The organism is Sinomicrobium halophytocola (genome assembly GCF_052983395.1).
This window is the reverse complement of record NZ_JBRKIT010000042.1, coordinates 288,358-346,028: the sequence shown is the minus strand read 5'-3', so window position 1 is coordinate 346,028 and position 57,671 is coordinate 288,358. Positions and strand designations below refer to the sequence as shown.

Sequence of the window (57,671 nt, the reverse complement as noted above, 5' to 3'; positions counted from 1 at the left end):
TCCCTGACGACCGTGAGATGTAGCCGCAACCGGACATACGGTTTCACAAGGAGCATGATTACAATGCTGACACATTACAGGCTGGAAAGCAACTTGCGGATTTTCGGAAGCTTTTTCCATTTCACCAAAAGTAGTCAATGAATCCCCGAGACCGGAAATAGACTCCACCACCTCGTTATCTCCTTCAAAACTCTCTTCGGAAGAATAGTATCTGTCTATACGCAACCAGTGCATATCCCTGGATCTCCTCACTTCGGATTTCCCTACTACCGGTACGTTATTTTCGGCATGACATGCGATCACACAGGCTCCACAACCGGTACAGGCATTCAGGTCAATAGAAAGGTTAAAATGATGTCCTATAGAAGTATCGAACTCATCCCATAAATCTACGGAAACCGCCTCAACTTCGTTATGATTCAAAGATACTTTAGGAGTTACATTCCACTCTTTGGCCTCTTTGGTATTAAATATTTCTAATGTAGTTTCTTTTACGATATCACCACGCCCCATCAGGGTATTATGAAGCTGTACACAGGCAAACTCATGCTCCCCGGCAACTTTTTCAATGCTTACCGACTGTACTGACTTAAATCCTTCATACAACGCATACGCATTTACCCCGGTTTGCATTTCGGTTTTCATCCCCTCTTTCTTTCCGTAACCGAAAGAAAGTCCAACAGAGCCTTTAGCTTGCCCGGGTTGGATCAATACAGGCACCCTGTCCAGGGCAACACCGTTCACCGTTACCTTAACATAGCTCCCGTTAAGCCCGCCATTGGCTACGTGCCTGTTAACAAGACCTAAAGCTTCGGCATCTGCTTTGGAAACTGTCAGGTAGTTATCCCAGGAAACCCTGGTAATAGGATCCGGAAACTCCTGGAGCCACGGGTTATTGGCCTGCTGACCGTCCCCCATACCCGTTTTCGAATACAGGATAAGTTCTAACCCATTAGCTGCCGATGAAACCAGTTTTCTGGCCATCCCGGCTGCATTTCCGGCAGAAACCGTTTCTGTTGCTTCTTCTGTCTCTGCTTCTTCAGCCCCGTTATTTTCTTCTGTTACGGCATCTTTAATTGCAGGTGCAGAAGCTACAAAAACCCCATCGTGCAGCGCCTTGTTCCAGGAATTTTCTCCAAGAACGGAAGCACTCCAGAAATCCTTGATGTAGTTGTAATACGTTTTATCACTACCCACCCATTTCAGCAATGCATCCTGAAACTGCCGTGTATCGAACAAAGGACGGATAGCGGGCTGCATAAGACTGTAATACCCTTGTTTCATCTCCACATCTCCCCAGGATTCCAGGTAGTGCGGCGCTGCAGCAATATATTGTGAAGCTATGGCGGTTTCATCTTCCTTCATAGAAAAGGTAACCGACAAACCTATATTTTTCAATGCTTCAGTAAACTCTGCCGAATTAGGCAGTGTATACCCCGGGTTTACCCCGTTCATAATAAGCGCACCCACTCTTCCGGACTTCATATCCGCAACCAGCTTGCTTATCTTCCCGGCATTACCCTGGCGCAACAATCTGGGAGCCTTGACATCAAACGCGGCACTTTGCAACATTTCGTTGATCGCCAACACCAATCCCTGTGCATCCACATCATCAATCCCGGTAACCACAACCGCATTCCTGCCAGCTTTTCGCAATTGAGAAGCAGCGCTTTTAACAACTGCATCCACAGGTTCCGGAAGTTCACCGGAAACAGAAGAGCCACTCAGGTAACCATATAGTTTGGCAAGAGCTACTTTTTGTTGTGATGGTGTCACAGGAACCCTTTTGTCCGCATTAGCCCCGGAAAGCGACATATTACCCTCAAACTGGATATGACGTGACATTTTTCCGTTAGAAGGCACTCTCTTTTTCGCGTATCCGCTATCGAAGCCTCCTCCATGCCAATCCCCAAGAATATCGGCTGCAAAAGAAACTATCACATCCGCCTTGGAAAAATCATAATCCGGAAGCGCTCTTTTACCGTATTTTTTCTGAAAAGCATCCAAAGCAGCATCTTCAGATATGGCATCATACTGAACATGTTCAACATTTCCGAACTTCTCTGCAAATTCCCCAATCAACCTAGCCGTTGAAGGACTGGCAAAGGTCTGCGTAAGTAACACTATGGATTTACCGCCGGCTTTTGTCGCATTAAGCTTAGCCACAACCTCAGAATCCAGGTCATCCCAGGTAACATAGTTACCACCAGACTTAGGCCCTTGTATCCTTTTACTATCATAAAGAGACAAAACGGAAGCATTCATCCTTGCATTCGGAAAACCATTAATCTCTGCCTCGGTATTAGCTTCAATTTTTATAGGCCGCCCTTCTCTAGTCTTAACAAGTACACTTGCAAAATCATATCCGTCTGCTATAGTAGTAGCGTAATAATTAGCCACACCCGGACGAATCTGCTCCGGTTGCACCACATAAGGAATAGCTTTTTTAACCGGACCTTCACATGCAGCCAAAGTAACGGCAGCGGTACTAAAGCCCACATATTTAAGAAAGTCCCTCCGGGACGTTGAAGACGCTTCCAGGTTCTCTTTGTCCCCCAAAAACTCATCTACCGGAATTTCCTGAACAAACTCATTCTGTTTAAGTGTCTCTACGATAGAATTGCTTGGATCCAATTCCTCGACACTTTTCCAGTATTTTTTGTTTGACGCCATGTTTTATATAAAATTAGCTCTTTTTAACAATGGAGGTGCACTTACATACACCCTTACTTTTTATTAATAGTGGCACTTACCACACTCCAATGCTCCCATCTGTGCAGCAGTAAGTTTTTCCACTCCGTATTTTTTAGATAATTCTTCGTGTATTTTCTCGTAATACTCATTACCTTCCATCTTAACATCAGTTGTCCTGTGGCAATCCACACACCAACCCATGGTAAGCGGAGAAAACTGCTTAACCACTTCCATCTCCTCGACAGGGCCATGACACTCCTGACAAGCTACACCAGCCACGGACACGTGTTGTGAGTGATTAAAGTATACGAAATCCGGCAGGTTGTGAATTCTCACCCATTTCACAGGTTTGGTCTCCCCGGTGTATGCCTGGTTTTCAACATCCCACCCTACGGCAGCATACAGTTTCTCAATCTCTCCATCGTAAAATTCTTTCGAATGTTCTGCTGTCGCCGTCTCCGGTGCCACTTCCATAATATTCTTATGACAGTTCATACACACATTCAGAGAAGGCACACCTGAAGTCTTGGACACCCTTGCCGAAGAGTGACAATATTTACAATCCACCTCATTGTCACCAGCATGAATCCTATGCGAGAAATGTATAGGCTGCACCGGTTCATACCCCTGATCCACACCTACCTGCATCAGGTAACCATAAACAAAATAGGCTGAAACCAAAAGCAACACGATCACAGAAACAAATACGAGAAACTGGTTTTTCACAAAAGCTTTCCACAGAGGAAGTCTTTTTGCTTTCTCTTCAGGCAATTCTATACCTTTCGCTTCTGCTATACGCATCAACGTTCTGTTCACCAGAACCAACATTATTGCCAGCATAGCAAAAACCAGCACAAGCGCCCCTAATACAACTTCATTCGGAATACCGGAAGATTCGGCGGCTACAGTCTGACCGGCACCTACCGCTCCACTTGCAGCAGCGGAAACCGGCGGATTCTCGGTATACGCAAGAATATCATCTATATCCTGCTCAGATAATTGCGGAAAAATATTCATGGCAGCGCCATTGAACTCCTCGTAAATTGCTATCGCATCCGGGTCTCCGGATTTCCTGAAAGCCACATTATTCTTTATCCACTTATGCAACCACTCCCTGTCCCGCTTATCCGTAATACCGGCAAGCGCAGGTCCGGTCATTTTTTGATCTAACTTATGACAGGCTGCACAATTGGAATTGAATAACTGCTTCCCTCTATCCGGGTCGCCTTCTTGTCCAAAAAGAGTTGTGGAAAACGCCAGCAGAATCGCCAGACTAATACTTAGAATTCTTGAAACAGAATCGCGGTGTATCACCTCTTTCATATCAATATTATGTGTTATCGCTCCTTAATTTGGCATGATTTTTTCGTCAGATAACAACAAAAAAAACACAGGTTCTTAAAATCCGTGCACAAAAATACGATATAGACTTCATTTGGGAAATGTTGGCAAAGCGTTAATAATTAATTTATAACAATTCTAAATAAATTTTAACGTTATGATTTCAAGCTAAAAAATTACTTTTGCACAAAACAGTATTCATTATGAGATTTTTAAGCATACACAGCGGTTCAACCCTTTTATTTTTCCTACTTCTCGCCATTACCGGTACTCACGCGCAGGAAGGAAAAATTAACATTCAACAAGATGTTAAAGTTGAAAAACTCCTCACGGCGAAAACAGAGTTAAACAAAGACGACAGCGCTACCGACAGATATCGCATTCAGATATACAACGGGTCGCTTGAGGGTGCTACTAAGGAAAAGTCTAAATTTGAAAACGCATTTAGTTTTAACTGTGATATCACTTTCAAAACCCCTACATACCGGGTTTACGTCGGTAAATTCCGTACAAAACTGGAAGCGGACAGGTATTTGATGGAAGTAAAGAAGGAATATCCCAGCGCTTTTATCATAACCCCGTAACCATCTGCATTTCCAGATTTGTTGCCGGCACGGGAAAATCATTTATTCGCTGAAACCATATGTACGAAGAATTAAAATACTGGTATTTAAAGGACCATCGGCTTTTTCGCGTATTAAACTTCAGGCAGATCCGGCAATTGTGCGTCATTACAGGCTTTAAAAAAGCCGTAAAAGGGGACATCCTCTATTTTTCAGATTCCGATACCCCACGTATTTACTTCCTGAAAAAGGGAAATATAAAAATTGTGGAAATAGACCGGGACGGTAACGAAACCATAAAGGAAATCTTAAGAAAAGGAGACCTCTTCGGCGAGCTTACCCTTGAATCGGACAGGCCCTTCACTACGGAATATGCACAGGCTCTTACTGACGACATCATTATTTGCAGTTTTTTACTTTCCGATTTCGAAAACCTCTTGTTAAAATATCCGAACCTGGCCCTTTCTTACACCAAGTTCATGGGGCTGAAAATGAAACGCCTGAAAAACAACTATACCAACCTCGTTTTCAAAGATGCCAAAAGCAGGCTTTCCGCTTTTTTAAGAGAATGGTGCGAACAGGAAGGTATTTACGAAGGTAACCGGGTAACCCTCCACAATTACCTGACTCAACACGATATTGCCCAAATTATCTGCACTACCAGGCAAACAGCAACACAACTACTTAACGAATTGAAAGAAAAAGAACTGCTCGTCTACAACCGAAAAGAAATTATCATTCCCGATATCTCACGGATATGATGCTGTGACTTGCTAAGGTTTATTTTTTTTATCAAACTGCAAGGTAGCTGACATTTTACCATAACGGAACCATGTAACTTTGCCCTATAAAAGAACCCGTTATGAAAAATCTTATATTGTCAATCTTGTTTATCTCTCTTATCCCAGGCATTTTTTACGCTCAGGAAGCGGAAAAACACCGAAATCTTTCCAATGATGTCGCCATTCACGGATATGATCCGGTTGCTTATTTCGAACAAGGCAAAGGCATTGAAGGTAAAAAAGAATTCTCCGCAACCGTAGATGGTACTGTCTATTATTGCTCATCTGCAGAAAACAGGGAACTCCTGCTTAAAAATCCGGACACCTATCTCCCCCAATACGGAGGATGGTGCGCCTATGCCATGGGAGATTACGGGGAAAAAGTAGATGTCAATCCCAAAACATTCAAGATAACCAATGGCAAACTTTACCTGTTTTACAACAGTTTTCCCACAAATACCCTGAAAAGCTGGAATAAGGACGAAATGAATCTAGCGCAAAACGCAGATCAAAACTGGAAAAAAATCACAACTTCCAAAAATCCAAAAAAATGAAGAAAATCATCCTCGATTGGGGTCTCCGAGTGATACCGGCAATCATTTTACTGCAAACCTTGTTTTACAAGTTCACGGGCGCTCCCGAATCCGTCCATATTTTTTCTACCCTCGGAGCCGAACCATACGGCCGTATCGGATTAGGTGTCGTCGAACTCCTTGTAGCTATCCTTTTACTCATCCCTAAAACTGCCGTCTACGGAGCCATTGCCTGTCTGTTCATTATGGCCGGTGCCATGGTCTCACATTTATTTATACTGGGAATCGAAGTGTCTAATGACGGCGGAACGCTCTTTTCCCTCGCTTGTGTCACATTCGTTTTCAGCGGCTTGTTTTTAATTATACGCAAAAAAATCCTAAATTACCCATCGTAAACGCTTTTCAATATGCTTTTCGATTCGTTAAAATCAAGTCTGGACGAACTTACACTCCTGGCCGGGCAACTCACCCCACCGGAGTACAACGCCCCATGCCCGGAGCTCAACGGGGCCACTGTGGGCCAGCATTACCGCCATATTATTGAGTTCTTTCTCTGTCTTATTCACAGCTACGAGACCGGAAAGGTAAATTACGACAGCAGGCAACGCAACCGCCATATTGAAACCGAAATTCCCGTAGCACTGGAACATATCAAAAACATTGGCAGCACAATGAAGAAAGCAGACAAACCATTACTCCTGGAGCAAACTTTTAACACCCATCACATACTCATACAAAGCAATTACTTCCGGGAACTACTCTATAACCTGGAGCACACCATACATCACCAGGCCTTGATACGCGTAGCAGTCCTGAGATTCGACCGGGTAAATGTAAGTGCTACTTTCGGCATGGCACCTTCTACTATTGAATACCGTAAAAAACAATGTGCACAGTAAGTTTTGTAAATACCGGAACGCAGGTAATCCTGACATCCAACAGGGATGAAAGCACGGCCAGGCCAATAGCTCTTCCACCTGAAGTCCACATCGTAAATAACAAAAAGATCGTATTCCCGAAGGACCGCCTTTACGGGGGCAGCTGGTTTACCATGGACACGAACGGAACGACTGCCGTAGTACTCAATGGCGCCAGAGAAAAACACATTCCAAAAGGCAATTACAGAAAAAGCAGGGGATTGATTTTACTGGAAATCATAGGTGCAACCTCCCCGGTTAAACACTGGGCCACAATGAACCTGGAAAATATAGAACCTTTTAGCGTTCTGCTGTTTACAGCCCCAGACCTCTTTCTCCTGCGCTGGGATGGTATTGGCAAAGAAACTTCCGCTCTGGAAGCTAAAAAATTGCACATACTGTCTTCTTCCACCCTGTATACCAAGGAAAAACAAAAACAGCGAGAGCAATGGTTTCACCATTTCACGGCACAAAATAAGGAACTGACACCGGAAAAGTTACTTGATTTTCATCAATACACAGAAGAAGGCAATAAAGAAACCGGATTGGTAATTAACCGGGGTAACCTGCTCAGAACACTCAGCATTACCCAAAGTATAATAGGAAAAGACACGACCCGCATGAATTACCTGCAACTTTTCCCGAAAAAAGAATTTTTCAGCCTGCAATTATGACCATACAAGCCTTAAAATTATCCATACATAAACTTACCCATTGGGAATACTGGCCTTTTCAGGTGATCTATGCCCCGATAAGCATACTTTGGTTGTATTACGCCATACGGGCAAGATCACTTTTCTTTTTCAATACGGTAAACCCGTCAATCCGTAATGGAGGTTTTGTCATGGGGTCCAAACGCAACATATATGACCTCATGCCTCAAAGATTTTACGCGAAAACAGTATTTATAGCCGAAGGCACCCCGGACTCTACCCTTGAGGAGATACGGGAAGCACAGGGACTTAATTATCCCCTTATTGCAAAACCCGATATCGGGCTTCGGGGCAATGCGGTAAAAAAGATATATTCTGCTGAAGAACTCAAAACATACAACAGACAGGCCTGTTTTGATTACCTCATCCAGGAGTTCATTACCCTCCCCCATGAAATCGGCATTTTTTATATAAGGTTTCCCGGGGAAAAGAAGGGACGGATTACGGGGATTGTCTCCAAGGAACTACTTACGGTCACCGGTGACGGGATATCCTCCGTCCGGAGCCTGCTTCAACAAACACCAAGACATCAACTTCAGTTGAAAGCCATTACAAAGGAATACGGTAATTTGCTGGATCACATCCTGAAAAAAGGTGAAAAACGGGTCCTGGTACCTTACGGAAATCACGCCAGGGGAGCCCGGTTCACGGATTGCAGTCACATGATAAGTGATGATATCACCGGAGTCATAAACAACATGTGCACACAAATACAAGGGTTTTATTACGGAAGGCTCGACCTCATGTTCAACTCCGTAGAAGAACTGGAAAACGGGGAAAATTTTATGGTTGTTGAACTCAATGGGGCCATGAGCGAACCCACGCATATTTACGATCCGGCCCATTCGCTCACCTTCGCCTGGAAGGAACTGGCCCGGCATATCACATACATGTATAAAATCAGTAAAATGAACCATCAGGCACAGGGCATACCATATCTCACCTATAGAAAAGGAGTCCGGGAATTATATGCACACTTTATCCAGAACAGGAAAATAGCCGGTTTTTAAACATGCCCGTTATTCAGACAGGTGAATCTTTTTTGCAGTAATTATTTCCGGGATTAAAACAAAAACGCCCTGATCTTTTCCGGAACAGGACGTTTTTTTATATTATAAGAAAATTTTACTTCAACTTCTTCTTCACTTCCACTTCCCGGAACGCTTCTATGATATCTCCCTCTTTAATGTCGTTGTAGTTCTTCACCTGTATACCACAGTCATAACCTTTGGACACTTCTTTCACATCATCCTTAAATCTTTTCAGGGAAGAAAGTTCACCTGTAAAGATAACCACACCATCGCGTATCAGGCGGATACTGGAGCTCCTATATATCTTACCATCTGTAACCATACATCCGGCAATGGTTCCTACCTTGGATATCTTGAAGGTTTCTCTTATCTCGGCCGTACCGGTTATCTCTTCTTTCATTTCCGGAGACAACATACCTTCCATCGCATCCTTCAGATCGTTGATAGCGTCGTAAATAATAGAATACGTACGGATATCTATTTCTTCTTTGTCTGCTATGGAACGGGCATTACCCATAGGCCTTACATTAAATCCTATAATGATAGCATCGGATGCCGAAGCCAACAGTACGTCGGACTCTGTAATCGGACCAACCGCTTTGTGGATGATATTGATCTGTATCTCATCCGTAGTAAGTTTCTGGAAGGAGTCCGTCAGGGCTTCTACCGAGCCGTCCACATCCCCTTTCAGGATAATATTCAGCTCCTTAAAGTCTCCAAGTGCAATACGGCGACCAATCTCATCAAGCGTGATATGCCTTTGGGTACGTACGGACTGCTCTCTTTGCAACTGGGTACGTTTGGCAGCAATCTGTTTGGCTTCTTTTTCATCGTCAAACACGTGGAATTTATCTCCCGCCTGCGGCGCTCCATCTAGACCCAGAATGGATATCGGCGTTGAAGGTCCTGCTTCTTTAATCAGATTTCCCCTTTCATCGTGCATAGCCTTCACTTTACCACTGTGCTTTCCTGCCAGCACATAATCTCCTACGCGAAGTGTTCCTCCTTGTACCAGAATAGTGGCTATATATCCCCGTCCTTTATCCAGGAATGCCTCTACAACTGTTCCGCCAGCCGTTTTATCCGGATTGGCTTTTAATTCCAGTATTTCTGCCTCCAACAGTACCTTTTCCAATAACTCGGTTACCCCGAGCCCTGTCTTGGCGGAAATATCCTGTGATTGTATTTTTCCACCCCAGTCTTCTACCAACAGGTTCATGGATGCCAGCCGTTCTTTTATCTTATCCGGATTCGCCGTAGGCTTATCCACTTTGTTTATGGCAAAAATTATGGGCACCCCTGCTGCCTGGGCATGACTGATAGCCTCTTTGGTTTGCGGCATCACATCATCATCCGCTGCGATCACTATAATCGCAAGGTCGGTTACCTGTGCTCCCCTGGCACGCATCGCGGTAAACGCTTCGTGACCGGGAGTATCCAGGAAGGTGATTTTTTGTCCGTCCGGAAGGCTTACTCCATAAGCCCCGATATGCTGGGTAATACCTCCGCTTTCCCCGGCTATAACATTCTCCTGGCGTATATGGTCCAGCAACGATGTTTTACCGTGGTCTACGTGTCCCATCACCGTAACGATAGGCGCCCTCGCCTTCAGGTCCTCTACATTATCTTCCTGCTCTACGATAGACTCTTCTATATCGGCAGTTACAAACTCTACCTCATATCCGAATTCTTCCGCTACGATAGAAAGGGTTTCTGCATCCAGACGCTGGTTCATGGTTACCATGATACCAAGTGACATACATGCTGAAATAATCTTGGTTGTAGGAACGTTCATCATGGTTGCCACTTCGGCTACGGTAACAAACTCCGTAACTTTGAGCACCTTGCTGTCCAGTTCCTGCTGTGCTATATCCTCCTCCGATTTCTGACGGTGGAAATCCCGCTTCTCTCTTCGGTATTTAGCTCCTTTGGACTTGCTCGATTTTCCCTGTAGTTTTTCCAGGGTTTCTCTTACCTGCTTCTGTACTTCTTCGTCCGTGGGCTCTACTTTGCTTACTACAGGTTTAGTCCCTGGCTTTCCTTTTTTACGGAAATTGCTACCTCCTCCTGGTTTATTACCCGGAGTAAAGTTTCCGCCAGAACCCGGACCGTCCTTACTTATTCTTTTGCGTTTCCGCTTTCTGTCCTTATTATTATTGGCATTGCTGTTATTCCCCGACTTAGCATCTCCCTCCTGGGCAGCCGGTTTCTTTTTCTTAGGCTTCTCAAATTGAGTCAGGTCAATCTTCTCACCGGTCATTTTGGGTCCGGAAAGTTTTTGATACTGGGTCTTAAGCGTTTCGCTTTCCACCTCTTCGTCCTGCACAATGACTTTCTGGGTCTGTTTTTTCTCTTCTATTGGTTCCGGTTTCTCCTTCTCTTTCTCTACTTCGACCGTTTTTTCCTGTTTTACTTCCTTCTCTTTTTCGGGAACTACAGGGGGTTGTTGCTCTTTTTCCACTTTACCGGTATCTGCCGGAGCACTTTTTTCTACAGTTTCTTTCTTCTCGTCTGATGTCACAATTTCTTCTGCCTTACTCTCCGTGGTTTCGGGAGCTTCAGGTGCATTACCGGTTGTTTCTGCCGGGGGGGTAGCGGTTTCGTTTGCCTCCGGTATTTCTTCGGTATTATTTTCTTCGGCTTTTTTGGGATCCAGATCTATTTTCCCTACGGTCTTTGGCCCGGACAGGTTGGCTTTCGCCTTTATAACTTCCTGTTGCTCCTGGGCTTTTCGCTTCATCTCCTGTTCCCGTTCGAGTTCCTGGCGAATAGCTTCCTTTTCTTTTCTCTTCTCTTCTCCTACTTCCTTGGATGCTACTTTTTTACTTTTGTCCGTCTGAAACTCTTCCAAAAGAACCTGGTACACTTCAGTGGATATTTTGGTAGTGGGTCTGGCCTCCACATCATATCCTTTGGAAGACAGGTGTTCCACCGCCCTGTCCAATGAAATGTTCAGTTCTCTCAGCACTTTATTAAGCCTCAATGTTGCGTTTTCAGCCATAAATATTTTTTTAATCCTCTAAAATTTTATTCTGAACTTTATTATGGTCTTTTCACCTTTTCAAACGGAAACGATTCTGCTTTTACACCAGGATACCTTGTTTAGTATAACCAAATAGTTTTAAAAATCCAACCACATCAGGTGGTTTCTCGATCTTTTAGTCCTCGAATTCTTCTTTCAGTATTCGTTTTACCTCCAAAATGGTTTCTTCTTCCAGATCGGTGCGTTTTACAAGGTCTTCCACATCCTGGTCGAGTACGCTTCTCGCGGTGTCCAGTCCTATTTTCTTGAATTCTGCGATAATCCAATCTTCTATCTCGTCGGAGAATTCGGTGAGCTCTACATCTTCTTCCACTCCTTCACGGAATACATCTATTTCGTATCCGGTAAGGAACCCGGCAAGCCGGATGTTGTACCCCCCTTTTCCTATAGCTTTGGAAACTTCTTCCGGTTTAAGTATTACCTCAGCTCTCTTGGTATCTTCATCAATAGAGATAGAGGTTACCCTGGCCGGGCTAAGCGCCCTGCTAATAAATAACTGGGGATTGCTGGTGAAATTAATCACATCGATATTTTCGTTTCCGAGTTCACGGACAATACCGTGTATCCTCGACCCTTTCATTCCCACACATGCACCTACCGGATCGATCCTGTCATCATAAGAATCTACAGCCACTTTCGCTTTTTCTCCGGGTATCCTCACTACTTTTTTAATGGTAATCAGTCCGTCAAACACTTCGGGGATCTCCTGCTCAAACAGTTTTTCCAGAAAATCCGGAGACGTCCTGGACATGATTATAGCCGGTTTATTCCCTTTCAGCTCCACGCTTTCTATGATCCCCCTTACGTTTTCTCCTTTACGGAAAAAATCGGACGGAACCTGCTTTTCTTTCGGAAGAACTATCTCATTTCCTTCATCATCCAGCAAAATAACAGCTTTATGTCGAATATGATGCACTTCTGCCGTATAAATTTCACCAATCAGGTCCTTAAATTGCTTGTATATGGTCGTATTGTCATGTTCGTGTATCTTGGAAATAAGGTTTTGACGCAGTGCTAAAATAGCCCTTCTTCCCAGATCTATCAACTTTACTTCCTCGGAAACATCTTCTCCTACTTCAAAATCGGGCTCTATTCTCCTTGCAGCCGTCAATGAGATTTCCTGGTTGGGGTCCTCTACTTCACCATCGGCAACTACCACCCTGTTCCTCCAAATTTCAAGGTCTCCCTTATCGGGGTTGATGATGATATCGAAGTTATCGTCAGAACCGAATTTCTTCTTCAGCGCATTTCTGAAAACTTCTTCCAAAATCGCCATCAGCGTTACACGATCTATGAGTTTATCATCTTTAAACTCAGAAAATGAGTCGATCAATGCAAGATTTTCCATGTCAAAAACTTAATAATTAAAATATTATCATCACTTTAGCTTCGGCAATATCCGAAAAAAGGATCTCTTTTTCTATGGTCACCGTTCTCTTTCCTTTGCCTACCGGCTTAGGTTCGCGTTGTTTCCACTGTAACTTTATACCTTCTTCGGTAACTCCTTCCAGATCCCCTTCCAGGTTTTCTCCGGATATGGTTTTCACCTTTAGCTTCCTGCCTATATTTTTATTGTATTGCCTTTGGTGCCCTATAGGCTCGGCAGCTCCCGGAGAGGTCACTTCCAGAGAAAAGTCCGTCTCATCCCTGTCCAGCTGATGCTCTACATGCCTGCTCACCAATATACAGTCATTGAGAGAAACACCGGCATCACCATCTATAACTACCTTAATTTTATTGTCGGGCGAAATAGAGAAGTCTATTAAAAAAAGGGACTCGTGCTCGGCAAATACCTCGGTAAGAAGCTCTTCAACTCTTTCCTTTAACATCAATAATTTTTATAAAAAGAGGGGACTCAAGTCCCCTCCGAAATAGTTTTTTCTCTTTCTTCGCCGCAAATATACAACTTTTGCTTTACAAATAACAATTGAAACCCAATAAATTACCATATATCTAAAAGCCAAACACAGGAAAACCGCCTTTTTCAGGCAAAAAATACGATCAGCAGCAAAACCTGTAATGAGTAAGCTACGGTTTACAACCGACGACCTCAATAACTTTCGCATGCCATCCTTCAAAACACTATTTACCCAACCATTCTTTAAAATCCATGACCCTCTCCCTGCTCACAACAACGGAAGCGCCAAATTTAGGGCCCAGTGACAGGATAAGCCTTCCGTTGAAGTAATTTTCAATAGTACGGATAGACTCCACACATACGATCATCTTGCGGTTTACACGAAAGAAATCCCGTGGATTGATCCGGCGTTCTATTTCTTCGAGATTCAGGTCTATAATACACCTGTCTCCTTCTTTATGGCGGATAAAATTAACTCCTTCTTCGGCATAGAAATAAGCGATATTCCTAACGGGTATATATTGAAGGGCGCTCCCCTGTTTTACCAGAAAACGCTCGCGATAACGGGGTGACTGCAATGCTTGTTGCAACATGGAAACAGTATCTTCCGGAAGCAAGGGAAAAATTGTTCGCAGGTCGTTGTATTTCTCCAAAGCCCGTTTCAATGCGTCGATATCTATAGGCTTTAACAGATAATCTATGCTATTCACCTCAAAAGCCCGCAACGCGTACTGGTCAAAAGCCGTTGTGAATATAACCGGAGTACGTACCTTTACCTTTCTGAAAATATCAAAACAAAGTCCGTCTGCCAGTTGTATGTCCATAAAAATAAGCCCCGGCATACCAAATTCCCGAAGCCATACGACAGCCGAATCTACGGAATCTATAACATCAGCAATCTCCATATCGTCCCGGAGGCTTGCCACCAGTTTGGACAATCGTTCTGCTGCAGGTTTTTCATCTTCTATGATCAGTACTTTCACATGGTTCGATTTTAATTGCCAATTTCGGTCATCTTTCGGGCATGATGTCTATCAACGGAAGAAAAACGACAAAAGAGGTTGTACTCACCAGAATATCTACAGGTTTCCCTGTTATGATCCGGTACCTGTTCTCTATATTCTTCAAACCGATCCCCGTAGAAGCCTCCTCTTGTCTTTTCCGTTGTAAATTATTTTTTACGAAAAGCTGCCCCGCCTCATCTACCCCTACTTTTATATGCAGGGGATGCCTGGTGGAGATCTCGTTGTGTTTTATGGCATTTTCAAACAGTATCTGAAGGGCTAACGGAATGATATGGTATTTTCTATACACCTCATCCACCTGAATGTCCACCTGGAAATTATCCCCGAAACGCTCCTTGATCAGATGAATATAAGATTGCAGAAACTCCAGTTCCTCTTCCAACGGTATCAAAGGTTCGTCCCTGATTTCCAGAATATACCTGTAAACTTCCGATATCTTTTTCACAAATGCTTCCGCTCTTGAAGTATTCTCCGGGATCAGATGTGCCAGTGTGTTCAGGCTGTTAAATAGAAAATGCGGATTTACCTGGTTTTTCAACCCCTCTAATTGCGACTGCATATTGTCTTTGGCCAGTTGCGCCTTCTCTGTCTGCGATCGTTGTAACAGGCTGTAAAACCGGATAGCTTCGTAAACCGTAGTAATGAGAAAAACCAAAAGCAGCACAGTCATGGTCTCCTTGACCGAATGTGGTTTTTCTACCCCTGTCATATTCTGGATAAACGGGTTTAGCGTATGTTTTAATATCCACTTCACTGCTACATAGGTCAGTAGTACCAGCCCGATCTGGATCATCACCCGTTGAACGATCTGTTCCTGCCTGGGCCACCGCCGCATGCACTGCAACATTAAAAAGCGAAATACAAACCAGAATATCGTGGTATTGACCAGTGAACCCGGGTAATAATATATCCAGACCCCTATTCCTTTTTCGGCAAGGACATCCCCGAAGACCAACCCTATGACAATCGCACTTACCAGGGGAATACCCAAAAGGAGCATCCACCGGTCATCGAATCCCATAATAGACTTAGATCTTTTAAACATTTTTACAGCAATCTGCATACATCTTCACTAATGTACGGGCAACACAAAGTTAACAAGTTTCCCGGATTGTATTCTGTGTTCACGTCACGTAAGTTTTAGTACTCTTCATCCGGAAATAATTTGCTCTGCACCTTCAGTATGGCCAGTATTGCAATGACCATCTTAACATCCGGCGGCGGCCCTTCAATACGAAGTATTTTATCTTTGTCTTCCAGGTCAAAATTTATCCGGTGTTCCGGAAAATGACAGGACAACACCTCTACACACTCTTCTGCTAAGGTCTCTTCCCCCACATTGGTCACAAATATCTCGACAACGGACAGAGAAGTCTCTTTCACAAACACCTGTTTTTGGTCCATTGTATTCTGCTTTAAAACTGTATCCTGTAGAGAATATCCGGAAAAAAACCTCTTTGGTACAGGGTATTTATGGTCCCGGAAGATTCGTTATATCGCTGTAAAAAGATATTATCGCGATTGGTAATATTCTGGAAATCCAGGTAGAATTGCTGGGAAAGTTTACCTTTTTTACTGTTCCACTGAAAACCCACTTTTATATCCAGCCTTAAATAAGGGGAAAACCTTTCGGAATAGGCTATCTCATCGAATTTCACCTCCCTTCCGGCTGCCATACTCCCCTCCAGGTCAATCGGTGTATAATATCTACCCCCGGCGGTGGTGAACTTCATGTCTACATTAAAAATATTTCTTTTGCCTTTTCCCACTAAAAACTCCTTACCTGCCAGAAAATTGAGTATATACCTATTGTTAAATGCGGTATTTCTACTTATCCCGTCGCTTCCTTCATAACCGGAATCATACCAGGAGCCTGTAAACAGGCCATAGTATCCTTTTGAAAAGAATTTTTCCAGGGTCAGCTCCACTCCATAGTTCCTCCCTGATCCCTCGTTGACCAGATAATCATTGTCCGGAAAGCCAAAATCGTCACCTACATTCAACAGGGAAAAGCTGCTGGAAAAAGGGTCTACCGGTACCTTGCGAAGGTCCTGGTAATACACTTCCGCTTTCACGCGCCAATCGGCGGACAATTGCAGGTCATAGCCCAGCACATAATGAAGGCTTTGTAAAAAACCGAGATCTATATTGGACTGTACACGCTGTCCTTCATCATCCACGGATTCGAGAAGGTAAACGGGCAGGGGCAACATCTGGTGATGTACCCCGAAACCGACAGTAAAAGACTGGTTGGGACGAAAACGCCATTTCAGGGACAATCTCGGTTCTACAACAAAATCCTCATTTTCATTAAGGTATTGCACATGAACTCCCGTATTGAGCTCCCATCGATCGGTAAACTTATACCTGGACTGCACATAGGCCTGGTACAATGCCATGGTACCATCAAAATCCCGCAATGTCCGTTGTTGTCGGTTTTCAGTATCCCAGGCATAGGTATCCAGGGCGTACAACTCCGCCACAACTCCACCCCGAAAGGTATGCTTTGCACTAAACTTACTGTTGACATAGGTAGAAAAAGTATACCTGGTATTGTTATCATCGACCTCTTCAGACAGGGTCCTGCTCCCGTCATCATTCACCTGGTCAATACTTACCTGGGTACCGGTACCCGACACTGCAAGGCTGGTCTTTAAATAAGTGTTCTCGCTAAAGGCAAAATGATGATTCAGCCCTATCACCCCCAAACGGGAGTCCACATCGGCATCTTCATTCTGATTGGCAAAGAAATCGTCTTCTTCCACATCGTCGGCATCGAAAAAGATATCGCTGGTCCCTCCTATACCAAAGAGCGTAAAGCGTCCGAATTTACCGTACCCGGTATCTACTTTAAAGGAAAGGTCATTATAATTGGGATTTGCCGTAGTCCCCACTTCTAGCCCCATATCCTGGGCCAATTCCACAAAACTCTGCCGGTAAGAAACAACAAAAGACCCTCCGTTCTTTTTAAACAACGGACCTTCTATCATGGCTTCCAGCCCACTGAAGGCTGCCAACTGTGCCGTGGCTTCCAGGCGGTCCCGGTTACCATTGCGAAAGCGTATATCGAATACGCCGGCATTGGCATTGCCATATTCTGCCGGGAAAGCGCCCGTCAAAAAATCGGAATTGGACAACAGGTTAGTGTTAAGCGCACTTACAGGCCCTCCGGTGGTCCCCAGGGTAGAAAAATGATTCGGATTGGGAATCGGTATACCTTCCAATCGCCACAGTACCCCTATAGGAGAATTTCCCCGGATCACCAGGTCATTCCTGGAATCGTTATTGATATTTACGCCGGCATAATTGGCCGCCATCCGTGACGCGTCATTGGCCGCACCGGAAAAACGGGTAACTTCCTCCAGGGAAAACGACCTGGCACTGACTGCCGCCATTTCGTTTCGGGGCCTTCCTTTTTGCTCTCCGGAAGTCACCACGACTTCGTCCATTTGTACGATAGACTCTTCCAGGGAAGAATTCATCACTACTTCCTTACCTGCCGTTACCCTTACGCTAGGTATGGTAACGGAGGTATATCCCATATAACTGATCCGGATATCATGCCTTCCGAGCGGTACACCCTCAATACGAAAATATCCATCCATATCGGTCACCACACCCAGTACGGGACTGACCGTAAGGACTTCTATCGTTGCCCCCATCAACGGCATTTCGGTTTGCCTGTCCGTAATCCTGCCTTTTACGGTTTGGCTGACAGATTGCGCGGAGACAACAGAAGCCAGGGATATAAAAATAATGGTGAAAATGGTTGTTTTCATGGTTTTTCCCGGCAAGTTGATGTCTTACACTTCAACTCACAAGCTGATTTCCATGAATTGTAGCTAAACAAACATGAACCGAAAAATAGAGAGATGAACCGAATCCCTTTTATTCTATTTCCTCTATTTCCTTCTCCCGGTCTTTTTGCAGATCGGCCCGGAGAAACCCTTCATCATCGGGAGACTGCACCACGAATCCGGAGGCCTTATCTATTTCTACATAAAGGCTGTCGGCAACAAAATCGAGCACATGTCCGCCGGCAGTTTCATCTTCCGAAAGATAATGCAAATGAAAACCGGGAACATTAACCCTGCCCATATAAGCCGGAAGATAAAACCCTACCCCTGTTCCTTTGGTATGTTCCAACTCAAACTCGTACTGGTGTTCCTTCAGGTGTTCTGCCAGCGGCGGATAAGGCTTTTTCCCGGGGGCCTGGGCCCTGGCCAGCACCCCGGTAAAAACACCGGAAATACGGACGGCATACATTTCGTTGCGGTTCAGTACCGATTGCAAACGGGACTTGAACTTCTCATAATCCATGTCTTTTTGTACCAGGGTAAATGTGGTATCTGCCTGAAAATGTTTCACAAAGGCAACAGGTATTTTTTCCGTATCGGGTACCTTATGCACGCTTCCGTCGTAACGTATTTTATAAACTTTCCCCTCGTTCATATACAATTCTCCATCCATACCATTAAATCCGCCTACCCCGATACTTCCTTTTTTCCGAAGTTCACCAACGGACAGGTCCCCGTCGTATACCCCGGCTAATAGGGCGTCGATAATGGAATACTGGTACAGGTAATCCGGATATTCCCTGGTGTTATCCCGCACTGTTGTACGTTCTAGGGATTCTGTCTTTTCGACGGTAGTGCAGCCTGTACTATACAGGCACACCATAAACAAAAACCATATTGTCCGGAGATACGTATTCATCATTTTATTCCTGTGTTATTGGAATATCTGTTTTATCACATCATGTAGGTCCATCACTCCCCAGTGTTCAGCATATTTTCCCTCTTTTAAGCATACCATATCCATAATATCGAGGTTCTTACCTTCTATAACTTCCTTGTTGAAACGGATGCCTACGGTTTTGTTTTTTTCTGTTGTCATAGTACATTAAACTACCAATGTAACGAAATTAAGACTTTCCTCCACGGGTTTCTCAAGGATCTCTTCAAACAGCGCAAACAGTTCCGTGGTATAAGGTTGTTCGAAATGAATGTCCAGGTCTGCCCTGTTTTCCCATCGCTCGTAGAGCACAAATGTTTTCGGGGCATCTTTCACGGAATGGATATGGAAAGCCACGCAACCGGGTTCGGGACGACTGTTTTGAGCGGAATACCCGAATTGTCGTATAAACCTTTCCTGTTCACCTTCTTTCACATTAAATATCACAAAAATATCTGTTGCTTCCTGCGGATCCCGGGGCGACCTGCGGTAATGCGCCGGGGATATGGGGGCAAGATCGTTCAGGAACAAAATGTCCATGGGAACGGTCAACGCTTTTTCTCCCAGTTCCAGGACCGCTTTGGTATAGGGTTTTTCGAAATGTGCATCGAGGGCCTCCTGGTTCTTCCAACGCTCGAACAGGAAATACACCTCCGGATTTTCCCTGGCGCGATATAGATGCATGGAGAGATTACCTTCTTCGTTCCGTGCCTGTACCACGTCTTCCCGGAGCAGTTTTCCCAGTGCTTCCCGGTATTCGGGTTTGGCGTGAAAAGTGACGAGCATGGCAAATTCCGTCCGCAAAGCTTCTTCGCGGATATCGGATGCCGGTATGGATGATCTGGTATGTGTCATTGTTTTGTCGGTTTAGTGTTATTCATATACCCGGATGATCTCCCCGGTAATGCCGTTTTCCATAGTGTTTACATATGCATGAACGATCTTTTCCATGCTTACGGGTTTTAAGTCCGGAAAGAGATGACCGAAATCCTTTGCAGAATCTTCCACCATTCCAGGACTTACCACATTGACCCGGAGGCCTCTTTCCAGTTCTATTGCTGCAGACAGCACAAAACTGTGCAGGGCGCCGCTTATCAATCCTCCACCGGTAACTCCTTTGGCAGGCCTGTCGGCAAAAATCCCGGAAGTGAGCATAAAGCAGCCCTTGTCGTTCAGATAGTGCTGTCCTGTAAGCACCATGTTTACTTGTCCGAGCAATTTGCCTTTCATATTGATGAGCAGGTCCATTTCCGTCAGGGTACTGAAATTATCCATACTTCCCGAGGTTGCCGTACATATACAAGCATCAAGGGATTTTACTTCCTCGTACATTTGCCGTATGGACTTTTTGGAGGTAATATCCACACGGATATCTCCGCTGTTCCGTCCTGCCGTAATGATCTCGTGTTCCCCCGAAAGGGTTTCTGTAATTTTTTTTCCTATAGTGCCGTTAGCTCCTATAATCAATATCTTCATTAAAGGTTTTTGTGTTTAAATGAACTTATTTATGTAGCATTCCTGTAGTTTATCCATCCCGTTTATTACGTCGGAAAAAGCCGTGCATATACTGCTTTTAAGAGAAAGCATTCATGCGGATGCTTGTAAGGACACACCTATTTTTCACCTCGAAGCCTTTTTCCAACAAAAACCGCTATCTGTCAAAACATTAATTGTTCACCAGTTTCATCGCGCCTTCGGCATAGCGGTCACCCAACACCTTTATGTTATCTGAAAGGTCGGTAACGGCTCTGAGCTCTTCTTCTGAAAATGTCACATCTACGGCGGCAGCATTCTCTTCGAGATATTTGACCTTTTTGGTACCGGGGATCGGGATAATATCTTCTCCTTGGTGAAGTAACCAGGCGATGGCCAGTTGTGCGGGCGTACAGTTTTTGCCTTTTGCTATTTCTCCCAGTTTGTCTACCAGTTTTTTGTTGTGCATAAAGCTTTCTTCCTGGAACCGGGGCAGGTTTTTCCTGTAATCTTCTTCTCCCGCCGGGATATCTTTTAAAGTCCCGGTGAGCATTCCCCTCCCAAGCGGACTATACGGCACCAGGGTAATTTCCAGTTCCCGGCAAACTGGCAGGATATCCTTTTCCAGATCGCGTGTAAAGAGGGAATATTCGCTTTGCAGCGCCGTGATGGGGTGCTCGGCAAAAGCTTTTTTCAGGGAAGCGGCGGAAGCTTCGGAAAGCCCCAGGTAGCGTACCTTACCTTCTTTAACCAGGTCTGCCATAGCGCCGACGGTTTCTTCTATGGGCACATTCGGGTCTACACGGTGGCTGTAGTACAGGTCTATAGTTTCTATATTCAACCTTTTTAAACTGGCCTCGCATGCTTGTTTAACATATTCCGGGCTCCCGTCAAAATACGTTCCCGGTGTACCGCTAAACCCCGTGCTGTTTTCTTTTTGACGAAAGCCGAATTTGGTAGCTATGAATAGCTTATCCCGGTGCGGTGCCAGTACTTCAGATATAAGCGTTTCGTTATGTCCCATACCGTACATATCTGCCGTATCCCAGAAATTCACCCCGATATCCAGGGCATGTTTTAGTGTTTCCACAGATTGTTTGTCATCTCTGGGGCCGTAAGCGAAACTCATTCCCATACAGCCCAGCCCAATAGCAGACAGTTTTTCTCCTGTTTTTCCAAGTGTTCTGTAATTCATGTTATATGATTTAGATTTGTACCACAAAGATATCCCGGAAAGGAGGCTAATCGATTTCCATATTCAAACCAAAAACTATAAAATTCAAACCATAATAATCCGGGCATTCAAAAAAACACCTGATCTTACTCCATATATTACTATTGTATATCAGAACAATACATACAAAAAAGCAGGGAACAATGAAAAACCTGTTTTCATATACATACAAATAAAATCAACCTAAGTATGTCACCTGTTCACCCGCAAGCAAAAAACTTTCTGTTTTTTGCCGGAATTCCTACCTTAGCACAAATCCTGAATAACATGGAAAAACATCGATGTGGCTGGTGTGCGGGAGATCCGCTCTACGAAAAATACCACGATGAGGAGTGGGGGGTACCTGTGTATGACGATGCCACCTTATTTGAGTTCCTGATCCTGGAAACTTTCCAGGCGGGACTAAGCTGGATAACCATTCTGCGCAAGCGGGAAAATTTCAGAAAGGCCCTGGACAATTTCGACTATCTGAAGATAGCAGATTACAAGGAAGACAAAATCCTGGAGCTTTTGACAAACGAAGAGATTATACGCAATAAATTAAAGATCAGGGCTACGGTAAGCAATGCACTGGCCTTTATAAAAATACAGCAAGAGTTTGGTAGTTTCAGCAATTATATATGGGGCTTTACCGAAGGGAAACCTATCCGGAATGAACTTTCCGACTATCGTCTTGCCCCTGCCAATACCCCACTCTCGGACGAGATCAGTAAAGACATGAAGAAACGGGGCTTTAAATTTGTAGGCACTACGGTAATCTACGCTCATATGCAGGCCACGGGAATGGTTAACGACCATGAGGTGCATTGTTTCCGTTATCCGGAAGTACAACTATAGGAGCGCGTCATTGTTATTGCCCGTTACCGTTTTTAGAAGTTGTATAAAAGCATCCCTCGATATTTCTCTTGCCCCCAGGCTGGCGAGGTGTGCCGTGTATACCTGGCAATCCACAAGCTTGTAGTTCTCCTTTTTCAGTTTTTCTACCAGGGTGATGAAACCTACTTTGGAGGCGTTACTTTGCCTGGCAAACATGCTTTCTCCACAAAACACATCTCCCAGGTCTACGCCATAAAGCCCTCCTGCCAGTATTTCTCCCTGCCACACTTCTACGGAAATTGCATGACCCAGGGCATGTAAACGGCAATACGCCTCTATCATATCGTCAGTTATCCAGGTATCGTCCTGTTCCGTGCGTTTTATTTCGGCACAGGCCTGAATAACGGAGCGAAAATCGCGATTAAAGGTGACGGTAAAAACCTCCCTGTCCAGTATTTTCCGCATGCTTTTAGACACTTTTAATTCGTTCGGAAAAAGCACCATCCTCGGATCGGGACTCCACCACAGTATAGGACTGTCTTTATCAAACCACGGAAAGATACCGCTCCGGTAGGCCAGCATGAGGCGTTCGGCCGAAAGATCGCCGCCTACGGCAATCATACCTTCCACAGTAGCCAGGGAAACCGGGGGGAAAACTATTGTTTCATCAAGGAAAAACATGGATAAATAATTCAAAATTATTTTTATTAGTTAAAAAAATAAAATCCTTTTTGATTTTACAAATTTTTTATTCATATTTGTCTTGTCTTTGTGAGCATTTATTTTTCATCATTGCTTTTTGAGTTTGTCACAAAGGCAAAACCTAAAACCACAACATTAAGTCCCGATACAACCTGTCGGGACTTTTTATTTGCCTGTAAGTCAGTCACCATCGCGAATTATGCCTTGACCATTATTTCACCTTAATTTTCCTACACCACTCAGACTTTGATTTCTCTATATAAAAAACAAAGCCCGGGCTTACAGGCCCGGGTCAGTAGTATTGTTGTTTACGATTGCTCCTTGTTAAAAAGGCAGGTCGTCGTGTTCTTCTTCGTTGAAATCATTGGCGGGCTCAAAAGCATCTGCCGGTGGTACGGGAGGCATTCCGGGAGAAGGTTGCTCTGCCTGTACATTTTCTATACGCCATCCCTGGATTGAGTTGAAATACCTGGTTTCTCCCTGCGGATTCACCCATTCTCTTCCCCTCAGGTTGATACTTATTTTCACTTGCTGACCCACTTGAAAATTATTGAGCAGATCGCATTTATCCTGAACAAATTCTACCAGGATATGTTGCGGGTATTGCTCTTCTGTTGTTACAACTACTTCGCGTTTTCTAAACCCGTTACTACCAAAAGATTTCGTTTCGTCAATAAGTTTGATTCTTCCTTGAACTTCCATAATTAAACTCTCTTTTATCGTTATTTCACCTGTATTACGTATCTCAGTTACTTTTTATGAACGTGGTGTTCTATATTTTCCTTCCGCTCGGCCAGCAAGAGTTTCCAGGCCGACTGGACGTCATTTTCTTTCAAATATTCCTGTGCCTTTTTGTGTATCTTATCTTCATCATCCGAACTCAATAGTCCTTTTATTTCCACGGAATCCTTCACAAAGCCCTCTATTTCTTCTACTGAAGGCAATTGTTCTACATTCCCCAGCATACCCAAATCATTACCGGTAAGCACTTTACTTTTCCGGATAGTTTCCGGGACCTGGTCTACACCTATACCGAGGGTTGCCAGAGGTTTGGGTATTTCAAAGAAACCATCCCTTGCCCTGGAATAATAATTTCCTCCTACCCGTGCCACCAGGTCGATTTTATGCTGGTCTATCTGTCCTTCATCGTTCATTATCGCTTCATGGACATGCATTTTCAGTATCTCACATATAATAAGGTTTCCGGCACCTCCCTCTTTGCCAAGCTCTACGATCTCTTTTACCCTGCATTCAAACTGCACGGGAGACTCGGCAACCCGGAACGGTTTTACCAGATCGGAAGGAAGCATGGTAAGCCCCGCTTTTTCAAACTCATTGACCCCTTCCGGATATTCGGTGCTGGACAATGAGGCTTGCTGCACCATGTCATAGTTTACCACATTGACCACCACTTCTTCCGTAGCCCATGCATTTTCCAGGGTATGTTTCGTAGTATTGTCCCGTACCCTCCTGCTCGGAGAAAAAATAAGGACAGGCGGATTGGAACCAAATACATTAAAAAAACTGAAAGGGGACAAATTAGGATTCCCTTCCACATCTACGGTACTGGCAAACGCTATAGGCCTGGGAGCCACTGCACCCAGTAGCAATCCGTGAAATTTTGCTGTGGAAACATCTTTTGGCTCTATGGAATACATACCTCGTTTTATAAAAACAAAAGTAATTAAACCTATAGAGATATAAAATCTTTATACCATATAAACAATAAATTTACGGGTTTTACTTTATATTTATTGAAGTTATCCGAAATAGCCCATGACCTCTGTCAAACAAAAAAGCATTGCCAAATGGATCCTGATAAGCATGTCCGTATTAGTGGTTTCCCTTATTTTGTGGAACACCTATGTTTTTTTTCAGCGGTTTAAGGAAGAGGAGCGTATAAAAATGCAGTTATGGGCTGCGGCACAGGCCGAGCTTTTGCAGACTTCGGACCTGGATAAAGACCTGGGGGAATTACCCCTTAAAGTCCTTACCAACAACACGAGCACTCCCATGATACTGGTCAATGTAAACGGCATCATCACCCCCGGGAATATGAGTGAGAAGATGATCAAAGACCCCGAAATGATCCAGCAAAAAATAAGGGAGTTCGCCAGGGAGAACGAACCGTTGGAGATCAGCTATAAAAACGAAAAGCTGGCTACGTTATATTACGGGAATTCGGATGTGCTCATTAAGCTTAAGTATTACCCCATAGCCCTTATTCTTATCATCCTGCTTTTTATTGTTGTGATCCTCCTGTTCTACAGAACCTCAAAAATATCGGACCAGAACAGACTGTGGGCAGGCATGGCCAAAGAAACCGCACATCAGATCGGCACGCCATTGTCTTCACTGGTAGGGTGGGCGGAGATATTGAAAACACAGGATACGGACCCTTCTATAATTGTTGAAATAGAAAAAGACATCACGCGATTACACACCATTACGGACCGTTTTTCTAAAATAGGTTCTGTACCGGTGCTTACCCCATTGGATATCGTAGAAGAAACCAAAAATGCGTTTGATTACCTGAGAGAAAGGAGCTCCAAACTAGTTTCTTTTGAATTAGTAGCGCCGGAAAACCCGATCATGGTCAAAATAAACGCACAATTGTTCAGCTGGACCATAGAAAACCTGGTAAAGAATGCTATCGATGCCATGAAGGGCAAAGGAGATCTCCGGATTGAAATAAAAAATTCGGGAAAGCACGTAAACCTATTGGTTACGGACACAGGTAAAGGTATTCCCAAAAATATTTACAAAACTATTTTCTCCCCCGGATTCACCACTAAAAAAAGAGGCTGGGGACTGGGATTATCTCTTGTACAGCGCATTATAGAAGATTATCACGAAGGGAAGGTAAAAGTGTTGCACTCGGATATAGGTAAAGGAACAACCATGCAAATTACGCTAAAAGTCATTTTTTAACGTTAAATAAAAAGATCCAATCATAACAAACACTTAACAGGCCATGTCTTCAAGTGAAAAACTTATAGCTATCAGAGAAGCCTCGCTTTCCAATAACTGCCCCGAATGTTATACGGATACCGGGCTAACCCTTACATTTTATCAAAAACATATAGAAAACCGATGGTTTAAAAAGGTTACCGGCGAAGTTTCCAACACCCTTCGATGCAATAAATGCAATTCAACCATTTACCCGGTAAAATGGACGGACGACATAGAACGTGTTATGGAATACTACACCAAAACCGTCATCCCAAATAGAACATCTTTCCGGTTATCCAGGTTGTCTTTTATCCTTATCCTGCTTTTGATAGTAATTGTAGCAGGAATTTTTGCCACACTCCACTACACAGGGTACGGACAGGAAATTACAACTGTTCCCTGATCTTTGAGGCTATCATTTCAAATTCCTCTCCGTTCATGGATACCTTATGCTGAAAGGTCATTTCCTTCATTTCATTAAGGGGTATCAGGTGTACATGTACATGGGGCACTTCCAGGCCAACCACAGCCACGCCTACACGTTTGCAGGGGATTACTTTTTCCAAGGCCAGGGCTACCTTTCTCGAAAACGCCATGAGGCCCGTATATGTTTCCTCGTCCAGATCGAATAACTTATCCGTTTCTTTTTTAGGAATGCAAAGCGTATGGCCTTTTGCATTGGGATTAATATCCAGGAAAGCAAAATAATTTTCGTCTTCTGCCACTTTATAACAGGGGATTTCCCCGTTGACGATCTTGGTAAATAGGGTTGCCATATTAAAAATTTTAATGTGTTAATTTGTCCATGTGCCAATGGATTAATAATCGAATTGAGGCATTGGCCGATTAACAACGATGTTCTAAAAATAAAAAATCCTTTTCTGAACGCATCAAAAAAGGATTTGTTTTTTCTGTGGAAAAGATTAATTCCTGGTAATCCCCAGAACCTCTAACTTCAGCGTACCGTTAGGCACCTGGATCTCGGCAGTATCTCCAACCTTTTTCCCCAAAAGTCCTTTTCCTATCGGAGAACTTACGGATATTTTTCCGGCCTTGAGATCTGCTTCGCTCTCAGCTACCAGAGTATACTTCATTTCCATACCGTTGTTCAGGTTCTTTATTTTAACCGTAGACAACACCAGTACTTTGGAAGTATCCAACTGAGATTCATCTATAAGCCTTGCATTAGCCAGGACTTCTTCCATTTTCGAGATTTTCATTTCAAGCAAGCCCTGTGCCTCTTTTGCAGCATCGTATTCTGCATTCTCGGACAAATCCCCTTTGTCTCTCGCATCTGCTATGGCCTGGGATGCCCTGGGTCTCTCCACGCTCTTAAGGTGGTCCAGCTCGTCCCTTAACTTCTTTAATCCTTCTGCCGTGTAATAAGATACGTTACTCATAACTTCATTATTTAAATACAAAAAATCCCCTTCGGGAGAGGATTTAAGCAAATATACAAATTTTTAGATAATTTTAATTCCGTGCCTTCAAACAATACTAAGATTGCCGGAACGTTTTATAGCATAAACTTTTTACCTTTACATCTGTTTTGAAAAACGACTAAAACCTGTATCCGTGAAAACAAAAGTATATATAACTGCCCTTCTTCTTTTATTTTTTATCTGTTCCTGTAGTGATAATTCAAGGGAAAGAAATCCTTACCTGCTGGAAACTGAATTCAGTTTTGACATCAATATGAACCTCCCACTGTACAACAGCCTGAATACACCCGGAAATTCCATTTATATCGATAATGCATCCGTAGGGCTCAGGGGTATTTTTGTAATAAACACCGGTGGTGGTTTCTACGCCTGGGAAGCCAGCTGCCCAAACCATTCCCCCAACGATTGTTCTACTATGGAAATAAAAGGGGGCACCAATTGTATATGCCCATGCGAAGATTATGAGTACAACCTGTTTAACGGACAAATGCTGAACAGGCCGGATACGGAAGACAGGACCTACGACCTGCTGTTCTACCAAACCCAGGTAAGCGGGAGTACTGTGAGGGTGTATAACAATTAAGAAAGGATATTATCTGGAAAGAGCCCCTCGCGGCACTCGGGTGTGACACGGGGGGCTCTTTCCAGATAATACTTTCTAAAACTTCAGTGTAGCACCTACAAGGAAATTAATTCCTGCCTGCGGATAATAACCGGCCTCTTCTACTGTGGTTATACTTCCCGGATTAATCCGATCGCTGTCATAGGTGTAAAAAAAACCGTTAGATTCGTATTTGACGTCAAAAATATTATTCACCAGGCCGTTCAGAATAATTGATTTAAAGATCGTATTGGTTTTTATTTCGTACTGCACATTAAAATCATTCACAAAATAATCATCCAGTTTAGAGCCTTCGGCATCTATATTTCCCATATACTGCTCTCCTACATATTTGGAAAGAAAAGAAAGTTGCAGATTGTCCACAGGGAGGAATGTCAGTATGTTTCCGGCTATAACCTTCGGAGAAAAAGCGATACTGGTGTTCCCCAGGTCCCGCAATTCCCCATCGCGACGGAAGACGAAATCGACATTCCTGTTATCGCTCCATGCCACGTTAGGCCTTAACACCCACTTATCGGACAGGAATACGACAGCATCGGCTTCCAGTCCCAGACGATAACTGTCCCCGCTATTTTCCCGGACAGGGGCTCCTACATCGTTGAGTTGGCCGGTAAGCACCAATTGATCTTTATATCGCATATAGTACCCATTTATATTGAGTTTGACCTTTCCGGACAAATAACGCCATCCCAGTTCAAAATCGTTCAGGTATTCCGGCCTGGGGTTTCCGTCCTCATAATCATTCCTGTTAGGTTCCCGCCCCGCTCTGGCATAGGAAAAATAAAAATTGTGGTTCGGGTTAAGCGTATACGTAATCCCCGCTTTGGGATTAAAAAAATTGAAGGTGTCGTCTACCAGACCGGTATCTTCCCCGTTGGCTTCATACCGGATGGTTCTGTACTGCACATCCCCGAAAAGATTCCAGTGTTCGTCAATCTGATAATTCGCTTTTGCAAAAACATTGAAATCTGTTTTTTGGGAAAAATCATCATAGTACCTGTCACGAATCTCACTTTGAGAAGCGAAACGTGCCCAGATAATCTCCCCGAAATGATCTCCTTCGTATTTGTTCCACGCACCCCCGACAATAAAGTCTATATTATCCTCTTCATAGTGTGCGGAAAAGGTAGTCCCGTAAAAATCATTATCCAGCCACCTGCGGCGAATAAGGTCCGTGCTGTTTATCGTGTCATTCTCCGAAATAATGGGCGTTAATCCGTAATCGGAAAAAGAATCATCCTCCCGGTATTGTTCAAAATACCCCCTTCCGTACGTATAGTGGAATGCGAGGTTGGTACTCCAGTTATCAGATAACTTCTGGTTCCAGTGCAGCTGGGCATGATCCTGAGCATAATCGTCCACTTCATTGTCATAGAAACGGACATTTCCTTCGGCATCCGTATATTTCCCTGCGGAGTTATACGTTCTGTTATTCTTTAGGGTTTCCGCATCTATACCATTCCACGCCTGGTATGTTGTCTGGTGCCCACCAAATACCAGTGCTTTGATAAGGGTGTTATCGCTAACATAGGCGCCTTGCAGAAAATAAGATTTCAGATCGGACGAAGCCCTGTCTATATACCCATCCGAACGTATTACGGAAAGGCGTCCTGCCATTTCAAAATGGTCGTTCAGTTTTCCCGTGCTGAACTTCACCGTATGTTTCCTGGTATTAAAACTACCATAGGAATTGGATATCTCCCCGCTCGCTTCTTCGGAAACCACATCGGTAAGCATATTCAGACTGGCGCCAAACGCTCCGGCGCCGTTGGTAGAAGTCCCTACTCCCCGCTGCAACTGCAGGTTTTCTACGGACGAAGCAAAATCGGGCATATTCACCCAGAAAGTCCCGTGTGATTCCGAATCGTTATAAGGGATCCCGTTGATCGTAACGTTCACCCTGGTCGCATCGCTCCCTCTCACCCGGATACCGGTGTATCCTACTCCGGCACCGGCATCTGTGGTAGTCACTACCGAAGGCAGGTAATTCATAAGTACGGGAATGTCCTGTCCCAGGTTTCGCGGAGCCATCTCCGTTTTATTCAGGTTGCTGAAAGTTACCGGACTCTGGGCGGTAACCCTGACGGCCGAAACCAAAACCTCATCCAGGGACACCAGTTCGGACACCGCAGAATCCTTCTCTTTTTCTTCCTGAGCCCCGGCATACATAACAAAACATACCAGCACAATAAGGGTTAAAAAACTTTTGGAAGAGATTAGTTTTCCGTCATTCAAAAATCCATACAACATATTCATTCGTAACAATTTTGTACGAATAAAAGGGGTCATTATTCCTCGGTTAAAAAATCGATTGTCTTCGGCCGGAGAGATTCTTTTTTTACTTAATTTAAAAAATCCCCGTGTGCCATATGGCTTCCCGAAGGCCGAAAATTTAAATTTCCGGACATCCGGCCCTCCCTAAACAGCATTACCTGTTCGAGGTTCTATGGGTATGATCTCAGCTTGCCCCCGCCGTGTTCTGTACATCTTACGACGGAGTTTAAGCACCCCTTTGAGATATTTGAGCTCTGCAAAATTACAAGGTAAAAATGTATTTTCAATACCGTAACACGGTTTTTTTAATAATCTCTCATTTCAAAAATAAATTACACACACATAAAAGTTTGGCAGGAACTTTGTACTTTGCTCCCGTATGCCGGGATTTTACTCCCGTATTCCTATTTTTGTCATATGAGCACCAAAAAAAGCACAATTACTTACAAGGTACTTTTGAGTTATATTGCCCTGGCCATACTCATTATGGCTGTAGGCTGGTTTATATATGCAGAGTTCCAGATATTTACAAAAAATCAGAACACCAATACTTTCGAAAGCAAAAAATTACTTAGGACCAGTTCTCTCATAACCCATCTTTACGAAACGGAAAGCCTGGCAAGGATAACACTGCAATCTTCCTCTCCCAGCAACTTTAACGCTTTTATGGATGAAACCGCTGTCCTGTATGAGGAAATAGACTCTCTAAAGCCATTAATTGATAATGAAAATAAAATAGGGCTTCTGAACTTACTGGATAGTGTAAAAATCCTGCTGGATAAAAAAGTAGACAATATCCGGGAACTCCGGGCGCTTAAAAGAAGGGATGAAACTGATGTTTCCCTTGAAAAAGCCATCCAGGAAATTACCCAGATGGAATCTTCCGTAGGAATGGCTACCGTAGAGAATGTCTTTGACAATACAGAACAACTTAGGGAACCCCAAAGAGATTCTTTGCAGGCATGGGTTGACCTTATTAACAACTACCGAAAAGACCATATTGATCCTTCAGACAGGGAAAAAGTAGCAGATTCCGTTTTAACTGCTTCCAAACAACTTCTAAAAGATTTAAAACTGAAATCCCTGAAAATAAAAAGGACCCTCAGCAACAAGGAAAGCGAACTATTGAGAAATGACATCACTATTTCCCAGCAGCTCCGGGAGATCCTGTCCTCTTTTGAAAGTGAGATCATAAACACTACGAATACACTAAACCGGCAAAGGGATGTGGCCCTGAAAAATACTGTACGGGTTATCACCATTGCAGCCGTTATAGGGCTTTTGCTCGCTATTTTCTTTTCCTACCTTATTCTGAATGATTTCTGGAAAAGCCAATCTTACAGGAAACAGCTGGAAAAAGCCAAGAGCACTACGGAACAACTCTTAAAAAGCCGGGAACAGCTTATTTATACTGTGGGTCATGACCTGAGGACTCCCCTGAGCACTATTATAGGATACACAGACCTTCTTCACAATACAGAGATCAACCCAAAACAGGAGCAATATGTCTCGCGGGTTAAAAACGCCTCCGAATACGTGAGCAGCCTGGTAGACGACCTCCTGGATTACAACAAACTGGAAGCAGGCAAAATTAAAATAGAAAACACCTTGTTTTCCCTGGAGAATATTATAACAGACACGGCAGAAGGCACCCGCCCCCTATACTCAAAAAAATCCATTGAACTGATCATAGAACTGGATGGGCGCTTGAAACGCAATCTGGCGGGCGATCCGTTCCGCCTTAAACAAATACTCACCAACCTCATTGGGAATGCCTATAAGTTTACGGAAAAGGGCCATATTCTCATCAAAGCCGGAGTGCTGGAAAAATACGGTAATACATACCGGGTCCGGATCGATGTGCAAGACACGGGTATAGGAATACGAAAAGACAAGCAGGAGATCATTTTCAACGAATTCACCCAGGCAGAAAGTGCCATAGAGAAAAAATACGGCGGGACCGGGCTTGGACTTACCATCTCCAAAAAGCTGGCAACCCTCCTTAACGGCACCCTCGAATTGAGCAGCACAGAAGGAAAAGGCAGTACTTTTACCTTAAAGCTCCCCCTCCAAATACCAGCCGAAGAAGCCAATAAAATAACCCCGCCAAAATCGGTAGCTCCCAAGCTTCAAACCAAGGTCAAAGCCATACTGATAGATGATGATGAATCCGTGCTCAGTCTTACTTCCGAAATCCTGAAACAACAATCGTGCAACGTAAAAGCGTTTTCCAAAGCATCGAAGGCATTGGATTATATAAAGAAAAATGACTTTGACATTATACTTACCGATATTCAAATGCCGGAAATGAACGGATTTCTATTCCTTGAAGCTCTCCATAACGACGAAAACTTCCGCAATACCAAAAAACCGGTAATCGCCATTACCGGAAGAGCAGACCTGAATACCGAAGAATATATAGAGGCCGGTTTTGCCGCTGTCATCCAAAAGCCTTTTGCTCCGGGCGCTCTGATCGAACTTATTTCCGGACTTCTCGGAGAAAACAACATGGAAGCGGGAGAATTTCAAAGCCCTGTCAGGAAGGAAATCTATACCCCTGCTGACGATGTTGGATTATACAACCTGGAAACACTGCGCAAACTACTGCAAAATGACGAAGAAGCGCTGAAAGAAATCTTGCAGACCTTCATAGACGCTACAGAAAAAAATATGGAGATACTGACCGCTCAGTTTAGGGATAAAGATATAGAAGGGGTAAAACACACGGCGCATAAAATGCTGTCCATGTTTAAACAAATAGAGGCGTGGGATGTTGCTGAAACACTGGAAATACTGGAATTCTACCGGCAGGGTACCTCCAATGAAGAAGCGGAAACATACGCCAGGGAGCTACAGGACAAAATACCTTCCATACTCCGGGAACTTCGGGAGGAAGTGGCATGATATTACAAGTATCGGAACAAGAAAAAACTAGAGGTCTATATTGTATAGTTTCAGCTTATTGTACAGGGTCTTTCGGTTCATCTTCAATAGTTCCGCGGCCTTGCTCTTGTTGTTATTGGTTTCGCGAAGCGCGTTGAGTATCATTTCCTTTTCGTTCTCGGTCTTAAAGAAACTATACTCCATCCTTTGATTCTCCGGTTTGAAAATTTCCTGTGGAAGTGCATCTTCCTGGATATATTCGGAAGTGGTGAGCAGGGTAGCGCGCTTTATTACATTCTGTAATTCCCGGATATTTCCTGGCCAGCTATAATTTTGAAATGCTTCAGTCACCGCGGAAGAAAATCCTAAAATATTTTTCCCCAGTTGCCTGTTGGCAAAATCCAGAAAATGGTCTGCAAAAACCATGAGATCATCTTTTCTCTGGGATAAGCTAGGAACATTAATGGAAAATTCATTCAGCCGGTGATAAAGGTCTTCCCGGAAATCTCCTTTGCGAACTGCCGCCTGGAGATCTTCGTTAGTCGCGGTGATAAGTCGTATATCCACCTTTATCTCCTTGCTGCTTCCTATTCTTTTGATCTTTCTTTCCTGTAACGCCCTTAAAAGCTGTATCTGGTTTTCATAAGAAAGATTTCCCACTTCATCGAGGAAAATAGTTCCTCCGTTAGCTGCTTCAAAATGTCCTATCTTATCGTTTACCGCACCGGTAAACGATCCTTTTACATGCCCGAAAAATTCGCTGGCAGCGATCTCCTTCGGTATCGCCCCGCAGTCTACCGCTATAAAATTTTCTCCGGACCTGGAACTTTTATTGTGAATGGCTTTGGCGACAACTTCCTTTCCGGTCCCGCTTTCCCCGATAATTAAAACGGACATATCCGTTGGCCCGACAAGATCTATATATTGATTGAGTTTTCTGGAAGCTGAGCTGGCACCTGCAACAAACTTCTCGCGCGTGTCCGGTGACTGCACTTCCGCTTTTGCAGAGGGTTGTTTTTTCTCTGACGGATTTTCTTTGGCTTCCTGCAATGCTTTATTGATAATTAAAAGCACTTCATCCGGGTTGAACGGTTTGGAGATGTAGTCGAAAGCTCCCTTTTTCATGGCCTTGACAGCAGTATTTATATCTGCATAACCTGTCATAAGCACGACGGGGATCATGGGAAAATCCTGTTTTATTTCACTGAGTAAGTCCAGTCCGTCATAATTAGGTAGACGTAAATCCGTAATAATCAGGTCGAATGTTTGCGCTGCTATTTTACTTTTGGCCTCCATGGCGGAAAAACTGGTGGAAATATCGTGTCCGTTCTTGTTCAAAAATTTTTCCAGCACCTTGCAAAAGGCCACATCATCTTCTATAATAAGGATATTGGGCATCAAATATTTAAATTAAGTAATCTAACATCAGGATATTGCTGCCTTAAAGATACATTTTATATCCGTATTGGTAAAGTCCGTAAATTCTTGGTGATTTTCCGGTCAAACCCGCTGTTTCACAAAAGTAAACACTTAAAACCATTTCGCTCGTTAAAAAAATAAAAAAAAAGAGACCGCCTCCGCGGTCCCTTTTACTAACCAACCTAATCTTGGACACAAAATCACTTCTGTATCCACTCACCGTTATTATTGGCATTTAACTGCCGTTCCCTTTTTGCATAACAATCATTCCCTTTATTTATAGTACTAACCTTTATTCTTATTCCTTCGAATTCATTTTGCTTTGTCTGCATTCTTCTCAGGTTTATTGTACCATAATCTGTTTTATCTAATGAAATTATAGTGCCATTCTGTAACTTCACTACGAACGAAATACAAAATACTGACAAATAACACATTACAATCAACTCAAAAATATACCACTTTACAAAGTGTGTAATGCCTCATGTGTAATGCCCGGGGCAGTGTGTAAATTTTATACATAAACAGCGATCAACCCGCAGCCACACAGGGACTCCCTATCGGACTATAACCTATATAACTTACAGACCAATTACAAAAGCTACAAGCTTATAAATAACTAATATGGTAACAGAGAATTAAAAGGATGGAAAGACTCAAGAACTCAAAATTTGAAATATTTATCAAGGGAATTCAGAAGGTGCAGGGAACATAACATTTATATAAATACAGGAAAAGATCTCTCCAACTGCAAAATACAATTGATTATTATGTAGAAATAACTCAGAATTACCAAGCAAAAACCTCGACTACTTTTGCCCTTGATCCGGCGCCATGTCCCTGTTAAAGAAACGGGCACTGATATGGATTCGAAATAAAAAAAAGAAAGGCCACCGAAGGAGACCTTTCTTTTAGCTAAATCAAGTGTATATAATAGAGGGGACTTATCCTATTTCTGAATCCATTCTCCATCTTCGCTGGCATACAATACAGCGGCAGTACCATCAACGGTAATATCCAGTTTGTACTCTTTGTTTTCATTCACAGCGGCCTTGTCCAAAGTAGCATTCGGGAAATCTGCTGCCAAAGCGTCTTTTACAGCTTGAGGCACATCATCGGCAGATACTTCTGTGTACTCTTCCTGAAGAACAACATCCATTATTCCATCATGAAGCACTGGAGTGGTAGCTGCTATTGTGGTAAGACTTCCTAACGCTAATACTGAAGCAAAAACTAACTTTTTCATAATACTGAGTTTTAAGATTATACTTGTTTTCAATTCTTATGTTTTGTATTATGAAATTATAGTGCCCTTTTTATACGTATTTGTCAAAATTTTAATAAAATACTGACTATGAATAGCTTAAAGTTCTCAAGGTCAATTATCAAAAGTCCTGATGTGTGTAGAATCTCGTGGAAACCTATACAATAGTGTGTAACGATTACACATCCCCCCTTCAAAACAAACTGATAATAAACCCTTTACGAATTAAAAAATCCCACTGGCATATTTCCTTTCCCGGAAAGCTGCTCAATGGGATGTATTGTGTGGGAAATTTGAGATGACATAAAGATTATCCTTCCTTCTTCACCTGATGGGCCGGTTTCAACAGGTCATTCACTGTTTTTACCGGGTTAAAGGTGATCAGCGGAACTTCGACGAAAACCGTGTTCCAGAAAGCCATACCGCCATTCCACAACCCGGGGCGTTCCAAAGCCTTTAACTCCTTCCCCTCTTTGGTCTTGGAAGTAATAAAGGCCTGTTTCGGATCGACGAAGTCCGGAAGATTATATTTTTCTCCTTTATAATTCTTTATTCCGCATACGATATCTACAGGATTAAAATGGGTAGCCCCATTAAGTATTTTAACTTGTCGTTTACTACTCTTGTCTATCTGTGCCGACTCTATAATTTGCAGGGAAATTTTACCGTTTTCATCTTTGATCCAGAAAGGCCCTCCCCCGGGGTCTCCTTCATTTCTCACCATACCACATACCCTTATTGGCCTGTTCAGCTTTTCCATAAGGTGTTCTATCTGGTATTTCCTGGTGTATTTATGGAAGTCCGGGGCAGTTAAAGTATTGAGTTTTTCGTACAGGAAAGATTTGATCTCATCGATTTGTTGTGCGGTCACTTCTTCTTCATCGAGCATCCTGGCATAAGCGAATACTTTTTCGCGGTATTTTAACAATATTCCTGCCAGCATCTTTTTATGATCGGCCATTTCGTGCTTATACCTGTACACTACCACATTGTCTATGTTCTTTATAAAAATAATATCCGCCTCCTGGTCGTTCAGGTTCTCTATCAGTGCCCCGTGCCCGGCCGGGCGGAACAATAATGAACCGTCTTCATTCCGGAAGGGTTTATCTTCGGGCGTAACTGCAATGGTATCTGTAGATTTTTTCTGGAAAGAAAAGGAAATAGTAAAAGAAGCCCCGCTCTTTTCCTCCACGTAACTCTCTATATTATTGAATTCCGCATCGAATTTACGGGCATGCTTCTCTGAAACGGTAAAATGCAGGTTTGCCACTCCGTTGGAAACATCATAAAGTGCCGCTTCATATAAATGTTCTTCAAAGGCCGTAGCGCTATGTGTCTTATATTTGTGGAAGGGTAAAAGCCCTTTAGGGAAAGCGCCATAGTCAAATCCGTCTTCGGACAGCATTTCCTTAACGAAAAGATATTTCTGCCTGTCATCGGACAAACGGTCAAAATCAGGGTCCTTTTCTCTAAGGCTTTGCATGACCTGGTCGTAAAAGGGAAGTTTTTCTACCCCGACGAAAAAGGTTTGCATGTCCTGGGCTTTTTCCCGGTTCACATAAGTATTAAAAGTATCTTTTCCGGGATTAAAGCTTTCCAGGAAGCGGAACAATGCCCGGAACATACGGGTTGCCGCACCCGAAGCCGGCACAAATTTCATTATCTCCAGGCCGTCCTTTTTTTGATCATAAAGAGATATAAAATGTTGCTTGTCCCTTTCGGAAACGGATACAATTCCGTTATTTACTGTAGCAGACTCTAACAGATGGACAAAAGGTACGCCTTCTTTAAAAATCTCTATTTGCTGCATTACCTGTTCTACGGTTATTCCTTTTTCCTGAAGTAGTAGCTGATCTTTTTCAGTAAACATTGTCGTTTTTTGCTTTTGGGTTAAGTTGTTTTTTATTTCATGAGGTGTTCTACATGCCCTATCGCTTCCATGAGGCGCTCTTCTTCATTTCCTTTCAAAACAACATAAGGCTTTTTATACTCCTCTAAAGTATTTTTAAAATACCGGAACATCGGCTCCCGCTCTCCGGGTTTATCTCTCAAATCGTCCTCTTCCCAGGGAATGTCAATATACGTCAAAAAGTATAAATCGTACTTATTATGTAAGGCAAATTTTTCTATGTCCGGGTCGCATTCACCATAGTAAATCTCCGAATACACTTTCAGTTCCAGCAGGTTTGTATCACAAAACAATAAGGTATGCGCAAGTGCACTTTTTTTATTCTCCATAAGCATCTGTCCTTCCGCAATAGGCAACATATCTTCCGGTTCACAGGTTTTCTGTTCCCGATCCCATTTCTTTTGAAGGTATTCCCGCATGTATTCGGGCACCCATAACGTATTGTAGTGGGCGGCAAGTTGCCTGGACAGTGTTGTCTTCCCGGTAGATTCCGGTCCGATAAGCGCTATCTTAATAAGGTCTCCGGGCTTTTGTTTAAGTTTTTCTTCCATGCTAAATATCCGAATATGGCTATTACCGTAAAAACAGCGTACTGCAATGAAGTAAATACAAGTCCTTTATACATATAAAGCGGTACGGAAATAAGGTCTCCTATGATCCAATATATCCAGTTTTCCAGTTTCTTTCGCGCCATGAGCCACATTCCCACGAAGAAAATAGCCGTGGTAAGAGTATCGGCATAGGCCGTCCAGCTGTCCCAGTGATCAAAAACTTTGTAAACGCCGAATACAAACCCTATGGTAAGTACAAAAAGTATAACGGACCACTGTTTTTCCTTAAGAGTAGTTGTCGTAACCGGTATAAAATGGGTGGCATCGACCTTTCGGGTCCAGAAATACCAACCATAGATACTCATAGAAAAATAATACCCGTTGATCAGCATATCTCCTAACAGTCCATAGACCCACAGAATATACACATAAATGGCCGTGCTTATAATTCCCGTAGGATAAACCAGTATATTTTCCCTCTTGGAATACAGCACACTCAGGAGGCCAAAGACCATAGCAATAACCTCCAATGCTATCAGGTGCAGCGGAACATTCTCATACTGGGCAAAAGCCCAATCAAAAATGTGGTTCATAATCGCTGCGATCCGATTTTACGATCTTCATATACAACAGCCCTCTCTCCACCAAGTCAAAGGCTTCTTTTATTTCCGTGGTCAACAGGGTCATCACTTTATCATAATCGCCATATACCTGTGTACTCAACGGATTTTCCAATACCGTCAGCCCGGAAGCCCTGAGTTTTTTGATAAAGTGGATAATAGCATCCTCATATTCGTCCTGTAACGGGGTCAATGTAAGTTCTACTGAAATTTTCATGTGATTTTATACTTACTGATTAATTATTTTGCCCGGTTATCCGGTACAACTTTTCCGTAATGCATGCTTTCTATGTTCAGCTGTTATAGCTCTCTAAGGGCATAGGCACAACTAAATCCTTCGAACTCCAGAAACGGCACCCGATATTTCCTTATTTGCCCTTCGTAATGTATCCATGCGGCAGTTTTACCTTCCTCCAAAACAAACGGAATAACCTTCGTATGATCTTTAAAACTTATTCCCCGAACTGCAAAAACCTTGTACAGGCTCTCTTTGGCACACCATATAATAGTAAGTTTACGCACCAGTTCCTTATCGCTGAGGTAGCCGAACTCATAATCTACAAACTTATCGGCTATGATCGTAATTTTTTCCCGTTGTTTCTCAATATCGATACCCACAGGGAAATCGCTGATGATCACAGCAGAAAATTCGAAAGAATGCGTAATGGAGATGTATTTACCATCTTTGAGATGCGGTTTCCCGTTTTCATCATAAAACAAGGCTTCTGCTTCATATCCGGCTTCTTTCAGCAATTGCCGGACACTTAAAAAACCCCTGCGATGAATATCTGATTTCATGGAATCCACACGTTGCAGGCATTTTTGTGTGGGATTTATATTCTGTAGAAGTTCCTCGTAGCTTTCTTCAATTTTCCAGATCCGTATGGTAGTATTTGCGTTTACCGCTATGGTTTTATACAGAGGCATATAAAGGTTTCCGTTCTGAAAGCCCCTTCGGGCATTTGACAATACAAGCTGAAGTTGGTATAACCGAACTATATAGCTGCTATATTTTACTTAGATAAAGTTATTATGTAACTTTGTCCCTTCTTTTCCTTTTTTCCGGAAAGGAGACATAAACCGCTCAAAAAACAAATATACGACTATGAACACAAAAACAGCGCCCTACGTATCATATAAAGTGAAAGATATTTCACTGGCCGATTGGGGAAGAAAGGAAATAGAACTGGCAGAGGCCGAGATGCCCGGCCTGATGTCGCTCCGTGAAGAATATGGTAAAGAACAACCTCTCAAAGGGGCACGTATTGCAGGTTGTCTGCATATGACCGTACAGACTGCCGTGCTTATAGAAACCCTGGTTGCCCTCGGAGCAGAGGTCACCTGGAGTTCCTGTAATATTTTCTCCACACAGGATCATGCAGCAGCAGCCATTGCCGCTGCCGGAATACCGGTTTACGCATGGAAAGGTATGAATGAAGAGGAATTTGACTGGTGTATCGAACAAACACTGTTTTTCGGAGAAGACCGTAAACCCCTGAACCTGATACTGGACGATGGCGGAGATCTTACCAATATGGTACTGGATCGCTATCCGGACCTGGTTCCCGGGATCAAAGGGCTTTCGGAAGAAACCACTACGGGGGTTCACCGTTTGTACGAAAGAATGAATAACGGCACCCTGCCGCTTCCCGCTATCAATGTTAACGACTCGGTAACCAAGTCCAAATTCGACAACAAATACGGCTGCCGCGAAAGTGCCGTAGATGCTATCCGACGGGCCACCGATGTGATGCTCGCCGGGAAACGCGTTGTGGTTTGTGGCTACGGCGATGTAGGAAAAGGAACCGCAGCTTCTTTCCGTGGAGCCGGGGCCATTGTTACGGTAACGGAAATAGACCCCATATGCGCTCTTCAGGCTGCCATGGACGGTTATGAGGTGAAAAAACTGGAGACCGTGTTAGCCAAAGCCGATATTGTTATTACCACAACTGGAAATAAAGATATCGTGGTAGGCCGTCATTTCGAGAAAATGAAGGATAAAACCATCGTATGTAATATCGGTCATTTTGACAACGAAATTGATGTTGCCTGGCTGCATAAAAACCACGGGGCTTCTAAAGTGAACATCAAACCCCAGGTAGATAAATACACCGTAAACGGCAACGATATTATACTGCTGGCCGAAGGACGACTTGTAAACCTGGGATGTGCTACCGGGCACCCGAGTTTTGTGATGAGTAATTCTTTCACAAACCAGACCCTGGCACAGATAGAATTGTGGAAAAATGAAAACCAGTACGAGAACAAAGTATACACCCTGCCCAAACACCTCGACGAAAAAGTGGCCAGACTCCACCTGGAAAAAATAGGTGTGGAACTGGAAACCCTGAACGAGGACCAGGCAAAATATATTGGAGTTACCGTAGAAGGTCCGTATAAACCTGATTACTACAGGTACTAACCTACTAGCACCTGAATTACCACATATAAATCAGATAAGGCTGTTTCAAAACAATTTTGAAGCAGCCTTAAATTTTATCTCCTGTTTTCACGGAGAAAAACTCCGTATTCTTTAATTTAGCATAAAACAATTTCATGAAGATCATTTCCTATAATGTAAACGGTATACGGGCAGCACTAACCAAAGGCTTCCTCGACTGGCTGCAAAGCGCTGATCCCGATGTAATCTGTATCCAGGAAACCAAGGCGAGAATGGATCAGTTAGATCTTTCTCTTTTTGAAAAGGTCGGTTATCCTTATCACTACTGGTTTAGTGCCGAAAAGAAAGGATATAGCGGAGTTGCCATTCTGTCCAAGATACAACCGGGCCATGTGGAATTCGGAACAGGGATAGATTATATGGATGCCGAGGGAAGAAATATCCGCGCCGATTTTAATGGTGTTTCTGTTATGAGCCTCTATCTGCCCTCCGGGACAAACATTCAACGACTGGATCATAAATTACAGTACATGGCCGATTTTCAGGAATATATAAACCGGTTAAAACTGGAAAAGCCAAACCTGGTCATTTCAGGCGATTACAATATCTGCCACCGTGCCATAGACATCCACGACCCGGTGCGCAATGCCAATGTCTCCGGTTTTCTTCCCGTAGAAAGGACCTGGATAGACAATTTTATAAACAGTGGGTTTATAGACAGTTTCCGTCACTTTAACGCAGACCCACATCATTATTCGTGGTGGAGTTACCGCGCCAATGCCCGTAACAATAATAAAGGATGGCGTATCGATTATAATATGGTAAGCAAGCCCCTGCAAGAAAACCTGCAAAGGGCCGTTATATTACCAGAGGCAAAACACAGTGACCATTGCCCTATACTGGTAGAATTGAACGTATAAAAACCTGTAATCATGTTTCGAAATATAATTCTCGGTATCGCTTGTATTTCTCTGGTGTCTTCCTGCGTATCTTCTAAAGTGTATAAAGACCTGGAGAGCCGTTACCATACCCTAAAAGAAGAAAGAGACACCCTGGCCGGTAAAAACCAGGAACTAGAAACCACAAAGAACCGCCTGGAAAATGAGCTTTCGACTTTGCAAAAAGCATATGATGACGCCGTTGCGGAGCGGGACAGGTTGCAACGGGAATATACCGCAGCAAAAAACAATCTCGAAAATTTACAGGAATCCTACGACGCACTCGAAAAAAACAGCAGCACAGCCATAGCAGAAAACTCCAAAAAGAACCGCGAACTCCTGGCCGAACTGGAAACCAAAGAAAATGCCCTGGCTGAAGAAAGCGCCCGCCTGGAAGCATTGAAAAAACAACTGGAAACCCGGTCAAAACGGGTAGATGAACTGGAAAGCCTTATCGCTTCCAAAGACGCCGCTATGCAAAAACTGAAAGATGCCGTCTCCAGAGCCCTTCTCGATTTTGAAGGCAACGGATTAACGGTAGAACAACGGGACGGCAAAGTATATGTTTCTATGGAAAACAAACTGCTGTTCGAAAGCGGAAGCTGGGCCGTGGGCTCAGAAGGCCGGAGAGCCGTAATTGAGCTCGGAAAAGTACTCGCCCAAAATCCCGATATTTCCGTCCTCATCGAAGGGCATACCGATAATGTGCCTTACCGGGGCAGCGGACAGGTCAGGGACAACTGGGACCTTTCCACAAAAAGAGCTACAGCTATCGTTCAGATACTTCGTGAAAACGGGAATATCAACCCGCAGAATCTCACTGCTGCCGGAAGAAGCGAATATGCCCCGGTTGCCCCCAATACCAGTCAGGAAGGAAAGGCAAAAAACCGGAGAATAGAAGTTATACTCACACCCAAGCTGGATGAAGTGTCCAGGTTGCTCAACGAAATATAATCATTTTCGTAAGGAATCAAATACCCCCGGAAAAGCCTTATCCTCACTCTTTTCCGGGTTTATTTTTATAAATCAGAAATTGCTATGAAATACACTACACTTCCCAATACCAATATTAAAGTAAGTAAAATATGCCTGGGCACCATGACCTGGGGACAACAAAATACCGAAGCAGAGGGGCATGAACAAATGGATTATGCCCTGGAACAAGGAATTAACTTCTTTGATACTGCCGAACTCTACCCGGTACCTGCCCGGAAAGAAACCCAGGGAGCTACGGAAAAGATCATAGGCTCGTGGTTCAAAAAGACCGGGAACAGGGACAAAATCATCCTGGCATCCAAAGTAACCGGACCGGGATATTCCAACCAGCATATCCGGCAGACAGGTTTTGAAAAAGATGCCATACACGAAGCCCTTAATGCAAGTTTGCAGCGCCTCCAAACCGATTACATAGACCTTTATCAACTCCATTGGCCGGAACGGAATACCAATTTTTTTGGTAAAAAAGATTATACACATGACGAAAACGAACAATGGCAGGATAATTTCGCTGAAATCCTGGAAACACTTAACGGACTGATCAAAGAAGGTAAAGTGCGCCACATCGGGGTATCTAACGAAACACCTTACGGCGTAATGCGATTCCTGGAGGAAAGCAAAAAGCAGAATCTGCCCGGAATAATAACGGTGCAAAATCCGTATTCCCTGCTAAACCGTCTCTACGAAGTGGGCCTTGCGGAAATATCTATACGTAAGAATATCGGCCTGTTACCGTATTCCCCCCTGGCTTTCGGGGTACTCAGCGGAAAATATCTGGCCGGAAAACCGGGAAATGCAAGAATAACCTTATTCCCCGCTTTTAAACGTTACAGCGGCGCCCAAGCAACAGAAGCGACCCGCAGATACTACGAACTGGCAAAGAACAACAATCTGTCGCCAGCTCAAATGGCCCTGGCCTTTGTAAATCAACAACCCTTTGTTACCAGTAATATTATCGGGGCTACCTCCATGGAGCAACTCCGGGAAAATATAGACAGCATTCATTTACAACTGGATGAGACCGTAATACGGGAAATAAACACTATTCATAAACAAATACCTAATCCGGCTCCTTAACCCGGGATGGATCGCCGATATGGAATTTAGCATACGGTTTCCCGGGGACAAATCCTTTTTTAGTATTTTTGAACCCGGATAGGGCTAAAGGCACATTCGCAACTTCAAATTTGAACCTATGAGTGAAATAAGACACAACTGGACCAAAGAAGAAATACTGGAGATATACAACAAACCATTCATGGAACTGCTTTACGATGCTGCTACGGTGCACCGTAAACATCACGATCCGAATACCGTACAGGTTTCCACGCTCCTATCCATAAAAACAGGGGGATGCCCCGAAGATTGCGGCTATTGTCCTCAGGCGGCACGTTATCACACTGATATAGAAGGCAACGACCTAATGAGTGTTCAGCAGGTAAAAGCGCAGGCCCTCCGGGCAAAATCCGCCGGAAGCTCCAGGGTATGTATGGGCGCAGCATGGAGAAATGTAAAAGACGGACCGGAATTCGATGAAGTGCTGGAGATGGTACGTACCATAAACAAACTGGAAATGGAAGTGTGCTGTACACTGGGTATGATTACCGAGAACCAGGCGCAAAGACTCGCCGAAGCCGGTTTATATGCGTATAACCACAACCTGGACACTTCCGAAGAATATTATAAAGAAGTCATTTCCACAAGGGGATACGAAGACCGTTTGCAGACCATAGAAAATGTACGTAAAACCAATGTTACGGTCTGTAGTGGTGGTATTATCGGAATGGGAGAAAGTGCTGGAGACCGGGCCGGAATGCTGGTTGCCCTTTCCACTCTCGATCCGCAACCGGAATCCGTACCTATCAACGCGCTTGTAGCCGTAGACGGGACCCCGATGGAAGACCAGGAGCCGGTGGAAATATGGGAAATGATACGCATGGTAGCCACTACCCGTATTGTAATGCCCGAAACCCAGGTTCGCCTTTCTGCCGGGAGAACAAGTATGAGCAGAGAAGGACAGGCCATGTGCTTCTTTGCCGGCGCCAATTCCATTTTTGCCGGGGATAAACTGCTCACCACCCCCAACCCGGACGTCCACGAAGATATGCAGATGTTCCGCGCATTGGGACTCAATCCGCAAAAACCCTTTACACAGAAAGAGCAGCCCCAGACCGTGGAAGCCGAAAATTCCCTGTTCCAGCCCCTGGGAGAAAAACCCAAATGGAGCAGACCGGGTCATATGATTCCCCGTAATGAAATAGCTAAACAAAAAAGTAAATAATTATAAAAACTAAATAAAAAATTATTAGATTTGCACCCCGATTTCAAGCCTCGGTGGCGGAATTGGTAGACGCGCCGGATTCAAAATCCGGTTCTTTCGGGAGTGTGGGTTCGATTCCCACCCGAGGTACGGAAAAACCCTGTGAAGTATTGATTTCACAGGGTTTTTGTTTTTAAGGGCTAAGGATAGGGCAATTTCCTTTAAATATTAGAGTTCATCCTCGCAACTGGTTTTTCCTGGTTCAGAAAAACCTGCTTACAGAATTATTCGAAAAGGAATAAAGAAAGCACAAAAATGACAAACAGGCGATAATTCCAATTAATGTACAAAGAAGTAAACATTTGTACTAATATTTTCACCAAATCTACACACTATCAAATTAATACAGAATTATTTTTGGTTTCATAATTAACCAGTTAAATACCAATTATATGAGAACCAGAATTAGATATTCGTTTGTTAGTATCTTTATCTTTTTGCTGTTTTTTACAGCTTGTGATAAAGAGAAAGAACCTTTGATGTCGGATAAAGCATTGCATAACAATGCCATTGAGTATGCAGGTAACCAGAATACTTCCATGAAGTTTTTGAGTTTGGGTGCAAATTTTAATGAAGAAATAGCAGACATAGATAATGACTTACTGGAGAATGCCGGGGTTAAATGGGTGCGAGGCTTTGTTAACATCAATAGATTATTCCTTAATTATACTGATGAAAGGGGAATATGGGGTGTTAGAAGTCAAGCCATTACTAACTTCCAGCCGATAATCCCTTTTATAAATGCCAAAAAAACAGCAACCGAAAACGGAAGAAAGGTAAAGCTAATATTCAGTTTAAAACTACAATTTAAAAATAGAAATATGGGGGTTCCTGAGCCGGGCTCCAAAGGAATGGATTTAATGATGAAGGCCATTGAGGAATTCCTGTTGGCCAAAAACCTGGGAAGAGAAATAGCTGTATTGGTACTGGGTAATGAACCCATGTGGGAAACACCTTTGGAAGATGTTGCTAATTACGAATATTTTTTAAATTCTTTAATTGACAGTGTCGGTACGTGGAAAAAGAAAAATGAATGGGATTTTAAAACCTATATAGGCGCCCTTAACAGAGTGTCGGAAGTGCGACAAAATGCCATAGGGAATAAAGTCTTGGAAATAGCTAAAAACAACAACAAAATCGATGGTTTAGATATCCACATGCATGTTGATGATATTTTGGAGATAGAAGACGATCTTAAATTTATTCGTGAAGACATGGGAATTACCAAAAGTTTAATCTGTACTGAATTTTCGATCGTTCGCTTATTTAATCAGCATAGCAATGATCTGTTAGGGAAAGAGTTTGCCTCCCAATACGGATATCCTGAAAACACAAGAATTTTCCAGTGGCTCAATAGCGCTATGGTGGCAGCCCAATCGGGAACTCCTATTTCTGCAACCGAATTTGAACATGGATTTAAGACCAGGGACTGGTATCCGGATGAATGGTTTTTTGATTTTATAAAAGCCTTTAAAAAATATGATGTGGATATAGCCACCTATCGTTTACAAAGCCATGTTAGAGATCCTTTGCGATTACTGGATAAAAATTCAGCCATGTGGAGTGTAAATGCGCCCTATAACGGAGAACTTTTAGGATATTTTGAAAATGGGTTCCCTAATAAAAATCCACTGGTAATTCCCGAATATGAAACTGTATTAAAAGTGCACTAAACAATAATGCCTATTAAATATTCAAAACTTAAAATTTTATGTTGAATGCTATTCTAACTAAAAGAATGCTGAGGGTTTTATTGATTTTGCTTGGAACATTACGGTTTTTCTCTCCTATAGGGAACCCATAGGGTATAGAGCTCGTCCTCACCCCACTCAAGGTACATAAGAACCCTGTAAAACACTAGTTTTACGGGTTTTTTTGATTTTTGAGAGTGATGAACGGGCTATCTTCAAGTAGATTGAAAAAGTTCATAAACATGTTTCCAGGCCTTCCAAATCAACTTCAGATACCTTTTTATCAATTATTATCAGTGCACCATTTGAATGTGTAGTGTTAGAGGCTATGATCATCGCAATGTCTTGAACTGCTTCAACAGACTGTCTAAAACTTTTTGGTCAATATTTTATCCTAGCCTTTCTCGGGTATGTTGCATAGCTTCGTTACTGGAAGCAAAGTAGCATACTTTTATTCCCATTTTCTGCATAGTAGCCAGCGCTTTTTCTACCTTTTTTTTTGATTTATTACGCTTTGTCTTTCTGATATATACAGTACTTATATGTTCAGGGAAAATTTTGGATATATTTTCATAGATAAATGGGTCCTGTTGGCTATCATCACCCAATAATACAAATCTCAATTCGGGATAAAATTCTACCAAATGTTTTATCTTATAGAATTTATGATTATGGTCACCACCCCCGGTGAATAAAAAATCTGCAATCCCTGTTTTTATATCCTTTAGTATTAGTACCGCTTTAGGAAATTGATGTAATTGCGTAAACCGTATAATGAAATTATATAAGTTCCATTCACTACTACTCACATAAAAAAAAGCATTATTGGTATCTTTATCTTCCCGACCGAGTATATTTAACAAACGATAGTGATCTACTACTTCTTCAAATACATGTCTTTTATTGATGTTTTTGGTAAGCAGCACATATAATTTTTTGAAAATATTTCCGGAATGGGATAAAAGAAATGTATCATCTATATCAGAAATTACTCCATACTCTCCTGCATAGGGTTTTACAAACTCCCCTTCATTTTTTCTGGTGATTCCATCAATTGTGGTTTCAATCATAAAATGATGCCAACCACTTTCCAGGTCGTCATCATAAGGAACAGTAAACCCGAAATGTCCGTCGTCTAAAGTTCGGGTCCTGACTTCTAAATCTTTAAAACGAAAAGTAACCTCTACATTGGTTATGGTCTTTATACTGAACATTCGAATAACTGCCCAGGCATGCTTATACCAACGCTTATCCAAATCAAAAATATCTGGAGTATACTTTTTGAATATATGCCCCATCACTACTATTTCCCTGGAATTGGCATAGCTTCGATAAATTTTAAGCTTAACTTCCATAAATTAAGTACAATATAACATTATCACTTCATTAAAATTTATATTTTTAACACTTTAACAGATACAAAAAACATGCGATTATTGTTGGTGGTGAACCCTGTAAGCGGGGATAATGATAAAGAACCTCTTATCAAAAAAATAAAAGATCATCTAAATACCCAAAATCATTTAGATATTTTTAAGACTAACGGAAAAGATGATCCGGAAAAACTCCGGCAATGTTTTCAAAAAACATATGACAGAGTATTGATTATGGGAGGAGATGGAACTATCAAACTCGTGGCTGAAGTTGTTACGGGCAATCGCCCTTTAAGTATAGGGATAATTCCGGCAGGCTCTGCCAATGGCCTTGCCAATGATTTAGAACTACCACTTTCCGCAGAGGAAGCCATACCTGTAGCCTTAGGGTCCAAAACCCGAAAAATAGATGTCATCTGCTTAAATGACGAATTAGGATTGCATATCAGTGATTTGGGATTAAATGCTGAACTTATAAAAGAATATCAGAACAGCTTCTTTCGTGGAAAACTAGGTTATGCTCTTAACTCCATTCCCACTTTGTTCCAAAGTGAGGGGCCCTATAATTTTACGATTGAGACTAAGGATAAAACCTATAACCATACGGGTATTATGCTGGCCTTTGCCAACAGTAAAAAATTCGGAACCGGTGCAGTAGTAAATCCCGATGGCAAAATTGATGATGGAATTTTTGAAATACTTGTTTTTAAAAAATTCGATGTCATCGAAATTTTTAAAACATTGCAAAACGCAGAGAGCCTTTCCAGTGATTTTGTGGAAATCATTCCTGTCAAACAAGCCAAAGTAAGGACTGAAAAACCGGTTGATTTTCAGATTGACGGAGAGTATTGCCATGCTGTTTCTGAAGTAAATGCTTATATCGCTCCACAAAAACTGGAAATCGCCATTGCAGAATGATTAATCTTATAAAATAACTTTATCCAATTACGGATTTATGGTTATATAAGATCAAAAGACCTGTTCTCTTCACTCAAAAAAAGCCGCCCTTTTACAGGCGGCCTTTTAATTGCCGGCTTTTGTAATAAGGATACCCCTACCCTTACGCAAAAGCAATTCCATAAACTATTAAGACAAAACTATCCCGTTTAGACCATTTGAGATAATAAGAACGTGTTTTGCATCCGAAAGTCTATGTTCTCCAAGCAACCTAATCTTTATATAAGTGTGTTGTAACCCATTACTATATTTCTACAGGATACAAATATATACAAAAAACATAAAAACTAACTGTATATCGTTAGAAAGAGGTGCTAAAAATTTTGGACTTTTCTCTGATCTATGGATAAACCAACTTTTAATCATCTCCTGGGGGGCTTTATCCGGTCTAAACGTGAGGAAATAGGCTGGACGCAGTCTGACCTGGCTTCGCGCATAGGCAACAACTCCCAGAATGTTTCTGCCATAGAGCGGGGTATCGTCAGCCCCACGTTATTCTGGTGCAGCGAGGTGCTGGCCCCTGCGTTAAATATGACCTCCGTAGACTTCCTAACCGAATTTGAAAAATTCAAACAGGGTAAATAGACTTCATCCTCTTTGCTTAAATTATCCGTATTTTATATCCATAGTACAAAAAAGACCGCTCCTGACAGAAACGGCCTTTTCAATCCTTATTATTCCAATACTGGTAATCTTTTACACAGTAATATCTACATCAGCTTCCCTGATGGCTCCGAATCCTCCTGATATATCTGCAAAATTGTGGATTCCTCTGCTTTTCAGAATAGAAGCGGCGATCATGGAACGGTATCCCCCTGCGCAATGAATGTAGAATTTCTCACCTTCCGGGAATTCCGTCAAATGATCATTAAGATAATCCAGGGATGCTAAATGCGCTCCTTTTACGTGGCCGGATTCATACTCGGTTTCTTTACGTACATCAAAAACGGGTACTTCCGCTTTCTTTTGCATTTCCTTTAATTCGTCCGCAGTAACAGAATTCACCGTGTCGTATTCCCTACCGTCCTCTTTCCATGCTTCAAAACCACCGTCCAGATATCCCAGGGTATTGTCAAAACCAACACGCGAGAGCCTTGTTACGGTCTCTTCTTCTCTTCCTTCGGGGGTGACCAGCAATATAGGTTGAGCCGTGTCCATAATAAGTGCTCCCACCCAGGGAGCGAAACTCCCGTCTATACCAATAAAGATAGATCGGGGAATGTGTCCTTTTTCAAAATCGGACTGGTGCCGTACATCCAGTACTACAGCGCCTGTTTTGTTTGCCAAAGCCTCAAATTCCGAGGGATTCAACGGGCTGGCACCACGCTTCAGTACCTCATCGATATCCGCATATCCTTCCTTGTTCATCCGTACGTTATGCGGAAAATATTGCGGCGGAGGTAACAGGCCATCGGTAACCTCTTTGATAAACTCTTCCCGGGTCATATCTTCCCGGAGTGCATAGTTTACCTCTTTCTGATTGCCAAGAGTATCTACGGTTTCTTTCATCATATTCTTACCACAAGCCGATCCTGCTCCGTGGCCGGGATATACGATAACATGGTCATCCAAAGGCATAATCTTTTCACGCAGGCTGTCATAGAGCAACCCCGCCAGTTCTTCCTGGGTCATGTGGGCGGCTTTTTGAGCCAGGTCCGGCCTTCCCACATCTCCCAGGAAGAGAGTGTCACCACTGAAAATAGCGTAATCCTTTCCATCTTTGTCTCTAAGGAGATAAGTGGTACTTTCCATGGTATGCCCCGGCGTATGCAATACCAAAATAGTTATTTCCCCGAGAGAAAATTCCTGCCCGTCTTCCGCTATAATAGATTCAAAATCCGGGTTTGCGGTAGGGCCATAAACAATGGGAGCACCTGTTTCCCTGGACAAGGTAACATGTCCGCTTACAAAATCGGCGTGAAAATGGGTTTCGAAAATGTACTTAATCTTCGCCCCGTTCTTTTTCGCTTTTTCTATATAAGGGTGTACCTCCCGCAAAGGGTCTATAATTGCCACCTCGCCATTGCTCTCTATGTAGTAAGCTCCCTGGGCAAGGCATCCGGTATATATTTGTTCTACTTTCATCTGTTTATTTTTTATTGTTTTTTACCATCAGATGAAACCCCTGCCGGCAGGCGAAAAGGTTTCATGATATAAATTTAACAGCTTGTTTTTTCTTTCTCCAAATAGCCAGGCCAAATTACTATCCTTGCCCCGGGTATTATATGATTTTTATCAGTTATCTCATAAATGTGTAACCTCTTCTATGAGAATATATATCGCCATGACCAATACAAACCATCCAAATCCTTTTTTAAGCTTCTTTCCATCAGCTTTGCCGGAGAGGTAACTGCCGGCAAATATCCCTGCAATGGCTATTCCGGTAAAAATGAGCAGCAGGTTCCAGTCTATTTGCATAACCCCAACATCTCCGGCAAAACCCACGATAGAATTAATAGAAATGATAAGCAAGGAAGTGGCTACCGCTTTTTTCATGGGCAGCTTGGCAAAAAGCACCAGGGCGGGAATAATGAGAAATCCGCCCCCGGCCCCCACAAAACCGGCAACAACACCCACTAATATACCTTCCAGAAAAAGAATATGATAGTGATAATCGGATACATTGGTAATAATATTTTTTTTCTTGTTGCGCAGCATGGAAATGGAGGTAATAAGCATTATTAAAGCAAAAAACACCATAATAACATGGTCTTTGGTAACCTCTGTTTCGCCAATAGAGAAAAGGTTGTGTGGAATAGCAGGCATCACAAACCTTCGCATTACATAAACCACTACAAAAGCAGGGAAGGCAAACACAAAAGCTGTTCTAACCTGCACCAGTTTTTTCCGAATGTTGATGAACGCACCGATGAGCGAAGATACTCCAACGACAAAAAGAGAGTACCCCGTAGCCGTGGCCGGACTGACCCCCATAAGGTAGACGAGGACAGGAACCGTTAAAATAGACCCCCCTCCACCGATAAGGCCGAGAATTATACCTATGAGAAGAGCTCCTATGAAACCAGATATCTGGAGAATATCCATAATGCTGTACTTATAATTTACTACAAAAGTAAGATATCCGGAAGAGGTAATCGGTAACAAAGGTTACATGGTAGGGCAAACACACTATATATAGAAAATTCCGGGTTCGGTGAAAAGTTAAAAACAGTTTTTTAGTCCCGATAATATCGGGATGGAGTTCGGAGTTGATGATTTAGGGCTGAAACTAAACTACAGGCTTTAAGTCCTACAGCGGTTTAGCTGTCCGTTTAAAGAGAGAAACAACTCTGGATAACCTGTTCCTGGTTTTAGCTTTTAATGTGATCATAAAAAGAGTCCCTCCAAAACTCCATAATTTTTAAGATGCGTTGCCCCGGGTTATACTATCTCAACCCATTATAAGTCTTTAACCTTAATACTATTTCGGAACAACTGTATTTTCCCCTGGTTTTCAAGTTTTTTCAGTAACCGGGATATCACCACTCTTGAGGTATTCAGGTCCTGCGCTATGTCTTGATGGGTGGTCTGGATGACATCATCATGGGTTATCATAGCTTTGTCTCTGAGATGGCGCAGCAGGCGTTCATCCATTTTGAGGAAAGCAATGGAATCGATCGTATCCAACATTTCCATAAGCCTGTCGTGATAACTCTGCAGGATGAACTGGCGCCAGCTTTTATAAGTCGACATCCAGATTTCCATTTTTTCTACCGGGATCATAATGAGTACCGTATCGGTTTCGGCTACGGCCCTGATCTCGCTTTTTGCAAGTCCCACACAACAGGAAAGAGTCATCGCACAGGTATCTCCCTTTTCTATAAAATAAAGTACCAGTTCGTTCCCCTTTTCGTCCTCACGTAAAATTTTTATAGCTCCATCCAGGATAAGTGGCATACCTTTTATAGGTTCCCCGATATCCATAAGCTGGAAACCTTCGGGTACTTTTTTCAGCTGGCCTACCCGACTTATCTCCTCCAGGAGAGGGGCTTCGAAGAGGTAACCGTAATTTTGTTTCAAGGCTTCTTTCATCCACCTAAGATAAACAATAATCAGCTTTGAGTTATAGCTGTAATGATGCCGATTTTATTTAAAAGCATTGAAGCCTGTGATATCGGCACCGGTGATTAACAGATGTATATCATGCGTCCCTTCGTAAGTGATCACACTTTCGAGGTTCATCATATGACGCATTATACTGTATTCTCCCGTAATTCCCATACCTCCGAGTACCTGTCTTGCTTCACGGGCTATTTTTACAGCCATTTCCACGTTGTTACGCTTTGCCATAGATATTTGCGCCGTAGTGGCTTTGCCTTCGTTTCGCAATACTCCGAGTCGCCATGCCAATAATTGTGCCTTGGTGATCTCCGTAATCATTTCCGCCAGTTTTTTCTGTTGAAGCTGGGTAGCTGCAATAGGTTTGTCAAACTGAACTCTTTCTTTGGCATAACGAAGGGCCGTATCGTAGCAGTCCATCGCCGCTCCAATTGCTCCCCAGGCAATGCCGTAGCGGGCAGAATCCAGGCAACCTAAGGGGGCTCCAAGCCCGCTTTTTCCCGGCAGAAGGTTTTCTTTGGGTATTTTTACATTGTCAAATATAAGTTCCCCGGTTGCCGAAGCCCGAAGTGACCACTTGCTATGTGTTTCCGGTGTCGTAAATCCTCCCATGCCGCGCTCCACAATAAGACCATGTATCCTTCCGCCTTCATCTTTTGCCCAGACTATAGCAATATCCGCGAAAGGTGCGTTGGATATCCATAGTTTGGCCCCATTGAGCAGCAGATGATCTCCTTTATCCTTAAAGTTGGTAACCATACCTCCCGGGTTGGAACCGAAATCGGGCTCCGTAAGCCCGAAACAGCCCATAAATTCTCCGGATGCAAGCTTAGGCAGGTATTTTTTACGCTGTTCTTCACTACCGTATTTCCATATGGGGTACATCACCAGAGAAGACTGTACTGAAGCTGTAGACCGAATGCCACTGTCTCCTCTTTCTATCTCCTGCATGATAAGCCCGTAACTGATCTGGTCAAGCCCCGCACCTCCGTATTCCTCGGGAATATAGGGTCCGAAAGCGCCTATTTCGGCCAAACCGCCGATAAGTTGCTTCGGAAATTCCGCACGCTGTGCATACTCTTCTATAACAGGCGATATCTCCCGCTTCACCCAATCGCGGGAAGCGGAACGTACCAGTTTTTGTTCTTCCGACAAAAGATCATCCAACTGGTAATAGTCCGGGGCTTCAAAGAGGTCTGGTCTCATGTATTAAGGATTAAATTACCCTTCAAATATATCCAATGAAATATAACATCACAAGGTTTATTTGTTATATTTATCAAACAACATGTCTCCGATACTCCATACACTATAGATTTTGTAGGGATACAAACAAAAACACCTCCAGATTCCTGATGGAACGGAGGTGTTTATTTCAGATCATAAAAAGGTGAAGAAGCTTATTTATACAACTCTTTATTGGGGCTATCCGTCATATAAAAGATCAATCTTCCTCCTTTGAGGATATCGCTGTGTTTAACGAAAGGTTTCTTTAGTGTATCCCCGTTGAATTCCACTTTTTCCACAAACACATTTTTTTCTGACTGGTTCTCTGCTACGATTTCCAGTGTATTTCCATTTTCCATATGAATATTGGCATGTTTTACGGAGGGGCTGCCCAGTGCGTAATCTTCGGAGCCCGGCGCCACCGGATAAAATCCTAAAGTACTGAATATATACCAGGCGCTCATCTGTCCGAAATCGTCATTTCCACCGAGACCGTCTTCACCGGTCTGGTACATTGCTTTCAAAATCATCCGTATTTTATCCTGTGATTTCCACGGCGTATCCGTCCAGTTATACAGGTATACCACATGATGTGAGGGCTCATTGCCATGCACATAGTTACCGATGATCCCTTCCCTGGAAATATCTTCGGTCTTTTCGAAATATTTATCGGGGAGTTCCATCGTAAAGAGGGAATCCAGTCGCTCCGAGAAGCGTTCTTTTCCTCCCATCATGTCTATCATAGTGACGGGATCGTGTGGCACGTATAGGCTATAATTCCAGGAGTTCCCTTCTATGAATCCCTGTCCGTGAGTATCCAGCGGATCGAACTCTTTTTTGAAACTACCGTCACTTAATTTCGGACGCATAAAGCCGGATGCCTTGTCATAGACATTCCTGTAATTCTCCGATCTCTTGATGAATTCCTGGTAAATATCCTCTTTACCCAGCTTCTTTGCCGCCTGTGCTATAGCCCAGTCATCATAAGCGTATTCCAGGGTTTTGGATACGGAAGCACCATTTTTGTCTTCCGGTACATACCCCATATCCAAATAGTATTGCAATCCGTCATAATACCTGGTACGTGCAGTTTGCACACAGGCTTCCAAAGCGTGTTCCACATCAAAATCCGCATTCCCCTTTACAATGGCATCGGCAATAACCGAAACGCTATGGTAACCTATCATACACCAGTTTTCATTGGCGTAGTGCGACCAAACGGGCAGCATAGGATGTACGCTCTGATCATAGTGAGCGAGCATAGATTGCACCATATCCGCATTCCTTTCGGTCTGCATCAGGTTGAATAACGGGTGCAGTGCCCGGTAGGTATCCCACAGAGAAAAGCTGGTATAATTGGTAAAATCCTTCGCCTGGTGAATGTTCATATCCAGACCACGGTATTTTCCGTCTACATCCATGTATTCCGTTGGTCCGAGGAAAGCATGGTACATGGCAGTATAAAAATTGACCATATCTTCTTCGAAAGTAGTTTCTACGACAGCCTTGTTCAGTTCCTTGTTCCACAATTCCCGGCCTTCCTTTTTCACCTGTTCAAAGTTCCAGTGCGGGATTTCGGCTTTCATATTGGCTACTGCACCCTCGGTACTTACCGGGGAAATAGCAAACTTTATTTTTATCTTTTCGTCTTTCTCCGTTTTAAAGTCGAAATACGTTCTCAGCTTTTCCCCGGCCATTTCGGGGAAATTCTCCTCCTGGTTGAATTTTCTCCAGAAGCCTTTGTATACGTTATCGTCATAATTGGCCTGTCCGTATTTGACGAACGGTTTACTGAACGACATGGCAAAATACACTTTGCGGGTGCGCGCCCATCCATTGGTCTGCCTGAAACCGGTGACCAGGGTATCGTTTTCCACCCGGACGAAAGTCCATACATTCTTCTCATCATAATTATAGATTCCCGCCATCAGGTCGAGAACAATATGTGCTTCGTCCGATTCGGGGAAGGTATACTGGTGCATTCCCACCCTGCTGCTCGCGGTGAGTTCGGCTTTTATATCATAATCTTCCAGTTGAACGCTGTAATACGCCGGTTCGGCCGTTTCCGTATTGTGAGAAAAAGCGGAACGGTAGCCGTTTTCGGGTTTATCCGCTGTTCCGGGATTCAGTTGCAATTTTCCTGTCGTCGGCATAATCAGGAAATCACCCAGGTCGGAATGCCCGGTACCGCTGAAATGCGTATGACTGAAGCCTACGATTGTTTTGTCGTCATACTGGTATCCTGCACAATATTTATATACGTCCGGGTTATACCTGCCATCCACGGCATAGGGAATCGTATCGGTATCCGGAC

At 43.2% G+C, this 57,671-nt stretch carries 54 protein-coding genes and 1 tRNA gene (2 of these 55 only partly in view); 21 read left to right on the top strand and 34 right to left on the bottom strand.

Annotated elements, in window-relative coordinates; genetic code table 11:
- Positions 1-2,673, bottom strand: partial view of a TAT-variant-translocated molybdopterin oxidoreductase gene (locus tag ACVBDY_RS19850; protein ID WP_447177206.1) — the 5' portion only. Its footprint begins 453 nt before the window's first position; 2,673 of the gene's 3,126 nt are visible here — the first part of the coding sequence; its start codon is at positions 2,671-2,673; the stop codon falls past the left edge of the window.
- A gap of 63 nt (positions 2,674-2,736) precedes the next feature.
- A complete protein-coding gene (locus ACVBDY_RS19845; RefSeq protein ID WP_447177205.1) occupies positions 2,737-4,017 on the bottom strand; it encodes a c-type cytochrome in 1,281 nt (426 codons plus the stop codon).
- A gap of 221 nt (positions 4,018-4,238) precedes the next feature.
- Between ACVBDY_RS19845 and ACVBDY_RS19840 the strand changes: the two genes are divergently transcribed.
- The 7 genes from ACVBDY_RS19840 to ACVBDY_RS19810 all read left to right on the top strand — a co-directional run bounded on the left by ACVBDY_RS19840 (position 4,239) and on the right by ACVBDY_RS19810 (position 8,553).
- Positions 4,239-4,619, top strand: coding sequence for an SPOR domain-containing protein (locus tag ACVBDY_RS19840; protein WP_447177204.1), 381 nt, complete (start codon positions 4,239-4,241; stop codon positions 4,617-4,619).
- A gap of 59 nt (positions 4,620-4,678) precedes the next feature.
- Complete coding sequence (locus ACVBDY_RS19835) at positions 4,679-5,359, top strand: Crp/Fnr family transcriptional regulator (protein WP_447177203.1); 681 nt, start codon at positions 4,679-4,681, stop codon at positions 5,357-5,359.
- A 101-nt stretch (positions 5,360-5,460) separates the two neighbouring features.
- Positions 5,461-5,934, top strand: a complete 474-nt coding sequence (locus tag ACVBDY_RS19830) for a YHS domain-containing (seleno)protein (protein ID WP_447177202.1) — start codon at positions 5,461-5,463, stop codon at positions 5,932-5,934.
- A complete protein-coding gene (locus ACVBDY_RS19825; RefSeq protein ID WP_447177201.1) occupies positions 5,931-6,308 on the top strand; it encodes a DoxX family protein in 378 nt (125 codons plus the stop codon). The genes ACVBDY_RS19830 and ACVBDY_RS19825 overlap by 4 nt, the downstream gene beginning before the upstream one ends.
- Before the next feature lie 12 nt (positions 6,309-6,320).
- Positions 6,321-6,812, top strand: coding sequence for a DinB family protein (locus ACVBDY_RS19820; protein ID WP_447177200.1), 492 nt, complete (start codon positions 6,321-6,323; stop codon positions 6,810-6,812).
- Positions 6,800-7,504, top strand: coding sequence for an NRDE family protein (locus ACVBDY_RS19815; RefSeq protein WP_447177199.1), 705 nt, complete (start codon positions 6,800-6,802; stop codon positions 7,502-7,504). Before ACVBDY_RS19820 ends, ACVBDY_RS19815 begins: the two co-directional genes overlap by 13 nt.
- A complete protein-coding gene (locus tag ACVBDY_RS19810) occupies positions 7,501-8,553 on the top strand; it encodes an ATP-grasp domain-containing protein (protein ID WP_447177198.1) in 1,053 nt (350 codons plus the stop codon). The genes ACVBDY_RS19815 and ACVBDY_RS19810 overlap by 4 nt, the downstream gene beginning before the upstream one ends.
- Positions 8,554-8,668: 115 nt before the next feature.
- On the opposite strand, the gene infB is transcribed toward ACVBDY_RS19810, so the two are convergent.
- The 12 genes from infB to ACVBDY_RS19750 form a co-directional block, all read right to left on the bottom strand.
- A complete protein-coding gene (gene infB, locus ACVBDY_RS19805; RefSeq protein ID WP_447177197.1) occupies positions 8,669-11,575 on the bottom strand; it encodes a translation initiation factor IF-2 in 2,907 nt (968 codons plus the stop codon).
- A 157-nt stretch (positions 11,576-11,732) separates the two neighbouring features.
- Positions 11,733-12,965 (bottom strand): transcription termination factor NusA, encoded by a 1,233-nt coding sequence (nusA, locus tag ACVBDY_RS19800; RefSeq protein WP_447177196.1) that lies wholly within the window; start codon positions 12,963-12,965, stop codon positions 11,733-11,735.
- 16 nt (positions 12,966-12,981) lie between these two features.
- Positions 12,982-13,446, bottom strand: a complete 465-nt coding sequence (rimP, locus tag ACVBDY_RS19795; RefSeq protein ID WP_447177195.1) for a ribosome assembly cofactor RimP — start codon at positions 13,444-13,446, stop codon at positions 12,982-12,984.
- A 253-nt stretch (positions 13,447-13,699) separates the two neighbouring features.
- Positions 13,700-14,458, bottom strand: a complete 759-nt coding sequence (locus tag ACVBDY_RS19790) for a LytR/AlgR family response regulator transcription factor (protein WP_447177194.1) — start codon at positions 14,456-14,458, stop codon at positions 13,700-13,702.
- A gap of 28 nt (positions 14,459-14,486) precedes the next feature.
- Entirely contained in the window at positions 14,487-15,545 is a 1,059-nt protein-coding gene (locus ACVBDY_RS19785; protein WP_447177193.1) for a sensor histidine kinase, read from the bottom strand.
- 95 nt (positions 15,546-15,640) lie between these two features.
- The gene (locus tag ACVBDY_RS19780) at positions 15,641-15,904 is read right to left on the bottom strand and encodes a hypothetical protein (RefSeq protein WP_447177192.1); all 264 of its coding nucleotides are present in this window, start codon (positions 15,902-15,904) and stop codon (positions 15,641-15,643) included.
- An 11-nt stretch (positions 15,905-15,915) separates the two neighbouring features.
- A complete protein-coding gene (locus ACVBDY_RS19775) occupies positions 15,916-18,279 on the bottom strand; it encodes a TonB-dependent receptor (RefSeq protein ID WP_447177191.1) in 2,364 nt (787 codons plus the stop codon).
- Positions 18,280-18,388: 109 nt separating this feature from the next.
- Positions 18,389-19,219, bottom strand: a complete 831-nt coding sequence (budA, locus tag ACVBDY_RS19770; protein WP_447177190.1) for an acetolactate decarboxylase — start codon at positions 19,217-19,219, stop codon at positions 18,389-18,391.
- 12 nt (positions 19,220-19,231) lie between these two features.
- Positions 19,232-19,396, bottom strand: a complete 165-nt coding sequence (locus ACVBDY_RS19765; RefSeq protein WP_447177189.1) for a hypothetical protein — start codon at positions 19,394-19,396, stop codon at positions 19,232-19,234.
- A gap of 6 nt (positions 19,397-19,402) precedes the next feature.
- Positions 19,403-20,089 (bottom strand): putative quinol monooxygenase, encoded by a 687-nt coding sequence (locus ACVBDY_RS19760; protein ID WP_447177188.1) that lies wholly within the window; start codon positions 20,087-20,089, stop codon positions 19,403-19,405.
- 18 nt (positions 20,090-20,107) lie between these two features.
- Entirely contained in the window at positions 20,108-20,710 is a 603-nt protein-coding gene (locus tag ACVBDY_RS19755; protein WP_447177187.1) for a short chain dehydrogenase, read from the bottom strand.
- Between the two features lie 190 nt (positions 20,711-20,900).
- Positions 20,901-21,902: an aldo/keto reductase gene (locus ACVBDY_RS19750; protein ID WP_447177186.1), complete on the bottom strand. Its 1,002-nt coding sequence runs from the start codon at positions 21,900-21,902 to the stop codon at positions 20,901-20,903.
- A 306-nt stretch (positions 21,903-22,208) separates the two neighbouring features.
- Between ACVBDY_RS19750 and ACVBDY_RS19745 the strand changes: the two genes are divergently transcribed.
- A complete protein-coding gene (locus tag ACVBDY_RS19745) occupies positions 22,209-22,778 on the top strand; it encodes a DNA-3-methyladenine glycosylase I (RefSeq protein WP_447177185.1) in 570 nt (189 codons plus the stop codon).
- Here the strand turns inward: ACVBDY_RS19745 and aat are convergent.
- From aat to ACVBDY_RS19730, 3 genes are all read right to left on the bottom strand, one after another.
- Positions 22,773-23,438, bottom strand: coding sequence for a leucyl/phenylalanyl-tRNA--protein transferase (aat, locus tag ACVBDY_RS19740; protein ID WP_447177252.1), 666 nt, complete (start codon positions 23,436-23,438; stop codon positions 22,773-22,775). The two genes, ACVBDY_RS19745 and aat, sit on opposite strands and share 6 nt — an antisense overlap.
- A gap of 345 nt (positions 23,439-23,783) precedes the next feature.
- Positions 23,784-24,161, bottom strand: coding sequence for a DUF3127 domain-containing protein (locus tag ACVBDY_RS19735; RefSeq protein ID WP_447177184.1), 378 nt, complete (start codon positions 24,159-24,161; stop codon positions 23,784-23,786).
- A 47-nt stretch (positions 24,162-24,208) separates the two neighbouring features.
- Positions 24,209-25,117, bottom strand: a complete 909-nt coding sequence (locus ACVBDY_RS19730; protein ID WP_447177183.1) for a flavin reductase family protein — start codon at positions 25,115-25,117, stop codon at positions 24,209-24,211.
- 118 nt (positions 25,118-25,235) lie between these two features.
- Here ACVBDY_RS19730 and ACVBDY_RS19725 point away from each other — a divergent pair, with 118 nt between their 5' ends.
- A complete protein-coding gene (locus tag ACVBDY_RS19725; RefSeq protein WP_447177182.1) occupies positions 25,236-26,390 on the top strand; it encodes a sensor histidine kinase in 1,155 nt (384 codons plus the stop codon).
- A 43-nt stretch (positions 26,391-26,433) separates the two neighbouring features.
- Positions 26,434-26,814, top strand: coding sequence for a hypothetical protein (locus tag ACVBDY_RS19720; RefSeq protein ID WP_447177181.1), 381 nt, complete (start codon positions 26,434-26,436; stop codon positions 26,812-26,814).
- Here the strand turns inward: ACVBDY_RS19720 and ACVBDY_RS19715 are convergent.
- Entirely contained in the window at positions 26,798-27,187 is a 390-nt protein-coding gene (locus ACVBDY_RS19715) for an HIT family protein (RefSeq protein WP_447177180.1), read from the bottom strand. The genes ACVBDY_RS19720 and ACVBDY_RS19715 overlap by 17 nt on opposite strands.
- A 147-nt stretch (positions 27,188-27,334) precedes the next feature.
- Positions 27,335-27,811 carry a transcription elongation factor GreA gene (gene greA / locus ACVBDY_RS19710; protein WP_447177179.1) on the bottom strand — a complete coding sequence of 159 codons (477 nt, stop codon included), beginning with the start codon at positions 27,809-27,811 and terminating at the stop codon, positions 27,335-27,337.
- A 175-nt stretch (positions 27,812-27,986) separates the two neighbouring features.
- On the opposite strand from greA, the gene ACVBDY_RS19705 reads away from it, so the two are divergent.
- Positions 27,987-28,436: a Rieske (2Fe-2S) protein gene (locus tag ACVBDY_RS19705; RefSeq protein WP_447177178.1), complete on the top strand. Its 450-nt coding sequence runs from the start codon at positions 27,987-27,989 to the stop codon at positions 28,434-28,436.
- A 75-nt stretch (positions 28,437-28,511) separates the two neighbouring features.
- Here the strand turns inward: ACVBDY_RS19705 and ACVBDY_RS19700 are convergent, their stop codons facing one another.
- A complete protein-coding gene (locus ACVBDY_RS19700; RefSeq protein WP_447177251.1) occupies positions 28,512-30,644 on the bottom strand; it encodes a TonB-dependent receptor in 2,133 nt (710 codons plus the stop codon).
- Positions 30,645-31,166: 522 nt separating this feature from the next.
- Between ACVBDY_RS19700 and ACVBDY_RS19695 the strand changes: the two genes are divergently transcribed.
- Positions 31,167-33,653 (top strand): hybrid sensor histidine kinase/response regulator, encoded by a 2,487-nt coding sequence (locus ACVBDY_RS19695; protein WP_447177177.1) that lies wholly within the window; start codon positions 31,167-31,169, stop codon positions 33,651-33,653.
- Positions 33,654-33,680: 27 nt separating this feature from the next.
- Here ACVBDY_RS19695 and ACVBDY_RS19690 read toward each other — a convergent pair whose 3' ends face one another.
- The 8 genes from ACVBDY_RS19690 to ACVBDY_RS19655 form a co-directional block, all read right to left on the bottom strand.
- Positions 33,681-35,030, bottom strand: coding sequence for a sigma-54-dependent transcriptional regulator (locus ACVBDY_RS19690; RefSeq protein WP_447177176.1), 1,350 nt, complete (start codon positions 35,028-35,030; stop codon positions 33,681-33,683).
- A 221-nt stretch (positions 35,031-35,251) separates the two neighbouring features.
- A complete protein-coding gene (locus ACVBDY_RS19685) occupies positions 35,252-35,383 on the bottom strand; it encodes a hypothetical protein (RefSeq protein WP_447177175.1) in 132 nt (43 codons plus the stop codon).
- 617 nt (positions 35,384-36,000) lie between these two features.
- The gene (locus tag ACVBDY_RS19680; RefSeq protein ID WP_447177174.1) at positions 36,001-36,297 is read right to left on the bottom strand and encodes a hypothetical protein; all 297 of its coding nucleotides are present in this window, start codon (positions 36,295-36,297) and stop codon (positions 36,001-36,003) included.
- 328 nt (positions 36,298-36,625) lie between these two features.
- Positions 36,626-38,185 (bottom strand): DUF4301 family protein, encoded by a 1,560-nt coding sequence (locus ACVBDY_RS19675; protein ID WP_447177173.1) that lies wholly within the window; start codon positions 38,183-38,185, stop codon positions 36,626-36,628.
- Between the two features lie 32 nt (positions 38,186-38,217).
- Positions 38,218-38,775, bottom strand: a complete 558-nt coding sequence (locus ACVBDY_RS19670; RefSeq protein ID WP_447177172.1) for an ATP/GTP-binding protein — start codon at positions 38,773-38,775, stop codon at positions 38,218-38,220.
- Complete coding sequence (gene pnuC / locus ACVBDY_RS19665; protein ID WP_447177171.1) at positions 38,730-39,368, bottom strand: nicotinamide riboside transporter PnuC; 639 nt, start codon at positions 39,366-39,368, stop codon at positions 38,730-38,732. The genes ACVBDY_RS19670 and pnuC overlap by 46 nt, the downstream gene beginning before the upstream one ends.
- A complete protein-coding gene (locus ACVBDY_RS19660) occupies positions 39,352-39,612 on the bottom strand; it encodes a thiamine-binding protein (RefSeq protein WP_447177170.1) in 261 nt (86 codons plus the stop codon). Before ACVBDY_RS19660 ends, pnuC begins: the two co-directional genes overlap by 17 nt.
- A gap of 83 nt (positions 39,613-39,695) precedes the next feature.
- Positions 39,696-40,322 (bottom strand): 4'-phosphopantetheinyl transferase family protein, encoded by a 627-nt coding sequence (locus tag ACVBDY_RS19655; RefSeq protein WP_447177169.1) that lies wholly within the window; start codon positions 40,320-40,322, stop codon positions 39,696-39,698.
- Positions 40,323-40,500: 178 nt separating this feature from the next.
- Here ACVBDY_RS19655 and ahcY point away from each other — a divergent pair, with 178 nt between their 5' ends.
- The 7 genes from ahcY to ACVBDY_RS19620 all read left to right on the top strand — a co-directional run bounded on the left by ahcY (position 40,501) and on the right by ACVBDY_RS19620 (position 47,723).
- Positions 40,501-41,817: an adenosylhomocysteinase gene (gene ahcY, locus ACVBDY_RS19650; RefSeq protein WP_447177168.1), complete on the top strand. Its 1,317-nt coding sequence runs from the start codon at positions 40,501-40,503 to the stop codon at positions 41,815-41,817.
- Positions 41,818-41,951: 134 nt separating this feature from the next.
- Positions 41,952-42,716: an exodeoxyribonuclease III gene (locus tag ACVBDY_RS19645; RefSeq protein ID WP_447177167.1), complete on the top strand. Its 765-nt coding sequence runs from the start codon at positions 41,952-41,954 to the stop codon at positions 42,714-42,716.
- Between the two features lie 12 nt (positions 42,717-42,728).
- Complete coding sequence (locus ACVBDY_RS19640; protein ID WP_447177166.1) at positions 42,729-43,688, top strand: OmpA family protein; 960 nt, start codon at positions 42,729-42,731, stop codon at positions 43,686-43,688.
- A gap of 84 nt (positions 43,689-43,772) precedes the next feature.
- Positions 43,773-44,807 (top strand): NADP(H)-dependent aldo-keto reductase, encoded by a 1,035-nt coding sequence (locus tag ACVBDY_RS19635; RefSeq protein ID WP_447177165.1) that lies wholly within the window; start codon positions 43,773-43,775, stop codon positions 44,805-44,807.
- A gap of 118 nt (positions 44,808-44,925) precedes the next feature.
- The gene (gene bioB / locus ACVBDY_RS19630) at positions 44,926-46,011 is read left to right on the top strand and encodes a biotin synthase BioB (protein WP_447177164.1); all 1,086 of its coding nucleotides are present in this window, start codon (positions 44,926-44,928) and stop codon (positions 46,009-46,011) included.
- A gap of 47 nt (positions 46,012-46,058) precedes the next feature.
- Positions 46,059-46,140: transfer RNA gene (locus ACVBDY_RS19625), tRNA-Leu, on the top strand.
- A 302-nt stretch (positions 46,141-46,442) separates the two neighbouring features.
- Positions 46,443-47,723, top strand: a complete 1,281-nt coding sequence (locus ACVBDY_RS19620; protein ID WP_447177163.1) for a hypothetical protein — start codon at positions 46,443-46,445, stop codon at positions 47,721-47,723.
- Positions 47,724-48,130: 407 nt separating this feature from the next.
- Here ACVBDY_RS19620 and ACVBDY_RS19615 read toward each other — a convergent pair whose 3' ends face one another.
- Complete coding sequence (locus ACVBDY_RS19615; protein WP_447177162.1) at positions 48,131-49,096, bottom strand: App1 family protein phosphatidate phosphatase; 966 nt, start codon at positions 49,094-49,096, stop codon at positions 48,131-48,133.
- Between the two features lie 72 nt (positions 49,097-49,168).
- On the opposite strand from ACVBDY_RS19615, the gene ACVBDY_RS19610 reads away from it, so the two are divergent.
- Both ACVBDY_RS19610 and ACVBDY_RS19605 read left to right on the top strand, forming a co-directional pair.
- The gene (locus ACVBDY_RS19610) at positions 49,169-50,032 is read left to right on the top strand and encodes a diacylglycerol/lipid kinase family protein (RefSeq protein ID WP_447177161.1); all 864 of its coding nucleotides are present in this window, start codon (positions 49,169-49,171) and stop codon (positions 50,030-50,032) included.
- A gap of 381 nt (positions 50,033-50,413) precedes the next feature.
- Positions 50,414-50,656 (top strand): helix-turn-helix domain-containing protein, encoded by a 243-nt coding sequence (locus tag ACVBDY_RS19605; protein ID WP_447177160.1) that lies wholly within the window; start codon positions 50,414-50,416, stop codon positions 50,654-50,656.
- Positions 50,657-50,767: 111 nt separating this feature from the next.
- On the opposite strand, the gene ACVBDY_RS19600 is transcribed toward ACVBDY_RS19605, so the two are convergent.
- From ACVBDY_RS19600 to ACVBDY_RS19580, 5 genes are all read right to left on the bottom strand, one after another.
- A complete protein-coding gene (locus ACVBDY_RS19600; protein WP_447177159.1) occupies positions 50,768-52,156 on the bottom strand; it encodes an MBL fold metallo-hydrolase in 1,389 nt (462 codons plus the stop codon).
- Positions 52,157-52,315: 159 nt separating this feature from the next.
- On the bottom strand, positions 52,316-53,116 hold the full coding sequence (locus tag ACVBDY_RS19595) for a sulfite exporter TauE/SafE family protein (RefSeq protein ID WP_447177250.1): 801 nt from the start codon (positions 53,114-53,116) through the stop codon (positions 52,316-52,318).
- 354 nt (positions 53,117-53,470) lie between these two features.
- Positions 53,471-54,103, bottom strand: coding sequence for a Crp/Fnr family transcriptional regulator (locus ACVBDY_RS19590; RefSeq protein WP_447177158.1), 633 nt, complete (start codon positions 54,101-54,103; stop codon positions 53,471-53,473).
- 54 nt (positions 54,104-54,157) lie between these two features.
- The gene (locus ACVBDY_RS19585; protein ID WP_447177157.1) at positions 54,158-55,336 is read right to left on the bottom strand and encodes an acyl-CoA dehydrogenase family protein; all 1,179 of its coding nucleotides are present in this window, start codon (positions 55,334-55,336) and stop codon (positions 54,158-54,160) included.
- Between the two features lie 194 nt (positions 55,337-55,530).
- A protein-coding gene (locus ACVBDY_RS19580) for a GH92 family glycosyl hydrolase (RefSeq protein WP_447177156.1) crosses the window boundary here: on the bottom strand, positions 55,531-57,671 show its 3' portion. Its footprint extends 253 nt past the window's final position; only the last 2,141 of its 2,394 coding nucleotides appear in the window; its start codon lies beyond the right edge, outside the window; the stop codon is at positions 55,531-55,533.

Excerpts from the sequence above, each read along its gene's own strand:
- ACVBDY_RS19725 (WP_447177182.1), top strand. The coding sequence starts at position 25,236 with ATGACCTCTGTCAAACAAAAAAGCATTGCCAAATGGATCCTGATAAGC.
- ACVBDY_RS19750 (WP_447177186.1), bottom strand. The coding sequence starts at position 21,902 with ATGAATTACAGAACACTTGGAAAAACAGGAGAAAAACTGTCTGCTATT.
- ACVBDY_RS19660 (WP_447177170.1), bottom strand. The coding sequence starts at position 39,612 with ATGAAAATTTCAGTAGAACTTACATTGACCCCGTTACAGGACGAATAT.
- aat (WP_447177252.1), bottom strand. The coding sequence starts at position 23,438 with ATGTTTTTCCTTGATGAAACAATAGTTTTCCCCCCGGTTTCCCTGGCT.
- ACVBDY_RS19645 (WP_447177167.1), top strand. The coding sequence starts at position 41,952 with ATGAAGATCATTTCCTATAATGTAAACGGTATACGGGCAGCACTAACC.
- ACVBDY_RS19730 (WP_447177183.1), bottom strand. The coding sequence starts at position 25,117 with ATGTATTCCATAGAGCCAAAAGATGTTTCCACAGCAAAATTTCACGGA.
- ACVBDY_RS19720 (WP_447177181.1), top strand. The coding sequence starts at position 26,434 with ATGTCTTCAAGTGAAAAACTTATAGCTATCAGAGAAGCCTCGCTTTCC.
- ACVBDY_RS19775 (WP_447177191.1), bottom strand. The coding sequence starts at position 18,279 with ATGAAAACAACCATTTTCACCATTATTTTTATATCCCTGGCTTCTGTT.
- ACVBDY_RS19715 (WP_447177180.1), bottom strand. The coding sequence starts at position 27,187 with ATGGCAACCCTATTTACCAAGATCGTCAACGGGGAAATCCCCTGTTAT.
- ACVBDY_RS19845 (WP_447177205.1), bottom strand. The coding sequence starts at position 4,017 with ATGAAAGAGGTGATACACCGCGATTCTGTTTCAAGAATTCTAAGTATT.
- ACVBDY_RS19785 (WP_447177193.1), bottom strand. The coding sequence starts at position 15,545 with ATGTTTAAAAGATCTAAGTCTATTATGGGATTCGATGACCGGTGGATG.
- ACVBDY_RS19670 (WP_447177172.1), bottom strand. The coding sequence starts at position 38,775 with ATGGAAGAAAAACTTAAACAAAAGCCCGGAGACCTTATTAAGATAGCG.
- ACVBDY_RS19595 (WP_447177250.1), bottom strand. The coding sequence starts at position 53,116 with ATGGATATTCTCCAGATATCTGGTTTCATAGGAGCTCTTCTCATAGGT.
- ACVBDY_RS19765 (WP_447177189.1), bottom strand. The coding sequence starts at position 19,396 with ATGACAACAGAAAAAAACAAAACCGTAGGCATCCGTTTCAACAAGGAA.
- ACVBDY_RS19835 (WP_447177203.1), top strand. The coding sequence starts at position 4,679 with ATGTACGAAGAATTAAAATACTGGTATTTAAAGGACCATCGGCTTTTT.
- greA (WP_447177179.1), bottom strand. The coding sequence starts at position 27,811 with ATGAGTAACGTATCTTATTACACGGCAGAAGGATTAAAGAAGTTAAGG.
- ACVBDY_RS19640 (WP_447177166.1), top strand. The coding sequence starts at position 42,729 with ATGTTTCGAAATATAATTCTCGGTATCGCTTGTATTTCTCTGGTGTCT.
- ACVBDY_RS19610 (WP_447177161.1), top strand. The coding sequence starts at position 49,169 with ATGCGATTATTGTTGGTGGTGAACCCTGTAAGCGGGGATAATGATAAA.
- ACVBDY_RS19815 (WP_447177199.1), top strand. The coding sequence starts at position 6,800 with ATGTGCACAGTAAGTTTTGTAAATACCGGAACGCAGGTAATCCTGACA.
- infB (WP_447177197.1), bottom strand. The coding sequence starts at position 11,575 with ATGGCTGAAAACGCAACATTGAGGCTTAATAAAGTGCTGAGAGAACTG.
- ACVBDY_RS19780 (WP_447177192.1), bottom strand. The coding sequence starts at position 15,904 with ATGGACCAAAAACAGGTGTTTGTGAAAGAGACTTCTCTGTCCGTTGTC.
- ACVBDY_RS19745 (WP_447177185.1), top strand. The coding sequence starts at position 22,209 with ATGGAAAAACATCGATGTGGCTGGTGTGCGGGAGATCCGCTCTACGAA.
- nusA (WP_447177196.1), bottom strand. The coding sequence starts at position 12,965 with ATGGAAAATCTTGCATTGATCGACTCATTTTCTGAGTTTAAAGATGAT.
- ACVBDY_RS19735 (WP_447177184.1), bottom strand. The coding sequence starts at position 24,161 with ATGGAAGTTCAAGGAAGAATCAAACTTATTGACGAAACGAAATCTTTT.
- budA (WP_447177190.1), bottom strand. The coding sequence starts at position 19,219 with ATGATGAATACGTATCTCCGGACAATATGGTTTTTGTTTATGGTGTGC.
- rimP (WP_447177195.1), bottom strand. The coding sequence starts at position 13,446 with ATGTTAAAGGAAAGAGTTGAAGAGCTTCTTACCGAGGTATTTGCCGAG.
- pnuC (WP_447177171.1), bottom strand. The coding sequence starts at position 39,368 with ATGAACCACATTTTTGATTGGGCTTTTGCCCAGTATGAGAATGTTCCG.
- ACVBDY_RS19810 (WP_447177198.1), top strand. The coding sequence starts at position 7,501 with ATGACCATACAAGCCTTAAAATTATCCATACATAAACTTACCCATTGG.
- ACVBDY_RS19820 (WP_447177200.1), top strand. The coding sequence starts at position 6,321 with ATGCTTTTCGATTCGTTAAAATCAAGTCTGGACGAACTTACACTCCTG.
- ACVBDY_RS19830 (WP_447177202.1), top strand. The coding sequence starts at position 5,461 with ATGAAAAATCTTATATTGTCAATCTTGTTTATCTCTCTTATCCCAGGC.
- ahcY (WP_447177168.1), top strand. The coding sequence starts at position 40,501 with ATGAACACAAAAACAGCGCCCTACGTATCATATAAAGTGAAAGATATT.
- ACVBDY_RS19620 (WP_447177163.1), top strand. The coding sequence starts at position 46,443 with ATGAGAACCAGAATTAGATATTCGTTTGTTAGTATCTTTATCTTTTTG.
- ACVBDY_RS19680 (WP_447177174.1), bottom strand. The coding sequence starts at position 36,297 with ATGAAAAAGTTAGTTTTTGCTTCAGTATTAGCGTTAGGAAGTCTTACC.
- ACVBDY_RS19615 (WP_447177162.1), bottom strand. The coding sequence starts at position 49,096 with ATGGAAGTTAAGCTTAAAATTTATCGAAGCTATGCCAATTCCAGGGAA.
- ACVBDY_RS19695 (WP_447177177.1), top strand. The coding sequence starts at position 31,167 with ATGAGCACCAAAAAAAGCACAATTACTTACAAGGTACTTTTGAGTTAT.
- ACVBDY_RS19675 (WP_447177173.1), bottom strand. The coding sequence starts at position 38,185 with ATGTTTACTGAAAAAGATCAGCTACTACTTCAGGAAAAAGGAATAACC.
- ACVBDY_RS19600 (WP_447177159.1), bottom strand. The coding sequence starts at position 52,156 with ATGAAAGTAGAACAAATATATACCGGATGCCTTGCCCAGGGAGCTTAC.
- ACVBDY_RS19605 (WP_447177160.1), top strand. The coding sequence starts at position 50,414 with ATGGATAAACCAACTTTTAATCATCTCCTGGGGGGCTTTATCCGGTCT.
- ACVBDY_RS19685 (WP_447177175.1), bottom strand. The coding sequence starts at position 35,383 with ATGCAGACAAAGCAAAATGAATTCGAAGGAATAAGAATAAAGGTTAGT.
- ACVBDY_RS19700 (WP_447177251.1), bottom strand. The coding sequence starts at position 30,644 with ATGTATGCCGGGGCTCAGGAAGAAAAAGAGAAGGATTCTGCGGTGTCC.
- ACVBDY_RS19635 (WP_447177165.1), top strand. The coding sequence starts at position 43,773 with ATGAAATACACTACACTTCCCAATACCAATATTAAAGTAAGTAAAATA.
- ACVBDY_RS19590 (WP_447177158.1), bottom strand. The coding sequence starts at position 54,103 with ATGAAAGAAGCCTTGAAACAAAATTACGGTTACCTCTTCGAAGCCCCT.
- ACVBDY_RS19755 (WP_447177187.1), bottom strand. The coding sequence starts at position 20,710 with ATGAAGATATTGATTATAGGAGCTAACGGCACTATAGGAAAAAAAATT.
- ACVBDY_RS19825 (WP_447177201.1), top strand. The coding sequence starts at position 5,931 with ATGAAGAAAATCATCCTCGATTGGGGTCTCCGAGTGATACCGGCAATC.
- ACVBDY_RS19840 (WP_447177204.1), top strand. The coding sequence starts at position 4,239 with ATGAGATTTTTAAGCATACACAGCGGTTCAACCCTTTTATTTTTCCTA.
- ACVBDY_RS19690 (WP_447177176.1), bottom strand. The coding sequence starts at position 35,030 with ATGCCCAATATCCTTATTATAGAAGATGATGTGGCCTTTTGCAAGGTG.
- ACVBDY_RS19585 (WP_447177157.1), bottom strand. The coding sequence starts at position 55,336 with ATGAGACCAGACCTCTTTGAAGCCCCGGACTATTACCAGTTGGATGAT.
- bioB (WP_447177164.1), top strand. The coding sequence starts at position 44,926 with ATGAGTGAAATAAGACACAACTGGACCAAAGAAGAAATACTGGAGATA.
- ACVBDY_RS19655 (WP_447177169.1), bottom strand. The coding sequence starts at position 40,322 with ATGCCTCTGTATAAAACCATAGCGGTAAACGCAAATACTACCATACGG.
- ACVBDY_RS19760 (WP_447177188.1), bottom strand. The coding sequence starts at position 20,089 with ATGACACATACCAGATCATCCATACCGGCATCCGATATCCGCGAAGAA.